The 42,365-nt window shown below is 43.4% G+C and carries 48 protein-coding genes and 3 pseudogenes; 4 read left to right on the forward strand and 47 right to left on the reverse strand.

Annotation, left to right across the window (positions count from 1 at the left end; translation table 11 throughout):
• Positions 1 to 340 precede the first annotated feature (340 nt).
• Positions 341 to 715, reverse strand: a pseudogene (locus HMPREF1508_RS10835) (transposase); the annotation flags it as partial.
• A gap of 19 nt (positions 716 to 734) precedes the next feature.
• Between HMPREF1508_RS10835 and HMPREF1508_RS10470 the strand changes: the two are divergent.
• A pseudogene (locus tag HMPREF1508_RS10470) lies at positions 735 to 901 on the forward strand (IS3 family transposase); the annotation flags it as partial.
• A 292-nt stretch (positions 902 to 1,193) separates the two neighbouring features.
• On the opposite strand, the gene HMPREF1508_RS00570 reads toward HMPREF1508_RS10470, so the two are convergent.
• The 36 genes and pseudogenes from HMPREF1508_RS00570 to HMPREF1508_RS00745 form a co-directional block, all read right to left on the reverse strand.
• Entirely contained in the window at positions 1,194 to 1,547 is a 354-nt protein-coding gene (locus tag HMPREF1508_RS00570) for a cupin domain-containing protein (protein WP_044958479.1), read from the reverse strand.
• Between the two features lie 36 nt (positions 1,548 to 1,583).
• Positions 1,584 to 2,510 carry a peptide-methionine (R)-S-oxide reductase MsrB gene (gene msrB, locus HMPREF1508_RS10475; protein ID WP_044958564.1) on the reverse strand — a complete coding sequence of 309 codons (927 nt, stop codon included), beginning with the start codon at positions 2,508 to 2,510 and terminating at the stop codon, positions 1,584 to 1,586.
• Positions 2,511 to 2,537: 27 nt separating this feature from the next.
• The gene (locus HMPREF1508_RS10480) at positions 2,538 to 2,978 is read right to left on the reverse strand and encodes a rhodanese-like domain-containing protein (protein WP_044958482.1); all 441 of its coding nucleotides are present in this window, start codon (positions 2,976 to 2,978) and stop codon (positions 2,538 to 2,540) included.
• 44 nt (positions 2,979 to 3,022) lie between these two features.
• Complete coding sequence (locus tag HMPREF1508_RS00585) at positions 3,023 to 3,628, reverse strand: class I SAM-dependent methyltransferase (protein ID WP_006905290.1); 606 nt, start codon at positions 3,626 to 3,628, stop codon at positions 3,023 to 3,025.
• Positions 3,629 to 3,718: 90 nt separating this feature from the next.
• Complete coding sequence (locus HMPREF1508_RS00590; RefSeq protein WP_044958486.1) at positions 3,719 to 4,471, reverse strand: alpha/beta fold hydrolase; 753 nt, start codon at positions 4,469 to 4,471, stop codon at positions 3,719 to 3,721.
• A gap of 24 nt (positions 4,472 to 4,495) precedes the next feature.
• Positions 4,496 to 5,062, reverse strand: a complete 567-nt coding sequence (locus HMPREF1508_RS00595; RefSeq protein WP_198015528.1) for an acyl-CoA thioester hydrolase/BAAT C-terminal domain-containing protein — start codon at positions 5,060 to 5,062, stop codon at positions 4,496 to 4,498.
• Between the two features lie 13 nt (positions 5,063 to 5,075).
• On the reverse strand, positions 5,076 to 5,231 hold the full coding sequence (locus tag HMPREF1508_RS10295; RefSeq protein ID WP_198015529.1) for a hypothetical protein: 156 nt from the start codon (positions 5,229 to 5,231) through the stop codon (positions 5,076 to 5,078).
• Between the two features lie 206 nt (positions 5,232 to 5,437).
• Entirely contained in the window at positions 5,438 to 5,854 is a 417-nt protein-coding gene (locus HMPREF1508_RS00600) for a hypothetical protein (RefSeq protein ID WP_044958491.1), read from the reverse strand.
• 392 nt (positions 5,855 to 6,246) lie between these two features.
• A complete protein-coding gene (locus tag HMPREF1508_RS10300; RefSeq protein ID WP_006905296.1) occupies positions 6,247 to 6,540 on the reverse strand; it encodes a hypothetical protein in 294 nt (97 codons plus the stop codon).
• 192 nt (positions 6,541 to 6,732) lie between these two features.
• Complete coding sequence (locus HMPREF1508_RS00615; RefSeq protein ID WP_006905297.1) at positions 6,733 to 7,005, reverse strand: type II toxin-antitoxin system Phd/YefM family antitoxin; 273 nt, start codon at positions 7,003 to 7,005, stop codon at positions 6,733 to 6,735.
• Between the two features lie 14 nt (positions 7,006 to 7,019).
• Positions 7,020 to 7,514 (reverse strand): imm68 putative immunity domain-containing protein, encoded by a 495-nt coding sequence (locus HMPREF1508_RS00620; RefSeq protein ID WP_044958495.1) that lies wholly within the window; start codon positions 7,512 to 7,514, stop codon positions 7,020 to 7,022.
• 244 nt (positions 7,515 to 7,758) lie between these two features.
• Positions 7,759 to 8,349, reverse strand: a complete 591-nt coding sequence (locus tag HMPREF1508_RS00625; protein WP_044958498.1) for a hypothetical protein — start codon at positions 8,347 to 8,349, stop codon at positions 7,759 to 7,761.
• Positions 8,346 to 9,203: a MerR family transcriptional regulator gene (locus HMPREF1508_RS00630; protein ID WP_044958500.1), complete on the reverse strand. Its 858-nt coding sequence runs from the start codon at positions 9,201 to 9,203 to the stop codon at positions 8,346 to 8,348. Before HMPREF1508_RS00630 ends, HMPREF1508_RS00625 begins: the two co-directional genes overlap by 4 nt.
• Before the next feature lie 518 nt (positions 9,204 to 9,721).
• Positions 9,722 to 10,564 (reverse strand): YwqG family protein, encoded by an 843-nt coding sequence (locus HMPREF1508_RS00635; RefSeq protein ID WP_049906779.1) that lies wholly within the window; start codon positions 10,562 to 10,564, stop codon positions 9,722 to 9,724.
• 29 nt (positions 10,565 to 10,593) lie between these two features.
• On the reverse strand, positions 10,594 to 10,998 hold the full coding sequence (locus HMPREF1508_RS00640; RefSeq protein ID WP_044958502.1) for a hypothetical protein: 405 nt from the start codon (positions 10,996 to 10,998) through the stop codon (positions 10,594 to 10,596).
• 189 nt (positions 10,999 to 11,187) lie between these two features.
• Entirely contained in the window at positions 11,188 to 11,676 is a 489-nt protein-coding gene (locus HMPREF1508_RS00645) for a hypothetical protein (RefSeq protein WP_242834467.1), read from the reverse strand.
• Positions 11,677 to 11,781: 105 nt separating this feature from the next.
• Entirely contained in the window at positions 11,782 to 12,201 is a 420-nt protein-coding gene (locus HMPREF1508_RS00650; protein ID WP_044958504.1) for a hypothetical protein, read from the reverse strand.
• Between the two features lie 65 nt (positions 12,202 to 12,266).
• The gene (locus tag HMPREF1508_RS00655; RefSeq protein ID WP_044958506.1) at positions 12,267 to 12,530 is read right to left on the reverse strand and encodes a hypothetical protein; all 264 of its coding nucleotides are present in this window, start codon (positions 12,528 to 12,530) and stop codon (positions 12,267 to 12,269) included.
• Positions 12,531 to 12,676: 146 nt separating this feature from the next.
• A complete protein-coding gene (locus HMPREF1508_RS00660; RefSeq protein WP_044958509.1) occupies positions 12,677 to 13,936 on the reverse strand; it encodes an ATP-binding protein in 1,260 nt (419 codons plus the stop codon).
• Between the two features lie 317 nt (positions 13,937 to 14,253).
• Positions 14,254 to 14,709 (reverse strand): SMI1/KNR4 family protein, encoded by a 456-nt coding sequence (locus tag HMPREF1508_RS00665; RefSeq protein ID WP_044958511.1) that lies wholly within the window; start codon positions 14,707 to 14,709, stop codon positions 14,254 to 14,256.
• Between the two features lie 354 nt (positions 14,710 to 15,063).
• Positions 15,064 to 15,963, reverse strand: a complete 900-nt coding sequence (locus HMPREF1508_RS00670) for a DUF6630 family protein (RefSeq protein ID WP_044958513.1) — start codon at positions 15,961 to 15,963, stop codon at positions 15,064 to 15,066.
• 311 nt (positions 15,964 to 16,274) lie between these two features.
• A complete protein-coding gene (locus HMPREF1508_RS00680) occupies positions 16,275 to 16,790 on the reverse strand; it encodes a hypothetical protein (RefSeq protein WP_044958519.1) in 516 nt (171 codons plus the stop codon).
• Positions 16,791 to 16,859: 69 nt separating this feature from the next.
• Complete coding sequence (locus HMPREF1508_RS00685; RefSeq protein WP_044958521.1) at positions 16,860 to 20,309, reverse strand: hypothetical protein; 3,450 nt, start codon at positions 20,307 to 20,309, stop codon at positions 16,860 to 16,862.
• Positions 20,299 to 21,648: an SWIM zinc finger family protein gene (locus tag HMPREF1508_RS00690; RefSeq protein WP_044958523.1), complete on the reverse strand. Its 1,350-nt coding sequence runs from the start codon at positions 21,646 to 21,648 to the stop codon at positions 20,299 to 20,301. The genes HMPREF1508_RS00685 and HMPREF1508_RS00690 overlap by 11 nt, the downstream gene beginning before the upstream one ends.
• 420 nt (positions 21,649 to 22,068) lie before the next feature.
• Entirely contained in the window at positions 22,069 to 24,156 is a 2,088-nt protein-coding gene (locus tag HMPREF1508_RS09535; protein ID WP_049906782.1) for an ATP-binding protein, read from the reverse strand.
• 9 nt (positions 24,157 to 24,165) lie between these two features.
• Positions 24,166 to 25,416, reverse strand: coding sequence for a DNA methyltransferase (locus HMPREF1508_RS00700; protein WP_044958525.1), 1,251 nt, complete (start codon positions 25,414 to 25,416; stop codon positions 24,166 to 24,168).
• 427 nt (positions 25,417 to 25,843) lie between these two features.
• Complete coding sequence (locus HMPREF1508_RS00705) at positions 25,844 to 26,137, reverse strand: helix-turn-helix domain-containing protein (RefSeq protein WP_044958528.1); 294 nt, start codon at positions 26,135 to 26,137, stop codon at positions 25,844 to 25,846.
• 14 nt (positions 26,138 to 26,151) lie between these two features.
• On the reverse strand, positions 26,152 to 26,496 hold the full coding sequence (locus HMPREF1508_RS00710) for a type II toxin-antitoxin system RelE/ParE family toxin (RefSeq protein ID WP_330365225.1): 345 nt from the start codon (positions 26,494 to 26,496) through the stop codon (positions 26,152 to 26,154).
• Positions 26,497 to 26,611: 115 nt separating this feature from the next.
• A complete protein-coding gene (locus tag HMPREF1508_RS00715) occupies positions 26,612 to 26,842 on the reverse strand; it encodes a DUF6462 family protein (protein WP_044958532.1) in 231 nt (76 codons plus the stop codon).
• Entirely contained in the window at positions 26,827 to 27,084 is a 258-nt protein-coding gene (locus tag HMPREF1508_RS00720) for a hypothetical protein (protein ID WP_156923146.1), read from the reverse strand. Before HMPREF1508_RS00720 ends, HMPREF1508_RS00715 begins: the two co-directional genes overlap by 16 nt.
• Before the next feature lie 21 nt (positions 27,085 to 27,105).
• On the reverse strand, positions 27,106 to 27,435 hold the full coding sequence (locus HMPREF1508_RS00725) for a hypothetical protein (protein ID WP_044958536.1): 330 nt from the start codon (positions 27,433 to 27,435) through the stop codon (positions 27,106 to 27,108).
• 133 nt (positions 27,436 to 27,568) lie between these two features.
• Complete coding sequence (locus tag HMPREF1508_RS09540; protein WP_049906784.1) at positions 27,569 to 27,919, reverse strand: helix-turn-helix domain-containing protein; 351 nt, start codon at positions 27,917 to 27,919, stop codon at positions 27,569 to 27,571.
• Positions 27,920 to 28,384: 465 nt separating this feature from the next.
• Entirely contained in the window at positions 28,385 to 28,726 is a 342-nt protein-coding gene (locus tag HMPREF1508_RS10655; protein WP_330365226.1) for a hypothetical protein, read from the reverse strand.
• Between the two features lie 18 nt (positions 28,727 to 28,744).
• The gene (locus HMPREF1508_RS10660) at positions 28,745 to 29,257 is read right to left on the reverse strand and encodes a DinB/UmuC family translesion DNA polymerase (protein ID WP_049906786.1); all 513 of its coding nucleotides are present in this window, start codon (positions 29,255 to 29,257) and stop codon (positions 28,745 to 28,747) included.
• A pseudogene (locus HMPREF1508_RS10665) lies at positions 29,254 to 29,838 on the reverse strand (DNA polymerase Y family protein). Before HMPREF1508_RS10665 ends, HMPREF1508_RS10660 begins: the two are co-directional and overlap by 4 nt.
• Positions 29,813 to 30,031 (reverse strand): hypothetical protein, encoded by a 219-nt coding sequence (locus HMPREF1508_RS00745; protein ID WP_044958538.1) that lies wholly within the window; start codon positions 30,029 to 30,031, stop codon positions 29,813 to 29,815. Before HMPREF1508_RS00745 ends, HMPREF1508_RS10665 begins: the two are co-directional and overlap by 26 nt.
• A 361-nt stretch (positions 30,032 to 30,392) precedes the next feature.
• Here HMPREF1508_RS00745 and HMPREF1508_RS00750 point away from each other — a divergent pair, with 361 nt between their 5' ends.
• Positions 30,393 to 31,097, forward strand: coding sequence for a helix-turn-helix domain-containing protein (locus HMPREF1508_RS00750; protein ID WP_044958540.1), 705 nt, complete (start codon positions 30,393 to 30,395; stop codon positions 31,095 to 31,097).
• Positions 31,098 to 31,140: 43 nt separating this feature from the next.
• Positions 31,141 to 31,356, forward strand: a complete 216-nt coding sequence (locus tag HMPREF1508_RS00755) for a helix-turn-helix transcriptional regulator (protein WP_044958542.1) — start codon at positions 31,141 to 31,143, stop codon at positions 31,354 to 31,356.
• A gap of 16 nt (positions 31,357 to 31,372) precedes the next feature.
• Here HMPREF1508_RS00755 and HMPREF1508_RS00760 read toward each other — a convergent pair whose 3' ends face one another.
• The 10 genes from HMPREF1508_RS00760 to HMPREF1508_RS10485 all read right to left on the reverse strand — a co-directional run bounded on the left by HMPREF1508_RS00760 (position 31,373) and on the right by HMPREF1508_RS10485 (position 41,577).
• The gene (locus tag HMPREF1508_RS00760) at positions 31,373 to 31,771 is read right to left on the reverse strand and encodes an SOS response-associated peptidase (RefSeq protein ID WP_044958544.1); all 399 of its coding nucleotides are present in this window, start codon (positions 31,769 to 31,771) and stop codon (positions 31,373 to 31,375) included.
• Between the two features lie 318 nt (positions 31,772 to 32,089).
• Complete coding sequence (locus tag HMPREF1508_RS10840) at positions 32,090 to 32,461, reverse strand: ATP-binding protein (RefSeq protein WP_084640141.1); 372 nt, start codon at positions 32,459 to 32,461, stop codon at positions 32,090 to 32,092.
• A gap of 171 nt (positions 32,462 to 32,632) precedes the next feature.
• The gene (locus tag HMPREF1508_RS00765) at positions 32,633 to 33,334 is read right to left on the reverse strand and encodes a hypothetical protein (RefSeq protein WP_044958546.1); all 702 of its coding nucleotides are present in this window, start codon (positions 33,332 to 33,334) and stop codon (positions 32,633 to 32,635) included.
• Positions 33,331 to 34,152, reverse strand: a complete 822-nt coding sequence (locus tag HMPREF1508_RS00770) for a TIGR02391 family protein (protein WP_044958548.1) — start codon at positions 34,150 to 34,152, stop codon at positions 33,331 to 33,333. Before HMPREF1508_RS00770 ends, HMPREF1508_RS00765 begins: the two co-directional genes overlap by 4 nt.
• Positions 34,118 to 35,710, reverse strand: coding sequence for an RNA-directed DNA polymerase (locus HMPREF1508_RS00775; RefSeq protein WP_044958551.1), 1,593 nt, complete (start codon positions 35,708 to 35,710; stop codon positions 34,118 to 34,120). The genes HMPREF1508_RS00770 and HMPREF1508_RS00775 overlap by 35 nt, the downstream gene beginning before the upstream one ends.
• Before the next feature lie 77 nt (positions 35,711 to 35,787).
• A complete protein-coding gene (locus tag HMPREF1508_RS10095; protein WP_156923147.1) occupies positions 35,788 to 35,949 on the reverse strand; it encodes a hypothetical protein in 162 nt (53 codons plus the stop codon).
• A 32-nt stretch (positions 35,950 to 35,981) separates the two neighbouring features.
• Complete coding sequence (locus tag HMPREF1508_RS00780) at positions 35,982 to 39,398, reverse strand: DEAD/DEAH box helicase family protein (protein ID WP_044958553.1); 3,417 nt, start codon at positions 39,396 to 39,398, stop codon at positions 35,982 to 35,984.
• Positions 39,398 to 40,444: an Eco57I restriction-modification methylase domain-containing protein gene (locus HMPREF1508_RS10310; protein WP_044958556.1), complete on the reverse strand. Its 1,047-nt coding sequence runs from the start codon at positions 40,442 to 40,444 to the stop codon at positions 39,398 to 39,400. The genes HMPREF1508_RS00780 and HMPREF1508_RS10310 overlap by 1 nt, the downstream gene beginning before the upstream one ends.
• A 2-nt stretch (positions 40,445 to 40,446) precedes the next feature.
• On the reverse strand, positions 40,447 to 41,382 hold the full coding sequence (locus tag HMPREF1508_RS10315; protein ID WP_044958558.1) for a hypothetical protein: 936 nt from the start codon (positions 41,380 to 41,382) through the stop codon (positions 40,447 to 40,449).
• Positions 41,383 to 41,406: 24 nt separating this feature from the next.
• Positions 41,407 to 41,577 carry a DNA-binding protein gene (locus HMPREF1508_RS10485; RefSeq protein WP_044958560.1) on the reverse strand — a complete coding sequence of 57 codons (171 nt, stop codon included), beginning with the start codon at positions 41,575 to 41,577 and terminating at the stop codon, positions 41,407 to 41,409.
• 265 nt (positions 41,578 to 41,842) lie between these two features.
• On the opposite strand from HMPREF1508_RS10485, the gene HMPREF1508_RS00800 reads away from it, so the two are divergent.
• Positions 41,843 to 42,139, forward strand: a complete 297-nt coding sequence (locus HMPREF1508_RS00800) for a hypothetical protein (RefSeq protein WP_044958562.1) — start codon at positions 41,843 to 41,845, stop codon at positions 42,137 to 42,139.
• Positions 42,140 to 42,365 lie beyond the last annotated feature (226 nt).

The raw sequence follows: 42,365 nt of genomic DNA on the forward strand, positions 1-42,365 counted from the left end.
GAGATCCTGGGTATGGAATCTCAGTTTACAATTGAGGCAAATAATATAGAGATGAAATGTAGCTTGAGAATCCCGTTTGTAAGCGGAGATTCCCGGATGGCAAATGAGAGGTGATGTTTTGTAACCGAGATTCCCGGTTTGTAAATGAAAAATCCCATTTGATAAGCGAGATTCCCGGATTTTAATATTCCACAGACATGCTAGAATGACTCCAGACCAGATTTCTGCATGGCAAACAGAGATCGAATCACGCTCGAAACTTTTTGTATACGGAGATTCCATCCCTAATCTTAATTGTTTTGTTTCTGATCTTTCTCTGGCGATCGTGTGTGAATTATGGTTACTTCTTGAGAAGTTTGGGCTTCAGGATAATGTTCTCAATTGCAACCTTTGAACATCCCTGTTTCTTAAGTACTTCTTCTCCATAAGGGAAGCTGAATGAGTAGTAAGGCGTATGGTCATTCAACTTCTTTCTTTTGTACGATTTGATGTGGTCCATCATCCGGGTCACATCTTCCTGCGTCAGGTTGTCAAAGCTGGTGCCCTTGGGGAAAGCCCTCCGAATCAGTTCATGATTTACTTCACATGAGCCCTTCTGATATGGGCTGCTTGGATCACAGTAATAGACCCTGGTCCGCAAAAAAGACTACGACTCTCCAACGTCTTCCCGGTATTCGATGGCCTTTGGATTTGAGAATTCGCTTCCATTGTCGGTGTTATGCCGAATTCGGCATAACACTGATCGCAGATGTCATTACCGATGGCCGGAATGGATCAAAATAGTTGATGACGGGGACTTACAAGATCTATGTCGAGAAAAGGCTGTTCACCAGACAACGTTGCCTGTGAAGGCTTCTTCGGACATCTAAAAAACGAGATGTTCTATAACCGCGGTTGGGAAGGCTGTCTAAAAAATGTCCGCACCCCCGTTCCTTCAATTCGGCTGTTGCTTGCTTATAGTGTCGAACATATGGCTTAGATAAATACTCCGGATACTTTTCAATCCAGTGATAAAGCATTGGATTTGAAGGATATCCCAGGGTTTGTATGACCGTATTTGCCGAGCCCGTTGTGCTATATAATGTCAGTGCGACGATAATCTGCTCCTTGGTGTACCGCATCTGGTCTCACAAGGGTATCATGGTGTCCAGGTTTTTGTCCGCACCCCCAAGCACATTCAAAAAATTGTGTTTTCATTCGCCTATAGGATCGTAATCTGCCGGAACCGGTGCAACGATACTCACAAAAACTATATCCTCTGTTCCTGTGTTCTTTGCGCCGTGACATGCACCTTTAGGGGAAACGATAACCTGTCCTTTTTTTAATGGAATCTCTTTATCCGGTTCGGGATAGAATATACCTTCTCCCTGTAAAATGATCCAGATATCATCAGAATTGTGGTGACGGTGCTTCTGCAGGGTCTGTCCCGGTTTAATCACCCACACCGACCCTCCTGTAGATTCTGTTTGGTAAAACAGTGTTTTCTTTGCAGTCTCCTTGTCTTCCTGTTTTACCAAGTCCATTTCATAGATTCTTTTTTCTTCCATTGCTATATACCTCCTTGTATTGATTTTTGGTTATTCTTACTCAAAGAGCTTCCGATACTCCCCATACCCTTGTTCTTCCAGTTCATCATAGGGAATGAACCGAAGTGCTGCGGAATTGATGCAATAACGCAGCCCGCCGGACTCGCGGGGACCATCATTGAACACGTGACCCAGATGGGAATCCGCGCCGCTGCTGCGTATTTCTGTCCGGACCATTCCATGGGAAGTGTCCACGGTCTCTGTGACAGCATCTTCCGCGATCGGCCTGGTGAACGCCGGCCAGCCACACCCGGAATTATACTTGTCCATGGACGTGAAGAGCGGTTCGCCGCTTACAATATCGATGTAGAGGCCCTTTTCAAAGAAGTCGTCATATTCACCGGTGAAGGCGTATTCCGTGGCAGCGTGCTGCGTTACCTCGTAGGCCAGGTCGCCGATCCTCGCCCGCAGCTCCTCTTCGGATTCTTTCGCGCTGTTTTGCTGAAGATCAAAGTAGCTGCTCGGGATATGACAGTAGCCGCCGGGATTCTTGTCCAGATACTTCTGGTGACACTCCTCTGCGGAGAAGAAGTTTTCCAGCGGGAGCAGTTCAACTGCCAGCCTGGCTCCGGCTTTCTCTTCCTCCGCCCGATAAACCGTCTCGATCTCCGGAAGCTGGCCTTCTTCCGTATAATAGATCCCCGTCCGGTACTGGATGCCCCGGTCATTGCCCTGTTTGTTGACGGAGAGCGGATCGATCACCATAAAGTAGTAATTCAGCAGATCAGTCAGGGAAATGACCGAAGGATCATAATCGATCCGCACTGTCTCGGCATGCCCGCTGCTGTTACAGACGTCCTGATAGCTCGGAGCCTCGTCCGGCCCGTTTGCATAACCTACTTCTGTTCGGATTACGCCGTCAAACTGATCGAAGAACTTCTGCGTTCCCCAGAAGCATCCGCCTGCAAGATAGATTGTTTTCATATTCTCCGGTATTTCCATAGTAGTTTCTCATGTCACAATCTCTCCGGACCAGGTGTTGATCCCGCCGAATTCGTAGATGTTGGTATATCCCATGTCTGCAAGCTTTTGCGCTGCTTGCTTGGACCTGTTCCCGCTCCGGCAGTAAATCAGGATGATCTGATCCAGATCCGGGAGTTCTTTCGGCCGCTCCGCTTCAATGCTCTCATTCGGAATTAGAATTGCGCCAGGAATATGGCCTGCATCGTATTCATCTTGCCTGCGGACATCTACAATCACATGCCCGTCATCCCGGGTCATCATCTGCTTTGCCATCTCTTGATTGATCTGATGATAGCTCGCAACCTCTTGCACTGAATCGGCAGTATATACCGAACAACCAGTCAGAAGAAAAATGGTCAACAAAATCAAAAACAACGGTCCTGGATCACCTATGCGCCATTCTTCCACTATTGCTCTCGTCTTTTTCATTCTATGTTACCTCGTTAAATCCCGAGTTATCGGAATCAATCCTTTCACGCTTCCCGCACGCACTCGGTATAAAGCATGCTGATGCGGGCGGACATCAGTTTTGCATTGACAACGCGCCAGCCGTTCTCCGACAAAAACGCCTGATACTCCTCGGCATTCCACTGATGCTCGAATTTAACCCCGGCAATCACAAGGATCTTTGACCACAGCCTGCTGCCGAGACTGGCTCCATGACCGACAAAGGTCGGCGCAATGAGGATGCCCTTCGGCCGCAGCACACGGTCGATCTCTTTCAGTGCTTTTTCCGGCTCCGGCATGACATGAAGCGCGTTCGCGATCAGCACCACATCAAAGGAGTTATCCTCATAGGGAAGCGCCTTCGCATCCGCCACTTCAAATGTCAGGTTGTCCGGGCAGGACTTCTTTTTCGCCTCGCGGATCATACCGTCCGAATAATCCGTTGCGATCATCTTTTTTGCTGCCGGGGCCACATGTCTTGCGAGAAGACCTGGTCCGGTCGCAATCTCGAGCACCTCTTTATCTTTAATGACCTTCGGAATGCGGGAATACATGAGTTTATATGTCTTCTCATCCGAGCGCATCGCCAGTTCATAGATAGGTGCGTACAGATCCCAGATTTTCTTCTTCATATCACTTTTCCTCTCCAGCCAGTTTCATGGCACAAATCAGATACATGAGCGCCCACCCGTCTGTAATAGCAGGGTGGGTGCATTTTGTATTCATCGTAATTCATGAATCATTGCTGCAAACATTTCCGGCTTCAGCAGAACCAGTCCCCCATGCCCCAGCTTCGGAAGCACTTTAAATTCTGTCTGATCGAAAACGCGTTTCATATAAGCAATGTCCGCTTTCCGTTCTTTTTCTTCTCCGTCCGCATACCAGTAATGAATTTTTGTATTCAATGGTGGAATTGGTGAGGGGATCTTATAATTGTTGCAGGAGTCAAACGTACGCCACAGAGTTTTACTGCTACTGCTCTTCAGAACATCCGCCACATACTGAAGATCCTCCTCAGAATATTCATCAGTTGCAAATGCTTTTCTGAGAAGCTTCATACCTCCGGCCCTTCCGATCATCATCATAAGATAATCCTTCAAAGCAATAAAACGCGTCACGATCCATGGCAGCTCATAGGGTGTAATCCCGCCGTCCATAATACAATGCCGGATCGGAATCTGCTGCCTCAGCATGGCCATGAGCGCCACGGAGCCACCCATAGAGCATCCGTATACAGCATAAACTTCCGTAAGCCCTTCTTCTTTGAGCCAGAGATTCAATTCCCATGCGATCTGCTCCACACTCGTGAAATCGCTTTTCTCTTCTTCGTCGTAGCCCGGAAGTGCCGGAACAATCAGATGATAGTCCCTTTCCAACAACGGAATCACCCGTTCAAAATAGTCCCACCGCACGACGGACGGATGGATCAGGACTATGATTTCTTTATTTTCTTTTCCAAATTCATGTATGGTCATTTTCAGCGTCTCTTGTAAAACATTTTACATGTGCAGCCAGTCCATGATCTCCCGTCTGAGATCTGTTATTGTCTGCCTGCATTCCCCGGGATATTTCCTTCCGACCCGAAAGTACTTATTGTAACCGGTATCAAAAGGCAACAGTATATGCGAAGCATACCGGTACACCAGCTTTTTATGCGGATGCTTAAACGGATGCTTTTCCAGTCTGTCTATGATCTCATCGCATGCCTGTGCCGATGGCCAAAGTGAATCCTCTAATGCTCCGCAGACCAGAACCGGGCCATTGATCTTTTCGATGGGGATCATGCTCTCATCCCCGGCATTCCGGTAAGCCTCCTCATAGGCAAAGCGAAAGGTCAATTCCCTTGCTCGTATGCTTTTCAATACCGCTCTCCATCCGGGTACTTTCGCATAGGCGTAAGGCAACTCGTCTCCTTTGAACGTCCACGAGGATGCTTTCACCCATGATATTCCCGGGCCGATCCCCATATTCACCCGTGATGAAGGTGACAGGGCGGTAACACCATTGATCTCTTCGGAATAAGAGGCCGCTGCCAGAGCAAGCTCCGCACCCTTGGAAATTCCCACCGCAATCACATTCTCATGCCCGCTTTTGTGAAGGAATGCCGCCCCCGCCCAGAACAAGCAGCGCTTTGCTGTCGAAATTATTTTTGTCCAGACAATAGAGATGGCCGTAAAAACCGTCCTTATCTACCGTAAAGCTTTGCGTCCATTGATCCTTATGCTTCACTATCATTTCACCTCATGGTCCCGCCGCTTATTCACAGTCGGATGCATGTTATTGCTTTTCAGGTAACAGGGGCAGTCCTTATCGTGGTCATTGATGATCCCGCAGGCCTACAGATGGGAGTAAATCGTGACCGGCCCGACATGCTTGACGCTTTCAGTTTTACCAGTTTCACACTGCTCTTCACCTTCTGATTCATTTCGACATACTGGGACTTATAGTTCTTTTAATTCTAAAAATTGCCCTACAATCACATAGTTTTGAAGATCCTCTTTGCTTAACCCTCTCGTGATAAACAAATCATCATAAATCGGAATAGACTTACTTACATCTTCACTTTCAATATAAAAAAACCCTGTTTTTAAATCAATACCAACATAAATGTCACCATTAAGTGTATAGGCAACAATATCATTTATATTACCTGCATTTTCATAAAAATGTTCCTTTGAGTTTAAATGTACAACTTTCTTAAATTTTTCATTGTCATAATTTTGTGTAGGATATTTATCTTGAAAATATGTGTTTAAATCGCTCCCACTTATTCTATTTGGTTTAAGGAACTTAGATTTCTTTTCATATAATTCTTTCCAAAATCTTAACTTCTTTTCATCCACTTTGGATGTAACCATGGCATAAAACACCTCCACAAATTACGATTTATCCATCTGCACTCCCTGCCTGTGAAATGCACCCCCTAAAATGGATTTGCACCCCCTTGATTTTCAGGCAGCAGGGCAATCGCTGAATTGTATCAAATCCTCGACATTGATTTCTATCGTAGTAGTGTCTTTGATACAAAGCCTATCTGTAGTTTTCAGGCAAGAGAGGCGTGAAAAAGCTTGAAATAAAAGCATGTTCGCTCTGCGAGATATGCCCGCCGCCGCGACCGAAGTCTTGCGAGATGCCAGTCTTGTTCTGTAAGCTGTCTGTGCCATCGCCATTTTTGCACCCTCCTTTCTATTATATTTCTACTATCGCTGAAAAGTGTGTAAACGCTGAAAGGTATAATAGCCTCCTGCGATTATTTCCCAATCAACACTGCAAACTCCGAGTCGAATTTCTTCATGCGGTTCTCCTGATTGAAGAAGTGAAGTCCCCATATCTTGTAATCGTTGTCATCCACAAAAATGGTGGCTGGTACAGCCTCTGTTTTTAGCTGGAGCAGGAATTTTTCTTTAAAGTCTGCCACAAAGTCCTTGCTGTCAGCGATCTTTGCCGCTTTGAAAAGCACAACCGGTTTTATGCTGAAACGGTGATCTTGAAACACTTTCAGTCGATATTGACTCAGGACAAGAGCCTGCAAAGCCCGCTCCATTATCGTCAAATCTGAGCGTAGCGTGATGATATCCTTTGAGTATCTGTCGTTCCTGTCATGAAAGGATTCATAAGAAACGCAGAGATAGATAGAAAAAAGAGCCGGAGTGCGGCATCCGGGTTTTGCAGATGGTTTGCGATGTAGTCCGTAATTTCGTTCAGGTCTTCCTCAAAGAGAGGAATAAATGACAGCTTATACTTTTACGTGTTCATTAATCCTGCTCCTTGCTCTGCCAAAAACTTCTGATGCAGAGTATCGGACAGAAGTTTGTTCCGCAGCAGCATCAGCCTCATCCAGTTTCTGTTCGATGTCATCTGTGAGTGCGGAGTACTGCTCAACACTCATAAGAACCATCGTTCCGTAACCATTCTTGGTAAGAAACACAGGCGCATTGGAATTAATAACTGTTTCTTCAATCTCCGGGAATTTATTTCTGAGATCCGAGACGGGTCGAATGTTAATCATAGGGCACCTCCTATCTATCGCTTGTTTCTCTCATGCAGTTCCCTGCGCAAGGTCTCCACATCCTCCGCCATCTCCAGGATATCGTCACCTAACATTTCATATAAGTCATAGGAAATCGGATCATCTGTAAAATCCGCAAGAGCATTGTCCATTTTGTCATATTCCTCTGCGCTGGCAGTGATTCGAATATAGCGGGATGGCGTATCTTCACTTTCAAACAGATCGTGGAGATTTACACCACCACTGATATTGCACTCCAACAGGATGGCGGCAAGATCGGTTATGACGTCTATTGCAAAATGAAAATCCATCTCCATACCAAGGGAGTGCATGAAACATAGAGGCTCTGCGGTCCGGTGAAAATCCCAGTTTTGCTTGTTCAAACCAATCTTATGAAAGATTTCACCAAGGGAAATCTCTTCTTTCTTTTGGTCTTCCAAAAATGCCACAAGATTCAAGCTGTCATCGGAACCGCCAATAAAGTTGTCCCAGTATTTATCAATATACATATGTGATCTCTCCTCCAGGGGCTTTCTTTACTGAACTTGATTTTATTGAAGTCCTGTCATTTTTCTTATGCACAGAGGGAAAATCAAGCATCTTTTATTTTGAGGTAATTATAGAACTGTTCATGCAGCTGTCGCATTTCGTCGGGCGCTTTTACAGCGTGCTGGTACATAAAAATCAGCAATCTCATTTGCTGTCCCCCGATCAGCTCAAATTTTTATTCCTAAAATAGGGTATCAGACTTCACTATAGACATAAACGCAATTTTTTCGCGTTCTCTGCCTGTAAATTCTCTACTATTGGCTTGGATAAAAGTAAAACCTTATAAGAATAGTAGTAGAAACTATAGAACAGATCGTCCGGAAAGAGATTATCGTCCCCGTATCTTTCTGCATCCGCTTCCTCATCATATTCCTCCGACCACAGATACTCCTCCTTGAGCATATCAGAAAAATGCGGGAGTGGATCGTCGTGATGATATTCAAAGGAGTCACAAATAGACTCTGCAATATACAGAAAGAGTTCCAGCAGCTCATCAAAGAGTATTGCTGCAATATCATTTGTCTCCCTTTGTTCATATGCCTTTCGAAAAATCCGAAGAAGAAATACCATTGCAAAAGGTGTTGCATGTAATAAAGTGCTCTGGTGTTCTATATTTATGGCTATCTCCTCCCCGTCGCACATCACATCATCCAAATTATCCATTTGGGATAGGGTGTTGAGGTACTTGGGAAAATCCGTCGCCCTGCCATATATCGTAGGCAGTCTGTTCCAGGGAATATCGCTGATCTCTATGCTTTCTATATATTTTCTTGTCTCTTCATCAACCGTTCTCAATTCGTAATCTCCTTGTATTTCAGGAATTGTTCATTTGCCTCCAATAGTTTTTCATAATACTCATCATAACTCTTACTAAATTTTCTTATCAGCGGGATTGCAATTTCATAATAATTATTGTCCTGCATATATTTTTGCAGTTTCTCCTGTATATGCCCCCATATACTATTCTGATACTGTTCACTATGCTTATAAGTTTCATATTGCATAATAAATGTTTCGTTCTCTTTCATCCATTCTTCAACGTTTCCAATAAGCTTAACCTTATCTTCGCTGATTTTTTCTAGAGCGTACATGTCAAAAGGCGAACTTGCTTCATCAACAAATTTTTGCTCTTCTTCACTCAGTTCAAAAGTGGCAAGATTATCTAAATATGAAACATATTTTTTAAATGCTCCTTCTCCGTCCTCAGACAGGGGTTCATCAAAAAACGGTTTATATGCAGCAAAGAACAAATGTCCAAAAAAACCAGGAAATGCTCTTTCCAGTCTCTCATAAATAGATTCTTCCTCTTCCATCAATGCAATTTTTTCTTTGACATATTCCTGTCCTTCTCCCCTTATTATGAGTTCAAGTAACTCTTTTCTTTTCTCATCATTTTCTAATTGATGTTGCTTTTTCCTTAATACAGAAGCTAGTGAATTATCCGCAGATGATAAGTATTTCTCTATATCCGATACACTGACACCCAGTTTTCTTAAAATTGATACCTTCATTAGAATATCCAAATCTTTTTCACTGTAATCTCGGTATCCATTTTCTGATTTTATAGGCTTAAGAAGCCCCTTATCCTCATAATATTCAATTGCCTTTCTTGTCAAAGCTGTTTTCATTTGAATTTCATTTCTTAACATAGCCTGCTACCTCCTTCACTTTAGAAGATAACATGGTCCCCAGCGGACAGGTCAACTTCGTGATGCTCCTATCTTCCCAAAGTGCATCTTTCTATGTTCTTTTTAGCGATTTACTATCAAATGACTTTTCTTTTGGAAATCCCCTATAGACTCTTTTTATAATTCTCATTCTCATCTTGTCTTCCAGCACCTTTTTAACGATAGCTACTGGGCAAATCTTTTATTTCAATATACGGTTGCTTTGAAGAATGCCCTTTGATTATTTCTTCATGAAGTTCCTGAAAGATGCTGTCTTCATCAATCACCGTCTTCTATTCATAGGTACCATATCACAATCCCGCAGTTGTCTGGAATAAGGAATCCACACATTGGCCAGCCAGGAGTGATGATTGAACTTCGCGGGATTCCAAGAACCGTATCCGGCTGATATAAATAAATATACCGTTTGGGCAGAAAAACACCCCCTTCAAAAAAGGAGAAAGTTCCATCAGAAAAACTCTCTCCCCTTTATCTTCTCGTTAGTAACAGTCCCAACTATATAAGCACTCGGTGAAGTCCAGATTATGCAATTGCTCTTTTGTCGCAAAGAAATTTCCTACGCCGCAGTCGCCCCACAAGATGTAATAGTCGTCAGTTCCGAACTCGGAATCCAGCTGGAACAGCAACTCGGTGTAATCTTGAAAATCCTCATAACATCTAGGATCTTCCTGTGTGAAATGGCCGTAGCCACCTATCTGCGTGTGATTCGAAATATCAAGTTCTTCTATAATATAATCAACATCTTCATCGTTGACATCGTATGTCTCATAACCTACTTCCGTCTGCTGGTCAGCAATATACTCATTCAACTTCTCAACGAAAAGTTCTTCAAATCTGAAGTCGTTCGGCATAACCCACTGGCTAGTTTTTTCAAATGACATGGCAAATGGCGCACCATCATTAATCGGAGTGATAAGCTCGTCCTCTTTCTTATCCTCCTGCGGTTTATACATCTCGGTCAGTTCCTCTTCGGTAAAATGTTCTCCTATCGCCGGGTAGTAAATAACCCTTTTCTTCCTATCTGAGGTGGGTTTTCTGTAGTCGTTACCCAGATTATAATCTCCACCAAAGATCCAAAACTGCACGATGCCCTTAGATGGGTAGATGCTGTTTTCAGGCAGCTCCTCGCAGTTTATCTGCGCCAAATACATCAGCTGCTCACCCCTATCGGTAGTAGGGATGGCCTCGGTCTTCGGCAAGTAGAACCAACCTGCAACATTGCTGCTTGTCAGAGGAGTCTTCGTTTTAGAAATCAGTTTAATCTTTATGGTTTCTCTGTTCTCGATCTTCTTAAATTCTTCGATGAATGTTTTTACTGTCACAGAATATCCTTTCTTATCATCACTGCGATTTAGTACACTTCGCAAACCACTTCTGGATTATCTTGAAATTCATCGTTAAAGCTAACTAGCAGATACAGTTCACCTGCTGGAGATTCTCCCGCATAGTAACCTAGTGCAAATGCATCGTAGCACCCGCTCTTATCGAACATTACGTCAGTCAGCGAGATACATTCGATATTCTCTTTTGGAAATTTTTCCTTTATAAGGCTAAGCGCCTTATCGTCTAGCTCAGTGATTTTGGCGGCCAGTCTTTTCATAAATACGTCCGGGACGGATTTTACATCTTTTTCGCTGTATCCAGAGAAGCTAAAATACAACTCCTTATCGTACTTGCGGCTTAAAAAGTATATTCCTGCCGGTGAGCTTTCCCATGATTTGCCCTGCCAGAGGGCGAGGAGTTGTTGCTTGTTCATGATGGATTCCTTTAGGATTATTTCACTATGCTATCGCATTCCAGATTTCCGAGCCTTCATTATTGAACCATTTTTTCTGTCGGCAGCGCTTACCACACTTTGGGCATTTTGTATAGCCTGCCTTTATATTGCCATAATGCCTATTTCCTCATATTTTTTCTTTAGCAGTTCCGTATCCTCCGTAATCGGTCAAAGGTTTTTATCCTTGATTGGTGGAATTATAAAAAAAGTATCCCCCATCTTTATTCTCGCGTAAAGTATTCCATCTTTATAAGAATATCCTTCAAACGGAGGATAGCCATCTAAGGTCTTGAGTACTTCATCCGGCAAACAGCTAAAATCATAATCTCTTAAAGCAGCTGACCCTATTAACCGCTCGGTCATTTTTGTCCTTATTTCATTTTCATACTTTGCACAAAACTCGTCCTGATCCAATCCATAAAGGTCAAAATCTCCTTTATCGATTTTATAATACCTGTCATATCCGGCAATCCAGGCAATAAAAACACTCAGCAAATATTCTTTAAGCTCCGGACAATAGCCTATTTTGAAAAAATGTTCTCCATTGACTTTTGGGTTTTCTATGGTTATTTTTCCTATATACATTCTTGGATCAATCCCGGTATTACAAATTTTAGTTTTGTTATCTGAATTTGATTTTCTCATCGTTTGTTTCAAAAATCTACAAGATACATGAAACAAATATTTTCTCGCTTTGATATTGTAAGGAAATACAGTACATATTTGTGGTGTGCATGACGGGAGGATTTCTAAATGTATAATTTATTTCTCGACACGATACACCATATCTCCGCTATTCCAAATATACATAATTGCCGTTACTGGTGGTTTCCCTTCTTCCCAAAGCCAGCCTGTATATGTTGTCGTGTTACCAAAATAGCCTTCAGTAATTATTTCAAACTCTGAGCCTGCATACTCGTCCATAAATTGCTGTAATTCAATAGCTTTTCCGTTAAAGCGGCCTCCACCCAAAGTTTTATTAAATATCAGTACATTGCATAGGTCCACATCACAATTTTTAAAGCATACTTCACCCGGAAATGCTTTTTCTTCACCATCCACAAGTTGGAATATTTTATGTACTTTTAATGTCAAAGTTTTGTTGTGATATTTTATCTTATTCACCCTGCTGTCATGAAGGCTGAAAAGTATGTTGCTGTTTCTATCATGTATATAATCCATATTATTCCTCATAAGATCAAATCGACAAAATAGGATTTATAACAAATCAGAGTTGCTACTCCTCTCTATTCCCCCCAAATGTATTTATGTGGAGCACACCACCCGCATATACAATCTAAGAGATCTGCAATCCACTCTTTAGACAAGCCATCCTCTAAACTGTTGTGATACTTTAAAAGTAACTTGAATGCCTGCCCTTGTTCCATGCCTGAATCCTTTATTTTAATCAAAATATCATATCCCTGCTCGTGACGGGCATAATAATTCTCCTCTGTAATATTAGTAGAAAGTTGCTTTATTTGATTAAATAATTCATCAGATAAGCTCATTATTTTTCACCTTAAAGATCTAGTTGTCTAACTGCTTTCTTACTCATTCTTTTTCCCGCTTTTCAGCGGTATTTTAGGACAAACCCCAACAGGCATCAGGCTTACCTGCGGGCTAGAAAATGTATCTAATCGGAATCACTTGTGTTTTAAAACTGCTCTCCTTTTTCAATAAAGGAAATGATATTCTTGTGAAAAATCCCATTTCTTTTTTGCAGCAGGCGGTCCAACGTCATCACATACTTCGGAAAAGAATCCCTGATCTGTTCTAAAGGCCTGTATTCCCGTTCTTCTGTAAGATTTATGCCATTCTCATCAACGTTTCCGTTATCAATATATCTGGCCACCTGAACGTAGGAATAATCCATATTTATATCTCTTAAAATGAAATCCACTTCAAGTTTTCCTATCCTCCCGACACTAATGGCGTAGCCGCGGGACTTCGCATAATTGTATATGATGTTCTCCAATACCGGACCATATTCGATCCTGTTATCCGTATTATTGGCAAAATAGAAACTCAAGTCTGATAAGTAGTACTTTTCCTCGCCGCGCAAACTCTTCCTGCTCTTCATGTCAAATCGCGAACACTTGCTGACAATCTTTGCATTTTCCAGGATAGAGAGGTAATTATATACCGTTTCCTTTCGAACAGTCATTTTCGTCGTACTTTCAAGATATTCACATAGACTTTTTATTGACATCGTTGCGCCAAAATTGTTGATAATGTACGTTTGAATCGTCGTAAACAGAAGCCTGTTTTTTATTCTTTTGTTCTTGCGAATGTCCTTTTCATAAATCTCATCAATAACGCTTTTGGTATAAAGTCTTTTATCGGCGAAGGAATCGAGTCTTACAGCAAACGGAAATCCGCCTTCCAGAATATATTTGTCAAATTCATCCTCCGGATTGGCTGCAATTTCCTTCCCATAAAATTTTTTCATCTCCAGATATTCATCAAATGTCAGCGTTGACATCTCGTACTCTATGTAGCGCCCGGTCAGTTTTGTGGCGAGTTCTCCTGATAAAAGATAGCTGTTGCTGCCTGTAATAAAGATAGAGTAGTCGCCTTCCTCACGATACGCATTTATAGATTCCTCAAAGTCCCTGACATTTTGGATTTCATCCAGGAACAGATATTTAAGTCCGTTTACATTCTGGCATTTCTCATCTATGACCGCTTCCAGAGCCTCCACTGTCCTGATCCGCTTATATGGTCTTCTATCCAAATGGATCTCCACTATGTTTTCATCAGGAATCCCCTTCTCTCTTAATTCAGTGACGATCATTTCAAGTAGAGAAGATTTTCCGCAGCGGCGTACGCCGGTTATCACCTTAATGATTTCTCCCTCATCATAAAAGCTACGTATTTTTTCCAAATACCTGTCCCTGAAATATAGCCTTGACATTTCGCACCTCCCTCGTGTGATGTAATATATTATATGCGTCTAAACCGAACTTGTAAGCAAATATTTTCATTTAGTTCGGTTTAGGCGCCAATATAATCATGCTTTTCCATCACTTTCAAGAGAATACCTGCATGTGTTGTTTTGTTTAAATCATCCACGAAATACAAAATTTATCATTCCAAATATTGTTTTTACAACACTTATGCTCAATGTCACTAATTCTGACGTTTATATGTCTCCTTTTGATTAATTACTTTCTTAATATATTCCATATCTTGACGTGTTGCAGATATACCACTAATTACATACCCCTTATATCAGATATTGTATCCCGAAAAGCTTTCTACCTGCTCTACTAGATCTAAAATAAGCTCCGAAAAGCTCTCTGAAATTTCCTCAAGGTCAGCATAGTCATTGTTAAATCCACGCACTTTGCCGCTTTCCAGGTCTATAAATACGATGCTTCCATCGTCTAAGCCTCCGATAGGAAATGCCGGGCCGTGTTCACATTCGCTCATATACTCCTCGTATGCCTCTTCAAAGATTGTGTAATTTCCCTCCAGCTCCCTCAAGTCAAAAATCCATGGTTCTGCCAAATAGCAACCGCCTAGGTTAAGTAATAGCCAGCGGTACTCTGATGGTATGGAGGCATAATTTGCTTCAAACTTTTTTATATTCTCCTCTGGCTCTGGTCGGATAGCTTCTGTGAACACGCTTGCTTCGTAAGCCGCCTTAATTCTGTCACGGTGTTTCCCAAAATCAACATTGCACATTTTGATCTCCTAGTAACTCACAAGTCCCTCAGATCTTGGCTCACTTGCGAAATTGTACAGCTCGCTCATTATTCACCGTGAATCCAACTGAAACTGGTCGCGAAGCTGCCGTTTAACTTGTGCACAGCCGATGTCAAATGAATTTGCGAAAGATTATTGACACAACCATAAATTCGGCGAAAAACCAATCACACCTTAAGAGGAGTAGCGCCATGTCTATTGTACCATCTGTGTCCGACAATGAGCAGGAAATTTCAAATTCCATCACCAGACCAAAAATGAAAAAATGCTACTCTCCTTATACCGTAATTAATCAATACTGATTCACGAATCCATTGCCTGGTATTCTTCCCTTCACAGGTCCCTGCCAAGTTTGATCTTTTGGCCGATCTCTGCGGCCAGATCCGTCAAAAGCTGCATTTTATCTGCCGCCGCAGGGAAGAGCAAGTAGGAGTCGCTGTCGATATCGAGTCCGGCAACCACAAAGCCGGCCTCTTCCCAGTGCTCGTCCAGAGCTTTGCACCAGGTTGGGATATCTGCCTCAGGCTCCAGCCAGTCCTCCTCCAAAGGCAGGGAGAAATGCTCCGCCAGTTCCTGCATTTGCCCAAGGAACTCCTCTTTGTCTTCCTTCCAGTCCAGCTCAAGCATTTCGCCGGCCTCTAAAAACTCGTCAACCAGGCCGAAGAAGAGGATTTCATCAAGGGGTGCATCCCTGTCGATTTCACGCTCCTTGAAACGATCGGCCTTCTCGACCACATATTCATAGGGATTATGACAGGCCCATTTGAGCTCCTTCTGCAGGGATATCTTCGCTGTCATGGCATTGGTCAGTCTTTGGTAGGCTTCCGGATTTACCGGATTGCGCCAGCACATGACCGGATTCCAGGCAGCCAGATCCGGCGCCTGATTCTCATCCAGCAAACGCATGAAGATCTCCAGGGCCTCCTCAGCGCTGACACCGTCCTTGCCGTAGATAATGGTGTCGTCTGGATTCTTCTGATCCTGGGTGCTGATCTCCAGATGAAGGGCAGAGGAATCCTCCTCCCGGATCGCCTGGATAAAAGTCCCGACACGGCCGCGGACACTGACAGGAAAAGACTCTTTTGCTGTTAGAATCAAAAACTCCTCCACACCTTTACAGACATCCTCAAGCCCCTTTTCCAGCGCCTTCTTGCGAAATCCGACTCTGGCCCCCTCACCCATGTCCATGGACCAGTCGCTGTACTTCTTTTCAATAAATCCAAACAGAGCCATCTCTGTACCTCCTAAACTATTTTGGCCTCTTATGATAAAAACAAGAGAGCATGCCTCTCGACTTGCTCTCTCCCATCTTATCTAAACTGGCTCTCGATCAGCTGCTGCACCTGACCCAGGGGAATGTTATTAATAATTCCGTAAACGGACATTCCCAGCAGCAATAATGCCAGGAGAATCCCCAAGAAATACAAAATGAGGTTATGAACCTTCGCTCTTTTAATGAATAGCATGACAAAGCTATAGATCAAGAAGGCGATTACAATAACCGCTATAATATAATTTGGCAACATGCTCATGACACTTCACCCTTAGCGGCAGAACCTGCCCCAGAAAGCCACCCATCCGCTGTGCTCATTTCTCTGATCAACATAGGTAAAGGTCTCCTCGTCATACCAGTCAAGATTCACGATATCGCCAATCGTCTCCGGAACAAAGAAGTTGAAAAATTCCTTCTTAATAGCGCTTCCATACTGTAAATAGTAAGAACCTACCATCTTTATGAAGTTGGTCTTCTTCACATCATTCGGTCTGTAGATATTCACCTCACCCGCCTGGTTCAAATCAGGGCTTACCTCAAGGAATACCAGGCTTAAGTCACTCTCTCTGTAACCGACAATAAAACTTCTGTACTTATAGGAAACCGTACGAAGGACTGCAAAGTTGGCGCCGCGAACATCCTCGGAGTATGCATATACCAGTTTATAGTCTGCACCGGACTCCACATTCTTATCGAAGATTTCGCGCATCCTGGCCTTGTTTCCATCACTTCTGGCCTGATCCAAAGCTACTTCCTTCTTTCCCAGAAACATATCAAACAATCCCATTTTACTCCTCCTGTTCATTTGCGATGTTTTTCTTTATATATTGTAATATAAGCTCTTCCTTTTTACATATTAAAAACCATCATTTTCCCTGTCCAATTTCCCCAACAGGCTCTTTGCCTTCTTTACCGCCGTTGACTTGGCAGTGCTGCTGGCGATTTCGGAAAGCCCCTTCCAGATACCATCATCCGCCGGAATGTATCCCCGCTTTACCGCCTCCCTCAAATAACCTGCATCGTATATCGCAATATCAAGAACCCGGTTGACCCAGACCGGCGGTTTCTTCTCTTTTAGCGTTCTTGCCCCGGCATGAGAAATACACTCGCTTAGCATGACCCAAAAGACACTTAGGAGCTCATTTTCCTTCTCGATGATCCGTATCAGCTTAGCCGGGCTGATCGCCTCATGAGCCAGGAGCTCTCTTGTGATATCCCGAAGGAGCTCACAGGACAGATCTCCTTCATTTACCAGTCGGCGGACAAGACTCTTTGCCCCGTAAATGCTCTCTCCGTCCTGGGCCAAGCTTGCCAGGGCAATCGTCAAAAAGATCTTCGAGTAGGGAGTTGCTCCTCCGTCAAGAGGACCATTTTTCCCCTTTCGCCAATTTCGGAACCTGCTTACGACAAGTTTTTTCCTGTCGGGATCGTAATGAAGCCATACTTCCCTTCCCTCTCCGGCGGCAGCTTCTTCGCCTTTCTTAAGTTCTATGCCTGAGAGCTGTCCCTCCTCAGAAATGCCGTAGAACCATCCGTAGAGGGTTACCTGATACCGGCAGTCAGAGATATCCGGCAGCTGCAGGTAAAACTGAAAGGCCTTCTCCTTTTTTCTTACCTCCATACTCTTGACGCAAAATGTCACATGATCTTCGATTGGCTCTTTGCCCTCATGCGGAATGCGCCAGACTTGCTCGAAGTCCACCGGAGGCAGGAAGTCGTCCGGCGCCTCCCCGGGTCCGGCAGCTGCCCGGATTCCCGTGGCCTTATGGCTCTCCCCTGCCTTTTTGCATGCCTCTGCATCCCCGGCCGGCTCAGGGGCAAGAGTGTTGCGTCTGTCGATGACCTCCCTGGCATAGCTGACCGCCTTCGAGGAACCCGTCCTGGCGGCCAGTTTCTCAACAGCCCTCATCTCTAAGAGTTCCTGGGGCGCCAGATCTTTTTGTACAGCCAGAACCATCTCTTCCAAATCATCTCTCAAAAACTTTACGAGCTCGGCTGTCCCTGCCAGCATGCGCGGCGCGGCAAGGGATGCCGCGACCAGGTCACATGCCGCTTGCCAGAGCAGGCTTAACAGCCCCTCATTTGCCAGATTCTCCATGGCCAAAGCCAGACTTGCCAAATTGCAGGGCTCACCCCCGGTCCAGTCCAGATAGGAAGCATCTGCCAACTGCGGCAGAAGAAGACCTCTCTCCCAGGCTTCATGCGTTGCCCGAATCACATCGGCGGCATTTTTCTCCGTCAGATTGCCCCAGACGGCAATCCAATTCATGAGCGCTCCCTTGGGAATCGGCTTTTTTCGCCTTGCGATCTGCCTTAAAATAAGGCCCTGACCGTGGTACACTTCACACTCCCTGCGCACAGCGGTCAGGGAGAAATCTCCCCCATTGGGAAAGATGGAAAAGAGGTCACTGCAGCTGTAGGAAAAACGATTGGGTAGTAGGCCAAGGCTTTGGGGCATGGCAAAGTCTATTATCCTCCAGTAGGGCGTCTTTCCCGGCACAAATGCAGGCTCTACATAGGGATCCTCTAAGTAGGCAGCAATGATTTCTCCCGCCATAAGCGCATTTCCCCCGGCATCCTGCAGGATTTCCCCGGAGGGAAGCTGAATTTGCAGATGCAGAGACTCCAGCCTCTCTATACTTTCTCTCGTCTTCTCTTCTGCCAGAAGTTCCAAATCCAGTCTTGTCAGCGCCAACTGCAAATCCGGCTCAGAGACATATGGCAAATGCTCCCCCTCATATCGTTCGAGCCTCTTTAAAAGATCTGTCAGACGGATGCTCAGATCCTCAAAGCTCGGTGTACTCAAAAGGCAGGGCCATTGATCAATCGTGGCGAACAAGACCGATCTTCTTGCATAGAGAAGTTCTCCGTATCCCATCCTGGATACTTCTCTCCCGCCATTCCAATCTCTGATCATGCGATCCGGACAGCAATCATATCCCAGCCCATTCACCCAGCAGGCCAGAGACAGAAGGCCGCCGGAACCATCGGTCGGGATCCCGCCAAGACTTATTTTGGCCGCCTGCGGGTTCTCATAGGCAATGCGATTTGCCATGGCAAGGAATCTCTCGAAATTGAGATCCTCTACACACTGCCTTCTTGCCGCAATCTCCGACAGCAGATCTGTCAGTTTCTCAGGGGAAATCTCCCCGATCGCAAACTCGGGAACTTCCCAGAGTTTTGGTGTCTTTTGCCAAAGCCCCCTCAGTCCCTGCCGATGATCCTCCACTTCGACACTTAATCCCCAGGCCTGCTCCAGCTTTGCAGCAAGTCGGGCAATGCCTGGATCCTCCTGCTGCTTATAAGGTAAAATCCACTCCGCAAATGCCTCCGCTGATGTCGGTTTCTCTCTCTTGAGTGCCGATTGCAGAATCATTTTCTTGACTTTATTCGTCTTTGCGGAAGTACAGGAAATCAATAGGGGATAGAGGAAATCATCCGAAGCGCTCTCAATAAGAATAGGGGCAAATCTTTCCAGAATCGGTGTTTCTCCAAGACCCAGCAGGGGAAGGATGCTCTCTGCCCGAGACCTAATCTCATCATCCGACAGGCCGATTTGCTCAAGAACATTGACAAAAGCCTTTCTGTCGCCCGGCCTCCGGGCAATCTGCAGGCCATAGAAAACCTGTCCCAAAGCCTGATCTCTGTCAAGTATCCCATTCTCTACGCCCCAGATCAGAACTTCCGAAAAAGGTCCTGTCGCCGGCACATTCACGGAAATTCCCACTTCGATATGCTCGCAAAACCTTCTTAAAAGCTCCTCTTTTTCCAGGACAAAATTATCGTCAAATGTATAATCCTTTTTGCGGATCCCCAAAATCACAGCTGCCCCGGCTGCCCAGTCCTTCATATAGTCCACAGACTCGGGTATGGCAAGATTCATCTGATGAAGCAGTTTCAATGACAGCATTCCCAGACGGGACATGGAATGCTCCCAGATTCTCCTGTTTGCGCTGGATGCGGCATTGATAAAGTTGATAGCATAGCTCTTTCCGCGAGCCTCAATCGCTCTTAGAGCAACTTCACTGGGTCGGCTTACAACATTTGCGGCTCGTCTGGCATCCACGCCCACGCGGATGGCAAAAATGGCGAGCTTATCCAGGTCTGCATCCACCACAGGAACAAAACCGTAGCTATTGGGGGACAGCTGCTTGATTTTCGTCCACTCTCCGGATTTGAGTCCTTCTCTCGCGATCTTTTCTTCATCCCGCTTTCCTGTCCCGAGCTTTAGAATATCGTCAAAATCCGTCTCCTCATATCCCAAAGAACGATAGATTTCCACTGCTTTTTCAAGTTTACTTGCCATAGGATATTCCCTTTTTCATTTTTACTGCCAGGATGTGCTTGCAGGGTCCTCTGCTGTTTTGATGCCGCAGGTACCAGCTGCAGGTGCACTTTGCATCTTCTGCTCTTCCGTCAACAGGATAAATGACCCTGTAATCCGCATCGCCGGATCTCACATGCCATATATTGTCTTCTATATATGTGGCGCTTTCCATCAGCTTTTTTGCAGCCAAAAGCCTGGGATTATCCCCTAATATTCTGTCCGGATCATCAGGCAATTCCCTGTGGAAAAAGGCATTCTCTCGAACGTCAAAGCCGAGCTTTCCCGAGACTGCCAGAAGCTCTATGGCATCATCCATATCCTCTTTTATGATCCCCATTGATTTGGATATGCTGTCCAGATCAAGTTTCGGCTCGAAATTCAACACATCATCAATCCGATCTGCGTATTCTAGTATTTTAGGATCGGAAAGAGAGTCAAGAAGCGCCCCCTCGCCTGAATAGCCCTCGTAACTCTTGGCGGTTACGCCCAGGGTTATATTGGCGCCCGGCATACAGACTTCAAGCATCATCTGTCCGGCTTCATCAGGCGCATAAAAATAAACGGCATTTACATAACTCATAATTCGCTTGAGCGCGCCAAGTCGGTGAAGGCCATGAATGTAGACACTGTTTTTTTCTTCCCGGAATTTTAGGGCTACACCTCTTTTTGTTGCTGTCAGCCATCCTGCCTGCTCCTTTCCTGTAACAGGCGGCAGCATGGCAATAAAGGCCTTTGCCTGCATCCCCTCCACATGAAAGCGGTACTTCATCTTCTGATGCAGCATGGCTGTGTTCCCCAGAGCGCGAATCCAGCGATCCGGCATTTTTACCGGGCGTTGAATCAGCATCTCTGTCAGTGTAGATCCGTCACCAGATGATCTGCTGTGAAATGTCCTCCAGCCGTCGCCGCCGATTCGGAACTTCAGGCGATCTTCTGCCCTTAGCTGCAGCAGGGATCTTCGCAAGTCATTGCCAATATCCACATTTGTCGTGCCATAGAGAATCTCCCCCTCTAAAGCGCTTTGAAAGAGATCCATTCTCGCATAGACGCCATTGCAGGCAGAAAAACACTCCGCCCTGAGTCTGTCTCCCTGGGCGGAGAGAATCGGATCCTTCTGACCCACCGGTGCATACTTGAAGTATCTGCTGCTTACAATGTCTGCCAGGACCAGAAGTCCCCCCGAGACCACCAGGGGATTCGCAAGCTCTCCACTGAAAAACAATGGATTCTCTTCCACCCCTCCCGGTGTGAGAGCCGGCGCTATGGATAAGGATAAATTGCCGTCAGTAAGACTTGATCCCCTCGTAAATCCCCGCATGATCCCCCCTCTGCAGCAGCTGTATTTTATATTGCCCCGGATCTTAATATCTGAGCCTGTAATCTTTCTTAAGCATCATTGTAACAGAAATCCATCTGGCATCTTATAGCTTTATTGCCATATCGTACTTTCTTTTTGGGGTACAGCATACTTCCTGCGCTTTTGAATGCCCATAATAAGGAAGACGATGCCGCAAATCATCAAGTTTTCTTGTGGATAATGTCAAGCACTGTATTTTCAACGGTTTTATAACAGAATCACATTCGTTACTCTACTCCCACTCGATATGTCCATTGATATCCTTTTGTGTAAATAGCATAAAATCAATATTTTTGTTATCAGGTCTAGCCTTATTATCCAGTTTATTTCTGTTTATCCGATTTTTTGCAAGCATATTGCAAGCACAGATAGATAAAATAATTACATCTTATCTTGAGCTACAAACAATAAGTAAGAGTAAAGTAAATTAAATATCGGTTGATCCCCTTTATAAAATTCCTCATTAACAATACGGGTCAATCCATGAGTTGAATAGTTATATTTATCTACAAAGGCACCTGTTATTAAACTCTGCTTATTTGTATCATATATGCTAGTTACCGCTCTCTTATCTCTATCATCCGTCACTTTAGAAAACAAATTATTCTTAATGCTATCTTCAGAGAATATCTTTTTAAAATTTTCTTTCAAATATTCACTCTTGTTTTCTTTAAGAAAATCCAAAATTTCACAACAGATTACTTCTAACAATGTTCTTACAGATGCTACTCTCAACAGTTTACAGCTATCATTATCATAAACTTTATTAAATTCATTTATAAAATTTACTAAGTCATTATCCAATACAGCAGTTTTATTTAACGAAATAAAGGGATGTATAAATCCTGTTTTATTAGTCTTTATATCAACTGTTTTTTTAACACAAGGAATTGTTTGATTAAAATCAAATTCTTTACTCGATATTTTATCAATAAATTTAATTTTAAAGACAATATCTGATGGACTCATTACAATAAGTTTCTCATTTTTTGAATCAAAAGAAATATTCTTTGCTGGCTGAATATCTATATGTTGTGGTTTTATTTGTTGAGTTCCTTTACAATCTGTAGCTTCTAAAATCTCGTCTAATTTGTACTCCTTGGCAATCTCTAATTCACTTAATAGAAAACGCATTTTTGCATCTGGGTAATCTATAACACTTATATTCGTTACATCCCCGTTATTATGCACAATTTTCCAGTTACCAAGTTTCATTGAATCAAATGTTTCTTCAAGTTTATCTTGATAATATATTTTTTCAATATTAGAATCATCAATTCCATTATCTTTTAATGAGTCATCTTTAATCATTTTAACTGTTCTATTCTTAGGTTTCTGCTGTTTTTCCAAATCTTCAATCTCTTTTATCTTAATTTGAGAAGAAGAAGATATAAAATTCAGCAGTTCTTGTAATAAAAGTTGATTTTTAGATTCTATTAACATAGTTCTGTCTGAATTAAAATCTAAAATACCTTTTTTCATTAAGAAAATATTAATAATGCCAACTTGTTGCCGTATTACTTTTTTTGAGCTACTAGATGCATTGATTTCAACATCATATAAGTCATTACTAAAATATACATTATTAAAATAGACTAAGGGCGTAATTTTTTTCAATTTTTGATCTTTATAATAATCAGAAACTTTCTTTAATTCGCCAGTATTAAATTTAAAATAATTTATCTCAAATTTCATTTCAAAATCATTATTAGCTAATAAATGATTATATTTCTCATCAATATCAATATCATACCACAAATCATTTATACAAATTCTATAATAAAACGTGTCATTTACTCTGTGTGTTTTGCTTTCAAAACATGCTTTTGCAATGATTTTATCCTTAACTAGTGAGTTACTAATATCTGATTGTATTTCTTCTGCGTTTTTGTATAATTTATTAATTTTAATTTTAAAGTTTTTATCAATTATAGAATTTTGTAATTTCAAAAAATCTGGTGAATTATTTAATATTTTTCTAAAAAGTTCTATAGTTTCTGAATTTAAATTTTCTATAGTTATTTTTGTACCATGCTTTTTTAAATCAATACTTGGGCTTTTAGCAATATCAACATTAGAATCATGAATATCTTTTAAACACTCAATTTCATTCATGTCTATAGAAAAATTATAATCATACTTCTGTTTTGAAGCTTGTACGGTAATCTTACTTCCAAATTTAAAGACAGAAAAAAATCCCAGTCCCTTTTCACCTGAAATTATTCTACCATTTTTAACTACCCCATATTCTTTATTACTATGACTAACAATAAGCAATTCATGAATATCATCTAAATCCATTCCTTCTCCATCATCGAGAATTTCAAGCATATTATCGTAGACATTAATTTCCACATTGCTAGCCATTGCTTCATATGAATTTTTTATCAATTCAACTATTGCATAAGTCGTACTCGGAATCTTTTCTGAAATTTCCTTAATTATTTTCCCAGATACTGATAATCTCATTATTGCCTCCTACTTTGTGAATATTAAAATTGTTTCTTCGGATATGGATTTTACGATTTTTTCATTTTTTGCCGGAGAAAGTGTAAGTGGTGTTTTTTTATATAATATATTTCTATTAAATTTAGAAACCATTTGTAATCCCAATTTATCCGCTATTTCTATCGTTATATTATCTAACGGTTGCATAATTGCATCTACGCTTCGATTCCCTACTGTCATTATTAAATATCCATCTTTTGCTAAGCAACTTTCCATGGATTTCAACGCAATATAATAATCTTCAAAAAAATTAATTACTTTACCCCTCTTATCTACAGATATTTCATTTAAATATTCATTAAGTAATTGTATGTCCTTTGTATTACAAGCTTCCCTTTTTTCTCCACCAATGCTAATTTTATCTATTGTAGAATATGTTTCTAAAACAGATGGTTCACACGACAAATCTTTATTATCAATCCATTTCAGGGATAAAATTGAGGCTTGACCATATGTGACCGTTGTAGAATTATCACCATATGGAGGAGATGTGCAGATGATTTTAAACTTCTCATTTAGCTTATGTTGCATAACTTCACAACAATCACCATAAATAATTTTCACTCTGTTTTTTTCTTCATAATTTAATAAACTAGCATTTTCTTTAACTTTACCAATAAAAAATCCAATACAATCATCCTGTATAAGATTTATTTTTTCTTCAGGTAAAATATGCAATTTAAAAGTACTTGTTCTGTCATTACTAAATTTAAATATTGTTTCCGATAAACAAATCCACAAAAACTTCCTAATACTTACATCTTCCTCAGCAATGATACATTGTCTAATTTTACTCAATGACTGAATTATGTCTTTTCTAAACCACTTTTCTATGTTATAAAAGTAATGCTCTTTAAAATTTTGCTCTTGATTTAAATTATTTTCTATTTTAGCAATTGCAGATAACATCTTCTCACGATTATATACATTCGTTTTTACATATGATAATAAAGTTGCATAAGGATTGATATCTATGCCTGTTGAATCAATCCCTAAATCTTGTGCAATTACTAAAGTGGTTCCTGAACCACAAAATGGGTCTAATAATTTAATATTATTATCTTTAATTTGTTTTACAATTATATTCAATAACTCATATTGCATATCCGGAACCATTGTAGCAGGATACTTTCCTATATTATGTATCCCTGTTTTAATTTTCCCTTTAAAATCCCAATATCCCTCCGGGTATTTATTTAATTCTCCAATAATATCTTTCATAATAAGCTCCTACTTCCATCTACAATCTATCGATATAATAGTTGTAGGCATCCCTATAATTTGTAATATAAAGCTTAAATTCAACAACTCCCTTTTGAACCTATTTTTTCTCGCTTTTCGTATCAAAACAGTATCACTAAGGAGCTTTTTGCTCCAATAAAACGTCGAAACGCTGTCTTTTAAACAGTTTTATAGCAGAAACATACTTGCTTCTGTTACTCAAACTCGCCGAAACAACTTTGATGCTGAGTGGTTTTGCTTGTAACTTCTGTCTTTTACAGTTCACTTTTGAACTGTTTTATTTCCTTTCTTTCCACTTTTGAGGCTTTTGGTTGTCATTTGGTTGTCGCTTTGACAACCGAATGACAACCGATATGCTAGATTATCCTGTGCCGAATTCCTATCACCGGCGCCACTAAAAGAATCATCAAATCTTCTTAAGTTCAATGCCATATCCAATTCCCGTCAGATATTTGATCAGAGAGTTAATCGTCGCCCCTGCTCCCTTCTCGATCCGGCTGACAGCCTGCTGAGAGATACCAGCAGCCGCAGCTACATCTGTCTGTGTCATACGCTCTGCTTTTCTCATCTGAACCAATTGCTGTTGCAGCGCAATCTTGGCCTGAAACTCCTCGTATGCCTTCCTAGCCTCTTCATTACTGGAAATCAGATCATTTAATTTTGCTTTTTCCTCATCTAAATTTGCTTTTACAAATGCCATACTACTCACCTCTATCACAGAAGACCTGCAGCCTTTGCTCTCTTTTTTGCTTTTTCCAATTCCTGCTTTTCCGCTTTGCCCTTCTGCTTCTTACAGATATGTAGCATATAGACCGAATTCTTATCTTGTATGACATACATAATCCGTTCCTGCGATATTTTTATTTCCCAAAGCTTCTTGTACAGCTGCCGCGTCACAATTAAAGAAAACGCTTCCACTCCCTTGTCCCGAATCAGCTGTCTTGCTGCATAAATCTCAGTTTTGGAAGTCACAGGCAGGGCATCAATATATTCCTCAATCAAGTTCTTTCCACCAGAAGTGGTGTAATCATATATATTCATCTTGCTTAAAGAATACATTGATTTTAATGTATTGTCAAGCACGCCTTATATCGTCTGAATAGAAAAGGAGCACAGAGAAATCTCTCCATGCTCCGAAAATCCACTTGATTCTTGCATTCAGGCATCCTCACCCTCAGCTTCGTCTGAACTCCTGAATATACTGATCCAGCTTCTCCCTTTCGATCAACGGTGGCGCGCCGTAAATGTGGTAGATTGCGTCCGCTTCCCTGGCAAGTCTCCTGATATGAACCAGACCCAGGTTATAGTAATCGCAGGCCTCACTGAACCGCAGGAATAGTTTCTCACTTGCTGTTGGATCTTTTCGCCTACCAATACTTCCATAAAAATTTATTTCAAGTCCCATAACCATTCTCTCCTGTTCCTGCCGTAGCGGATCATCAATGTCTGTGCTGCACTTCTGATCACTTTGATCCGGATTCTGGCAATCTTGTTCTTCGCTGACTGATACTGGATTCGATATTCATCCGCAATACTGTCTACCGTTCGTTTCCCATTCAGATAATCAATGAACAGATCCTCCTCTTCCGGCTTCAATATGTGCAAAGCCTCACGGATCTGCGCGCAGTCAAACTTCATATCTTTCACAATATTCCAATCCTGTATGTGCTAATTCGGCTGATCCACATGCCGCAGCAAAGTTCGGATATCGCCACGCTGAAAGGTCTGATCCATTTCCAACCCCCGCATCGCCTGTTCCATCGTGGGATCTGACCAAAACCCGGTTTGTACTCGTTCACCCGGCTCGCCCCGACTCTTGCGGATATTAAAGGCCGCTTCCTCCTGAATGGCAATCTTCATCTTGTTCTCATAATCCCCGACAATCCTCTGCATACTGGTGTAGTGTCTGAGAATGTACTGGATTCTTACCTCCGGACCCGCTCTTTCGTAGTGCCTCAGCTTTGTACGATATTCATAAAAATCCGCTTCGGATCCCATCGCATACCTCCTTGTGATGTCCTCCAAAGCCGCGCGCTGCTCTGTGTTTCAGAACACATTTATCGTACCGTTTTTCATCCCCTCCGTCGTTACCTCAATGTGCAACAAAAGGTTGCTTATCTGGCACCCCGTTTTATTCCAGTCCCCGAAGTGTGAGCAGCATGGTGATTGCAGCGTCCAGGGTTTTATCCAGAGTCATACTCTGCAGGATCTTCTCTGCCTGCAGAAGTTTTGCTCCTCTTTCCGGGATTTGACCGGCAAGAATGTAGTCCGTGGATGTACCAAAGGCCTTTGCCATACAGACAAATTGTTCCGGTGTCGGCGTTGTTTTATCTGACTCGTACTTGGAAACCGATGATTTATTCTCCAACTGCAGAAGGTCTGCCAGCTGCTCCTGTGTCATGCCAGCACTCTTTCTCAGTTCTCTGATCCTGCCTCCAATCGTCTTGCCTCTCTGTTGTTCATCTCTACTTCCGATTCGCATTTCCTCTCCTTTCCGGGAGCTTGATGCAAAACAGAAGCCCTTCAAAAATATGTTTGTTTTAAGCGTTTGTCCCTAAAAAATGCGATACTCGCACGCAAAAAAAGAAGCCCGCAAAACACCACTGAATTTTCTGTAAGCACGACTTTCGTGCTCACAGCTCAGCTTCCATTTTGCAGGCTCCTCTGAATCCTTTTTGAATACACTGTTTCCGGTCAATACATCTGTTAAGAAGGCTCTGCCTTCCAGGTTGCCCGTGTACCGATTCGTACAGCTCTTACAAACTCTTGATATTCACGCGTTCCACCCATTCGTTTCCTCCTTGAACGCCTGTCAGAGAACTGCACCTGCGCTTCCTGCGTCAGGCTTTTCTTACGGCAGTCCTCCCGCGACCGATTCGGCTCCCTCCGGGAATATCTCACCATATTCTATTGTCAAATATTCCGACGGCCTCTTACGCCTGTCCTTTCAGATCATCCTCGGGACTTTTCGTTCGACGAACCAGAGACCGTTTCCCTCATAATAAAGACTTACGGATGATCCCTGAATCCGGCACTCATACCGAAGACCTGCGCCACCTGCTTTCCGGCTGGCCATGCGCTGCACGCTCCGTACTCGGTCGATCTCATAGACCCTGCCATCTTCCCAGCGGATACTCTTTGGCGTGAGCATTCCATCCTCCGTGAAATCTGCTGTCACCCCAACATAAGCCTTATACGGATTCTCTTTTGTCACCTCCGGTCGCTTCTCATACAGAGGAACTTTGCCATCTTCCCCTGCTTTCTCCTGATGATAGTCGTATACTCCCATACCATCTCAACTCCTTCCTTATGCCTGCAGTAGCCGCTCTGCACCACTCCGGTTGCCGCGCTCCAGATACGAGTGCGGATGAATCATGTGGTCATCCGCCTTTGCGTTGAGTGAGGACAGATAGGGATCCTGCGTCATAATTCCCCGCGATACCGCGTAAAAGCCAAACCTGCCTCTGATCCTGTCCACCATCCGATCTGCCAGAAAGAGCCTCTCCCGCCGCCCTTCGTCCACGAACAGATCCAGCTGTCTGGGAGCAGTCTCCGGCAGCAAGTCTCCTACCCGAATTCCGAGGCTGCGGATTGACTGATTCCAGCGGTACAGCCTCGTGAAAAGATCAGCTGCCGCCTTCTCGATTTCTTCCGAAATGTTGGTGGGAACGCGCAGCTTTTTCTGCTGATGAAAGCCCAAAAGTTCACTGTCTCTTACATAGACCTCCACCACCTGACCGATAAAGCCGTTCTCTTTCAGCCTGCTGGCAACGCTCTCCGAGAGCAGGTAGAGGACCAGCTTCACATCCTCGTTGTTCACCAGATCCCTTGGTGTAGTCGTACTGTTGCCGATGCTCTTGATGGGTGCTTCAACCCAACCTCGCTGACCGGCGTCTGATCCTCTCCTCTGGCAAAAACAGAGAGCATGAGTCCGACTTTACCGAACCACTCCTTCAGGATCTGAGAATCTGCTGCAGCGAGATCCCCAATGGTCCGGATGCCGATGAAAAGATGACAGGTCTTAGTTACGTCCAGCCAGCATTCATCCAACCCGAAGCTCTCCACCTGATCCGAATAGTCATGATAAATCGCCCTTGCCATACGAGAAAATCGGATGTAGAGATCCATCCTGGGCGACACAAATACAAGATCCGGACAGGCCTGCCTTGCCTGTCAAAGTGCCATACCGGTCTTGACGCCTCTTCTTTTTGCCGGATAATTGGCTGTCAGCACGATGCCATGCCGTTCCTTTTCATCTCCTCCGACCGCCAGCGGCTTGTCCGCAAGCTCCGGATGATGCAGCATCTCTACGGATGCGTAGAAACAGTTGCAGTCACTGTGTAGAATAATTTGATCCATGGATGCCCTTCCTTTCTTACTGTTCGTCCTGTCTGCCAGCATCGTCTGGGAAGACCTCGTGAATGATCATCCGCCCGCCTTTGACCGTCACTCTCATATAGCTCCCGCAGAGCGGACACTTCACCACACTTTCACCCTTGACCACGTAGCCAAGCATCGTCCCGTCCTTGATACAACACGCGGCAAATGCGCCGTATCTTCCATTTTTCCCTGCCACTGCAGCCTGTATTGTCATTGAACATTCTCCTCGTTATGTGCAATATACGATTTGACCGTCTCTTACCGGAAAGGGAAACGAACCGACGAGGGGTCCTGCCTGGCAGACCAGTTCCGAATGTGCGCTCCTGCACGGTCTGCGTAAACAGAGATGAATATCAGAGTATGCGGCTTAGCTGATCTTTTTTGCTCTTTTACCGTTCCATCTGATGCCCGTATCATAGTTCTGTTTTCATTCGATTTTAATCATCATTTACGTTGAATATCGTATTTAAATTGATTTTATGTTTTGTATGTGATATCCTGTACATGAGAAATCCATACTAATCAGCAGATGGAATAAAACGCCGGAACAGGCGACAGAAAAGAGAGGTTCTACCATGGCATCCATTGGCAGTATCATCACAAAATATCGCAAAAACGCAGGACTGAATCAAATCGAACTCGCAAAGCGGCTCACCGACGCGGGATGCCCGACGACCAACAAGGCACTCTCCGCATGGGAGAGGGACAAGGCAGAGCCCAGCGTCAGCACGCTGCTGCACCTCTGCCTGATCCTGCAGATCCCGGACATTTACGAGGAATACTTCGGCAGCAATCCGAAGAATCCCCTGAGTACACTAAACGACAGCGGCAAAGAAAAGGTGCTCGACTACATTGAGCTGCTGCACCTTCGTTCCTGCTACGTGAAAGAGCGCAAGGTCATCCCGTATGTTCCCCGCAGGCGCACGCTTCACCTGTATACGACAAGCGTATCTGCCGGAACCGGAAATTTCCTTGATGACGGACAGTATGAAGAGATTGAAGTTGGGGAAGAAATTCCGGAGATTGCCGATTATGGTGTTCGGATTAGCGGAGACAGCATGGAACCGCAGTTCATCGACCTTCAGGTTGTCTGGGTGCACAGTCAGGAGACACTGCAAGATGGCGAGATCGGCATCTTCTATCTCAACGGCATGTCCTACTGCAAGCGGCTGGAGCACATCCGAAACGATGCCTTTCTGATCTCCTTAAATAAAAAATACGCACCGATTCCGGTGCGTGAGGACGACAGCTTCCGAACCTTCGGCAAAGTGGTTCGGTAACCAATGACAGAAGATAACGTGATGAGAGGAGGGGGTGCAGACTATGGCGGTACAGAATCATCTCAAGGAATGTCGCCTGGCTTCCGGCCGAACACAGGGTGAAGTCAGCCAGGCTATCCAGGCAAACATCAATACGATCAGCCGCTATGAGCTTGGCGAGAACTGCCCTTCTCTGGAGATGGCCCTCCGGCTCGCAGCCTACTATCAGAAGACAATAGAGGAGTTGTTTGAGCTGGAGGATGGGAATCAAAAAGGATAGCAGAAGGTCATTCTACTCAATCATTGATTGCTGCCTTCTCATAAATCACATCTGTCAGGGAATACTCCAGTAATTCTTCCGGCTTTCTCCCCGGATTGATCCAACTGTCTATCATCTGTTCCGGCATAATAAGCGGCATACGATCATGAATAAATCGAATTTTCTCTCCCGGCTCGCGTGTCAGAATCACAAAGTGCGGAAGCCCCTCTTCGATCCGGTATAAACCACAAAGCCATGTCACTGTGCTACCCTTGGACTGAATCATATATTTGTCACCGGTATGCTTTTTCCCATCATTCCCCAAGTGATGCTCCCATTCAAAATACCAGGAGGCAGGAACAATGCAGCGATGCTTCAACCAGTCCTCTTTGAAGGTCGATTTTTCCGCTGCCGTCTCAGCCCTTGCGTTAATCAACAGTGTTTTTCCGGAATAGCCTCATTGCATAGGGAATACAGCTCTTGTCCCGGATCGGTTCGGCGCAATAACAGGAACCACATCCGTCGGACACATTTCACCGTATGTTTTCACAGTGTTCATTTGGTGCCATTTCCTGACCAGCGGCGAACGATTCATTTCTTCTACAATCCCCCTCAACTCAGGAGATTCTTCTGTCCAGTACCGGTCGCACATACGAAATATCCTTTCCTAGTAATACGATTTATTTTATTATTTGATCCTTCACCTGAAAAATTATCCGATGCTGTATTTCTGTGTGGCATCCGCTCATCAATATTATTCCGAAGGATCAGCCGTACTGTATTCGAACCTTCGATATACTCCGGTGCCGGAAGTCCAGCATCCTCCATATCGGAATGAATTTTTTTCACGCCCCCATTCAAATTCCGTCATCACACGGGAAATCCGCTTATTACGAGAGAACCGTGTACATGAAATGTTGTCTGACGTCACGATATCCGAAAACCGTCCCGGACTCTCAATCTCCAGCCTGTCATCGTACATGCTGACCTTGATGAACTGTCCGGTCGCAGCCCAGTCCCGATGGGCAACGGCATTGATGATTCCTTCATACCATGGAAATTCTGGGTATTCCGGCGTCTCGATAAACCGTCCACTTTTGTGGTCCTGATGGGTAAACTCCTGCAACTGATTCGCAATGTACGTTTTTGAGTCATCAATTCAATTAGCCGCAGAATCGGCTCATCAATACTTTTATCTTTCACGACGTTATAATCCGCCCCGAAATGCACCTCGCAGCCAGCAATCCGGATGAAGCGGACCTTGAAATACGTGGCGTCGACTGTGCGGAGCAGGACGCTATTGTTCAAGCAATTGTGGATACCCGCATTCAATTTCGATGGTGCTGTAATTCGATTTTATTATGTATTCCTGTATATATTCATTTGTCATCGAATCAATGTACTGCAGAGAAAAAGAGACACCACCTTGAATATTATCTTTGTTTAGAACGAAGAACGTATATGCATTTTCTCCAACATTAATAACTTTGTTAAATGTATACCCACCAACATTAAACCCGGTGTAGATGACTAATGTTTTTGCAAACCCGTTTCCTATATTCTTAATGGTTACATTGATCGTTTTCTGTTTTCCTTTATCATCCGTTCGATCTCCAAGGCTAAAGCCATTGCTTAGCCCATGCCTTGGATCTTGCCCGAGTTCGACTAAAAGAAATGGCTGTACCGCCGCTCTTTCTTTCTGTGCATCTGATTCTTTGTAATATCTGATCGTATAGAAGACTCCAAGGAAAGCAAGTATGCCAGAGGCCACGCCGCCGATGATGCCACCCCAGTATGATGCTACTGATGCTGCCCATGTTCCTTCTTGCCCAAGAACAACGCAATGTCTGATAGCCGCTTCAATACCGATCGATGCAAGAGTTACAACCGCAATAGCGATAAGAAGGAAAACAATTACCCCCAAAAGAGCATTTCTGCTCTTTCTCTTTTCTTTTCCTGGCTCAATAGGCTTTCCAAAGCGCTTCATTTCAATTTTCATGGCGTCGTCCTCGGCACAGCTATACACACATCCAGCAATTTATGAAGATATGAAATCTGAGTTAAGATATCCACTGCATCTTTCTCATTCACATCCCAGTGAATCCTCAGTTCATGAGCAGTAACATTTCTGACCATGTGAATCACGCCACAGAGCATTTCCTTAAGCCCATTTTGCTGATTCTGTTCACTGCTGGTTCGCAATGAATTATATGCTATATACGGACTACCAACTGCAAAAGCCGTATTGAATAATGTTGCTCCGTCTGTTGTTAACCCAGACATCGTTCTTACACGATCACATAGGCTCTTCGCTGCTTCCTGAACAGCATGAAAATAATCCTGTGCCAACAATTCGTCTCGACAACATTTCAGCACCTCTGGATGCGCTCCGTAGCCAGTCATCTTTTCACGCAGTTCTTTTGTTCGCCGCTGAACTTCTCCAAGTGACTGGGCTTTTGAAATCGAATGAAACTGTCCATCGTCCCTTATTTCAATGCCTATTAGCATCAGAACCATGTTAAGTTCGAGCCTCATCCAGTTATATCGCTTGGGGTTCTGCAAACCTTGTGCCGGGTTCATGCAATACTGTATAAATTGGTAAACAGCATTCGTAGAACCACTATTGTTCACCGCCTTGCAGAAAGCATTATAAAGACGTTTCCACTTTGTCACTCCTTGATCCGGGTCATCCATATGACATTGGGCAAGGTTATGGCCTATCTCGAAGCCCTTCAAGCCCTTCTCATCACCATCGGTGTTACCCATGATGCGAGCAATCTGTTCAATTTGATTCGGTGTTAGTCGAGGTAGTGCCATCTAATACTTCCCTTCTGATAAAGCTTACACCCGCTTTTTTCATTAACCGCCATTGACCTGGTAAACTGCCCCAAGTTAAAGCTTCATAGCAGAACAGCCAGTAACGATCCATGTCCGTGTTTTTCAGTTCCATAGCTACTTTATTAAGCGGCTTGACCTGCGTTGCATCTCTATTCCCGTGATTCTGCTTCATGAAGTATATCCATGCCATAATTAGCAGCAGACAATCTCTGCTCTTGATTACATAGTCTTGTGCTGCACTATAATTGTTTTCAAAAGCATCAAGCACAAAACCAAATCTGACTGCAAAATAAATCGAATAACACAGGCTCTCGTAGTCATTTAACTTGACTGCATCTCGATAGATTGTATCTGAAAGCGCTTTGATATCACTTATATCCACTTCATATGGTGTGAGCACATATTCTTCCATCAAATGCAAGAGATAAGGATAAAGCGTTGCCATATGTATGAACCGTTTTGCCGCCAGCCTTTTTCCATTGGCAGAGAGTTTTAATCCTTTCAGTTTTTTGATAGCATAATTGATTATTGCGAAATCGCCTGTTTCTGTTGCCAGCATTAAAGCTGTATCAATAAACGTGTTTACCTGTGGATACTCAACCACTCCTGACTCACCCACCTTGGGCAAATCACTCAGTTGATGTTTCCAGTTTTTCTCTAAACCAATAGGAAGCTCAACAATCTTTGTTTTTTTATGATTCAAAGGCAAATCGAATTCACGAAGAGCTTCTTCAAGATCTCTTAGAAATCGTTGCGCCTCATCATAACTGTCAACATAGCAGTCATAATCATCTATGTTCCTAGCATAACGATAGCCCTTATCATAGAGCTTCTTATCTATCACCGTCAGAATAATCTCTGAAAGCAGGTTTGAAGCATGCGGTCCGATAAGAAGCCCATGCGTTTCACCGTTGCGCATATCTGAACACGCCTGATCAATCCTGTTATACCAAGTGTCGTCGTGAATTGTTTTCTTCGCTTTCTCTTTCCCCACCAATGCCCACGGAATTGAATGCGTGTAAATGCTGGGGAAGCACGTGGAGACATCAGCTTTAACAATGAAGCGGCTCGTCCCTTTGTCAAGTATCAACAGGTTTAACTCTGGGTTACCATCTACTCGCCAGTTTTTATAATTCATCTCAAAGATACGTTTTTCGTTGTATTCTTTGCGAACATGGATTCGGCTGACGCGGTAAATCTGCCCATCCGTCTGCGCGTGGAAGTGGGCGCGTAACTTCTCCCAGTCATTCCTAAGCTCATAACACACTCTTTGGTACTTAAATGGATTTGGTATTCCCATGAGCCGAGGTATGCTGATATTACGCATTACCCGAAAGGTTATGTATTCATTCCAGCCTGTTTCAAGCGGAATGAATACTATTTTACAATAATTGAAGAAAGGAACAGCGGTAAATACTGGTGGTAGCTTTTCAGCAAAGAAACCATATGCGAGAAGCCCTTCGTAGAGTTCATCGGGAGAAATCTCATCCATAAAATCTGTATACTTTTTATCCACTGGTGTAATTACCGATGCCATACGAGGATGCTCCTTTCTTTCAGCGACTTATTGTTATATCCATCAAAAACTCATCTCTTACTTATGTAAAACAGTAGTCACCTGGATACTTCCATGTAAACGTGTTCTTCAGTGCGATTATATTCCCGGAAGCCGCACTTCTCATAAACATGTATCGCTCTGGTGTTATCCCTTTCTCCATTGTCAAGAATGACACCCTTTTCCTCAACCAACCATTTTAGATAAGCCGGCTTCTTCATTTAGTCCCCCAAAAAATCTTATTACACTCTCTTCAGCTATTCGCCTGAAACATGTTCACCAATTCCTCCTTCAACGTCCCGTCTTTTGCATATTGCAGCGTGTCGCACAGCTTGATGTTGTTCTTGCTGATATGAATCGTGTCACTGAATCCAAGAATGTAACGTAAGCAGATGCGATAGATAATCTCTGTAGGCGCACAGCCATACACCTGCTTAGCAAAGATATGATTCAGCCTCTCCACATTGTCTGGAAATAAAGTTTTCATCCTGTTGCTCTGGTAAAGGCGCGTCACGATTTCCGTTATGTACATTCCCGATTTCATATAGAGATCTGCAAACGTTGCTTCCAGGTCATCAAAGCATCCCGGATTTTCCTGTTCAAGCCGATCTACCATATCTTTTACGACACGTTTAGGAGTGAAGATCTGATTCGTTCTCTGCGGCGGAATATAATCGAAGATGTCCCCCTTATGATCCGTCTCGAAATAGTTTGCAAGTTCCGTGCGCTTTTTCATAAACTCCTGAACGGCATCATTAAATACAACTTCATCAAATAAATGACCGTCAAAATGTTTTTTCTTCCCGTTTTCGCTCGTATAGTCGCCTCCGTCGCGCAATAGACGGAACTGTTCAAGCGTCACGCCCTGCCCGTTTTGCAGATTAACTGTCACCTCCCAGAACACATTTTCCGGCACGAGTGAATCAAAATTCGCAAGGGTAGTGTTTTCTTCACCATAGGCCATAAGGAAGGCCGGTATCGTCCTTGAGAATCCACGCAGATGATCTCTTACACTGCCTTCGATAGAATCCTTTTCCTTGTTTAGCTTCTCCGTCTCAACTGTTTCAACAATGGTTTCCGCTGCTTTCTTAACAGTTTCATCTCTGCTGAGCTTCTGGTGTATCTCATTCACCATATTCTGAAAATCATCGTGACGACGCTGCTCATATTCGTCTTTCAGATTCTGAATTGCGGTCATCGTCGCACCAGATTTCTGTGCTTCCGTGATTTTCTCTTTCCGCTCCTTCTCAAGCTGATTATTTCGTATGGTATAATCACCATATACCCGATTTACGACAGACTCTGTCGTTTCGTGTATCTTCCGTTCCAGCTGATTTTGAGTAGACTTACTCAAGTCTTTTCCGTACTGTTGCCTGGCTGTATTCATGAGTGTATCTGCAACCGGCTTACTAAAGGTATTCCGCAGCGTTTCCACTTCAATTTTTTTTGAGTCAGGGTGATTGGCATACTCTTTGGTGACATCCCTAGCAACCTGCTTAAGTCGATCATCCACATCACTATAGACTTTTTCGCCGAACAGATCACTTGCAGTACCGATTACCTGTTCTGTCGGGATCTCCACCTTTCCCTCATGATTCAAATTCAAATCACCGGCTGTATTCTCATCAATTCCAACCGGATTGAGCTTCTTGGGCTGCTCGAGTGCCTGCATGTTGTTGATAATGTCGATAATCTCTTTCGGTGCGCCAAAGATTCCAGATATGTTCGCGAACAGGAAGTTTGACATGAAGCCACGTTCCACAACTTCCTTTGCATGAATATGGCGCGGAATCGTGAGAACAGATTCTGCATCCAACTCGACCATGCTTCCATTGTCATCCTCTCCATAAACAGGGAAGAAATTTAAAAGCTCTCGAACATGCTGCTTGCGCTCATCGAAATCACCCTTATCCCCGGAAGTTTCCGGAATCAGATCATTTGCAAACTGTTCAAAGATTGTGAGGGTTCTCGCCGGATCAAAATCAAAGACGTATGCATTTTTCTTACGATAGGAGTTCCCTTGTGTATCATGGAACAGACAAGGATTCTGCGCACGGAACGCAGCCTGCATATAAAGAGCAGGACTAGCCATATTGGAAAGCATCAGAACAGCTGTCCACTCAGGAATGGTCACTCCTGTCGTAAGCTGTCCAACAGAAAGCGTAATGGTCTTATCATAGGTGTTAATCGCTTTTGTTACACGGTCAAAAGACTTCTCGTTCTCGTCCGCTTCATCCAGCTTACCATCTCCCGCCGCCAGAATAATTTCATAATCCTTAAAGATGGGATGCAACTCCAGCTTCTTTGCAAGTGCCTTGGCACTCGCGACGCGATTCAAGAGCCAAAACGTATGTTTCAGCTCATCGCGCAATTCCGGAGTTGAGAACGGGAACTTCTCCTGCGTCGTCAATGCATCCAGGAATTTATTGACATCCTCATCGTGAACAAATTTGCCGGACTCATTTGTCTGAAAGAACTCATTCAGATCGAATGCATACTCTTCAATCTCATTGTCTGCGAGTTCAATTCCCTGTTTAACCTTATCGCGGATGAGATCCGACATCTGGTAGGTAAACAGAGAGAGTCTGGGCAAATCCTCGTATGGATTTTCAAGTTCGCTGGAATTATCCCAGTCGCGCTTTTTCTTCTGCTCATCAGCATAAGTCCAGTTATAGATTGCCTCTGATGGGAACTTATCATTTGCGAGAGCCTTAAATGGAGTGCCTGACAGATGCAGGGTATACTTGCGCCTAATATGATTGAAGGCAGTATCAGTCTTATAGGTATCGACGCCCTCATGTGCCTCATCGACAATCAGAATATCCCAGAGTAAGCCTTTATCATGCCCGAAATCATCGGTAGCATCACTTACCTCTTCCAATTTATCGAATTGGCCTCCGAAATAGATCGATCCCTTCAGATCCTGAAGGCTTACAAATTCAATACAGCCTTTAACCTTATCAGCCTCATCCTCTCGTATTTTTTGCAGGTATACATCCCGGTTATAGACATATTTTCGATCTTTAATTCCATCGACGTTGCTCACAAAATAGAGTCCAGACTGAACGCCGAAAAAGGTCTCATAGTCGGAATACCAGGAATTGGCGATGGCCGGACGGTTAGTGACAATCAGGATGTTCGTAGCTCCAAGCCTTTTGCAAAGATCATAGGCAGCCAGGGTCTTTCCAAAGCGTGGCTTGGCATTCCACAAAAATTCTCCCTTGGCATGGGTCTGGAAATACGCCAATGCTTTCTCTACTGCCTGATTCTGTTCGTCACGAAGTGCGTATGGGATCACCGCATCATTATCCTCTGCACTGACAACACCGTGATTCTGCGTGAAATCCACAAAGTCCCCACGAGCTGCATTGGGTTCGATTTGAAACCACTCTGTACCTGCTTCACACACAACATCCAGTTTCTTCAAATAAGCATGAAAATCTTTATCCGTGAACGTGCCGAATGGTTCTGTCATATAAGCAGCACGCAAATGCCACCAAGTCTTATGGTCAACGCCAACTGTATGTGTCTGCTCGTTGATCCGAGTCTCCACATCTCGCTCCGTAAAGCCAATTTTTGTCCACCCATCATGTGCCGGTACTCCGGGTGTCGTGTAGGCATAACATTGTGGAACAACTTTCGTAGATGTACTGATCTTGATCCCCGCCATTATGCCATCTCCTTTACGTGCGTTTCGATGAAGTCGATCTCTTTCTCATCCAGACCATATTTTTTGTAAAGCTGCAGATCAATCTCATGGACGGACTTTGTCCAATCAATATCAGAAGAGGTAGTAAAATCTTGAATAGGAACGTATTTCCAATTTTCAGGTGTCAAATGCTGTGTCTTTTTAAGAACTCCAAGTAGTGATCGCACAAATTTAGTTTTAATGTATTTGAGGCAATTTCCCGCTTCCTGTTCCGTTTTAAATTGACCAATACTTGAAAAAGTTTCTGTAGTAATGACACCTGGCTCTCCAATTATCGGTTCAGCAATGGTTTCTCCAAACTGCCCTGTTCCAGTTGCTGCAGAAATGACAACTTTAAAAGCATCAGTGTTAATGATTTTGGAAATATATTTGTCCTTAATATATCTATACACTCTTTGGTTTTTAGATCGTCCAAAAACAGTAAGATAGTGCTCTCCATCCTTGGGCTTGTTTAAAAGAAAAATACTAGTAAGTTTATCTATCACATTGGACTTAAGATCATAATCATGTCCCTTACTCATTTTTTCTTTTATACTTGGATTTTCCGTATGAAGTTCATTTGTGAAATGATATGCATAACTTGAAACGCAAATAGAGGTAAAAGATACAAAGTCTTCTACGCTCTCTATTTTATGCAATACCGAATTCATTTCTACAAACGGAGTAAATGTACCTATTGCACCAAAGTTCTGATGATGATCATGATAAGTAATCGCAACTCCACCTTTAATATCTGTATTTGGAAAAACCTTTGTGGCGTCTTCCTCATATTTCAACACTTTGAAATGCGGATCCTCTAGTTTTTTCTGATTCCACGCTTTGGGCGTAGAACCGGCATTGAAGAGAAATCTAGCCGGATGAATAAGCTCAACCTTTTCGGCCACACTATCAACAGCATCCATGAAATCGTTGTATACTGGTGCCGCATATGTTTTATTTCCATCAGCAGAAAACTCTTCCTGATACGGTGGATTCCCAATTACATAGTCAAACAGTTTCTTCCCCATGATCACTTCTCCTTCAGTGTTCTAAAAATAACCGAGTTATCTCTTCTCCAGTTATATATTTTGCAAAGTATAGTTTCGGGCTCTTCTACCGCACCAGGTTCTTCTGGATACATGTCAAGCAGGGACATTTGATGGAACTCCTCATACGGTTTTCCCAGTGGAACTGTGTCTTTCAGCCCATCCATCTGCCATATATTCCAGACAATTTTATTTGCTACCTCACGAAGCAGCTTTTCATCTGGGTCTTTCTCCCAGCGTTCCCGATAATAGTCAACGAATGTCAGCAGCAGATTAACTCTGGCTATCAGCAAATTATCGCCTTGATATTCATAGCCATAACATGATTCAAACGCGCGTATTGTCCATTTGCACCATTCGTCATAATCGGAGGTGTTCTCATTTACAATGCGTAACTTTCGATCTAATTGACCGATCCGTCGCTTGGGCGGAACAATCAATTCACCGGTTGAAACATCATATCGTGAGACCAAATATGGTGCTTCCCCGCACGTAATTTCCAACCGCCTTGAGTCCACATAATGTTTCCAGGTTTTCCGTCTTGGAAACTCAATGAAACTTTCAATAACCTCCCAGGTATGGTCATTTTTCTCTATATTGAAGACATCTTTTCTTCCGAACCACTCCTGATCACAATAATTATTCATATAATTACAGAGCCATGCTGGCGTAAAAACCTCTGCTTTTTTTCGTGTCCGCGCCGCCTGCGCTTCCTGCGATTTTTGTATGCGCGGTTTGATAATATCGACGTGTTGCAATAGAATTGCCCGATCAATTTGTTCCTTATCTGCAAAGCCGTGCCCCAGTTCCTCGTAGGTATCTGTCGCCCAGATAATATTTTTCTTGGTTGACTTATCTATTAAAAGTAAATCAAGAAGTGACACTATAAGATTACTTCTAATATCTATTAACTTATCCACAGATCAAGCACCACTCCCTTTCTGCTATGCCTTTTTCTTTCGAGGATCTATCGGCTTTTCTGCATCTTTCGGTATCAGCCATGTTTTTCCCTTTTTCTCTGCGCCGGGTACTCTCCCCTGACTGCATAAGAAAGAGATTCTTCGGCTGGAAATCTTCCAGACTTTCGACATCTCCGCGCTGGTTATGTAATCCATCTTTTTGGTTCCTCCATACGTGTTTATGGCGCAGTTATATATGTGCTTGTCTCAAAACACAAATATGACCGTTCTATGCCCATTCAAACACTTCATATGAACTAACATTTGATTCAATGGAATTTATATCTAGTATAATCATATATCGGAATACTTTCCAGCTCTTTCTTTGCTTGAGCGACAGTTTTTATCGCCATAGCTGTTCGGATCAAAAGCGTGGCTATCGCTATTGGCAAGCACTGAGCCTACACAGAGTGTGGCTCTTTTGGAAGAAGAAGCTGCACCAACTGCAGAAGACAAATTGCACCGTCTTCAGTTCAGGGAAGCCCTGGAACTCTGGGCGCACATTCGGAAGGTCTGCGATGAAGGCAATCTTCTCGATGAAGAGTACGCTGACTGGAAGAGCAGATATCCGGATTACATCGACGAAACTGAGGAGTACGGATTTATTCCAGATCTCGGTACAGAGCAGAGTATCTCGAAGCTGTCGAAAGAAATCCCTGTGAATCATGCACCCGAAAGCCACGCAAAGCGTCCGAGGAAATCGAAGCTATCTTCCTGATCTTATTCAGTTGTTCATTACATCAAAGCTGTGGAAAGGATGTCCGAAATGGACGGAATATACAAGCAAACAAGAAATGTTCTTTACTCACTAGAATAATTCAGCGTGCCAGCCTGTTGTCATTTGGTTGTCACTGGCAAAAGAAAAGAGGCTGAAACCAGCATAAATGATATGCTCCCCATATGGTAGACATTGGAAATATCCAAAATCCACCATATGAGGAGCA

It is taken from the genome of Shuttleworthella sp. MSX8B, assembly GCF_000524295.1.
GTDB lineage: Bacteria > Bacillota > Clostridia > Lachnospirales > Lachnospiraceae > Shuttleworthia > Shuttleworthia satelles.

Excerpts from the sequence above, each read along its gene's own strand:
- HMPREF1508_RS00630 (WP_044958500.1), bottom strand. The coding sequence starts at position 9,203 with ATGTTAAGAAATGAAATTCAAATGAAAACAGCTTTGACAAGAAAGGCA.
- HMPREF1508_RS10095 (WP_156923147.1), bottom strand. The coding sequence starts at position 35,949 with ATGAAGAAGCCGGCTTATCTAAAATGGTTGGTTGAGGAAAAGGGTGTC.
- HMPREF1508_RS00775 (WP_044958551.1), bottom strand. The coding sequence starts at position 35,710 with ATGGCATCGGTAATTACACCAGTGGATAAAAAGTATACAGATTTTATG.
- HMPREF1508_RS10300 (WP_006905296.1), bottom strand. The coding sequence starts at position 6,540 with ATGGAGCGGGCTTTGCAGGCTCTTGTCCTGAGTCAATATCGACTGAAA.
- HMPREF1508_RS10310 (WP_044958556.1), bottom strand. The coding sequence starts at position 40,444 with ATGGGGAAGAAACTGTTTGACTATGTAATTGGGAATCCACCGTATCAG.
- HMPREF1508_RS00725 (WP_044958536.1), bottom strand. The coding sequence starts at position 27,435 with ATGGGATCCGAAGCGGATTTTTATGAATATCGTACAAAGCTGAGGCAC.
- HMPREF1508_RS00750 (WP_044958540.1), top strand. The coding sequence starts at position 30,393 with ATGGCATCCATTGGCAGTATCATCACAAAATATCGCAAAAACGCAGGA.
- HMPREF1508_RS00745 (WP_044958538.1), bottom strand. The coding sequence starts at position 30,031 with ATGACAATACAGGCTGCAGTGGCAGGGAAAAATGGAAGATACGGCGCA.
- HMPREF1508_RS00780 (WP_044958553.1), bottom strand. The coding sequence starts at position 39,398 with ATGGCGGGGATCAAGATCAGTACATCTACGAAAGTTGTTCCACAATGT.
- HMPREF1508_RS00690 (WP_044958523.1), bottom strand. The coding sequence starts at position 21,648 with ATGCGGGGATTTACGAGGGGATCAAGTCTTACTGACGGCAATTTATCC.
- HMPREF1508_RS00665 (WP_044958511.1), bottom strand. The coding sequence starts at position 14,709 with ATGTGCAATGTTGATTTTGGGAAACACCGTGACAGAATTAAGGCGGCT.
- HMPREF1508_RS00600 (WP_044958491.1), bottom strand. The coding sequence starts at position 5,854 with ATGGTTACATCCAAAGTGGATGAAAAGAAGTTAAGATTTTGGAAAGAA.
- HMPREF1508_RS10485 (WP_044958560.1), bottom strand. The coding sequence starts at position 41,577 with ATGGATTACATAACCAGCGCGGAGATGTCGAAAGTCTGGAAGATTTCC.
- HMPREF1508_RS10655 (WP_330365226.1), bottom strand. The coding sequence starts at position 28,726 with ATGGGAGTATACGACTATCATCAGGAGAAAGCAGGGGAAGATGGCAAA.
- HMPREF1508_RS00620 (WP_044958495.1), bottom strand. The coding sequence starts at position 7,514 with ATGTATATTGATAAATACTGGGACAACTTTATTGGCGGTTCCGATGAC.
- HMPREF1508_RS00685 (WP_044958521.1), bottom strand. The coding sequence starts at position 20,309 with ATGGCAAGTAAACTTGAAAAAGCAGTGGAAATCTATCGTTCTTTGGGA.
- HMPREF1508_RS00570 (WP_044958479.1), bottom strand. The coding sequence starts at position 1,547 with ATGGAAGAAAAAAGAATCTATGAAATGGACTTGGTAAAACAGGAAGAC.
- HMPREF1508_RS00710 (WP_330365225.1), bottom strand. The coding sequence starts at position 26,496 with ATGTATTCTTTAAGCAAGATGAATATATATGATTACACCACTTCTGGT.
- HMPREF1508_RS00640 (WP_044958502.1), bottom strand. The coding sequence starts at position 10,998 with ATGAACAAGCAACAACTCCTCGCCCTCTGGCAGGGCAAATCATGGGAA.
- HMPREF1508_RS10295 (WP_198015529.1), bottom strand. The coding sequence starts at position 5,231 with ATGATAGTGAAGCATAAGGATCAATGGACGCAAAGCTTTACGGTAGAT.
- HMPREF1508_RS00655 (WP_044958506.1), bottom strand. The coding sequence starts at position 12,530 with ATGAGCTTATCTGATGAATTATTTAATCAAATAAAGCAACTTTCTACT.
- HMPREF1508_RS00715 (WP_044958532.1), bottom strand. The coding sequence starts at position 26,842 with ATGGGACTTGAAATAAATTTTTATGGAAGTATTGGTAGGCGAAAAGAT.
- HMPREF1508_RS00590 (WP_044958486.1), bottom strand. The coding sequence starts at position 4,471 with ATGACCATACATGAATTTGGAAAAGAAAATAAAGAAATCATAGTCCTG.
- HMPREF1508_RS00765 (WP_044958546.1), bottom strand. The coding sequence starts at position 33,334 with ATGAAAATTGAAATGAAGCGCTTTGGAAAGCCTATTGAGCCAGGAAAA.
- HMPREF1508_RS00670 (WP_044958513.1), bottom strand. The coding sequence starts at position 15,963 with ATGGCTCTGTTTGGATTTATTGAAAAGAAGTACAGCGACTGGTCCATG.
- HMPREF1508_RS00615 (WP_006905297.1), bottom strand. The coding sequence starts at position 7,005 with ATGATTAACATTCGACCCGTCTCGGATCTCAGAAATAAATTCCCGGAG.
- HMPREF1508_RS00705 (WP_044958528.1), bottom strand. The coding sequence starts at position 26,137 with ATGGCATTTGTAAAAGCAAATTTAGATGAGGAAAAAGCAAAATTAAAT.
- HMPREF1508_RS00755 (WP_044958542.1), top strand. The coding sequence starts at position 31,141 with ATGGCGGTACAGAATCATCTCAAGGAATGTCGCCTGGCTTCCGGCCGA.
- HMPREF1508_RS10480 (WP_044958482.1), bottom strand. The coding sequence starts at position 2,978 with ATGAAAAAGACGAGAGCAATAGTGGAAGAATGGCGCATAGGTGATCCA.
- msrB (WP_044958564.1), bottom strand. The coding sequence starts at position 2,510 with ATGAAAACAATCTATCTTGCAGGCGGATGCTTCTGGGGAACGCAGAAG.
- HMPREF1508_RS00770 (WP_044958548.1), bottom strand. The coding sequence starts at position 34,152 with ATGGCACTACCTCGACTAACACCGAATCAAATTGAACAGATTGCTCGC.
- HMPREF1508_RS00585 (WP_006905290.1), bottom strand. The coding sequence starts at position 3,628 with ATGAAGAAGAAAATCTGGGATCTGTACGCACCTATCTATGAACTGGCG.
- HMPREF1508_RS00700 (WP_044958525.1), bottom strand. The coding sequence starts at position 25,416 with ATGAAAGATATTATTGGAGAATTAAATAAATACCCGGAGGGATATTGG.
- HMPREF1508_RS00680 (WP_044958519.1), bottom strand. The coding sequence starts at position 16,790 with ATGGGATTGTTTGATATGTTTCTGGGAAAGAAGGAAGTAGCTTTGGAT.
- HMPREF1508_RS09540 (WP_049906784.1), bottom strand. The coding sequence starts at position 27,919 with ATGCGAATCGGAAGTAGAGATGAACAACAGAGAGGCAAGACGATTGGA.
- HMPREF1508_RS09535 (WP_049906782.1), bottom strand. The coding sequence starts at position 24,156 with ATGAGATTATCAGTATCTGGGAAAATAATTAAGGAAATTTCAGAAAAG.
- HMPREF1508_RS00650 (WP_044958504.1), bottom strand. The coding sequence starts at position 12,201 with ATGGATTATATACATGATAGAAACAGCAACATACTTTTCAGCCTTCAT.
- HMPREF1508_RS00660 (WP_044958509.1), bottom strand. The coding sequence starts at position 13,936 with ATGTCAAGGCTATATTTCAGGGACAGGTATTTGGAAAAAATACGTAGC.